This window comes from Streptomyces sp. L2, assembly GCF_004124325.1.
Taxonomy (GTDB): domain Bacteria; phylum Actinomycetota; class Actinomycetes; order Streptomycetales; family Streptomycetaceae; genus Streptomyces.
The window spans coordinates 1,715,017-1,771,549 of sequence record NZ_QBDT01000001.1; the positions used below are offsets into that span (position 1 = coordinate 1,715,017).

Genomic DNA, 56,533 nt, shown 5'->3' on the forward strand with positions numbered 1-56,533 from the left:
CATGCCGCCTCCCTGTACGGGCGAAAACGCCCTGAAGTGCCCCGTTGTTCCCGTGGCACGGTGTTTCTGTCTTGTGTCGCGGGCATCCCACACTGCCGCCCGCAACAGGTATTCGGTCGCCGCCTCCGGCCGGAGTCCGGCCCTGGAACGGCGGTCTCCGGGCCGCCGGTCAGCCGGCGGCGTGGGCGGGCGCGGGAACCTGCGTGGTCCCACCGCGTCCGCCGTCGTCTTCCTGGCTTCCCGCCCCCGCGTCCTCGTCGTCCGCGGCGGGGTCCCGTATCGCCCGCCTCAGCTCCGCGATGGCGGCCTCGAAGTCATCGAGCGAGTCGAACGCCCGGTAGACGGAGGCGAATCGCAGATAGGCGACAAGGTCGAGTTCCTGCAACGGGCCGAGTATGGCCAGTCCCACGTCGTGGGTGGTCAGCTCGGCGCTCCCGGTGGCCCGCACCGCCTCCTCGACCCGCTGGCCGAGCTGGGCGAGTGCGTCCTCGGTGACAGGCCGCCCCTGGCATGCCTTGCGTACGCCGTTGATGACCTTGGTACGGCTGAACGGTTCGGTGACTCCGGACCGCTTCACCACCATGAGCGAGCACGTCTCCACGGTCGTGAAACGACGGGAGCAGCCGGGGCACTGACGGCGCCTGCGGATCGACGTGCCGTCGTCGGTCGTACGGCTGTCGACCACGCGGCTGTCGGGGTGCCTGCAGAAGGGGCAGTGCATGATCTCCAACCCTCCTCACAGCAGACTCAACAGCCTCGCCAGACCTCAGGGGCCCCGCGAAGCAGGCCTAAGCATAGGCGATCGCAGCGGCCCGGGAGACCCGGGGGCACCTGAGAAAAACACAAGTTCTGGTGCGCGGTAGCCATCCAACCACTACATGTGGTGGATCGGGTCATAGGCGAAGGTGGGCTCGCGTGTCGCGGCCCGAGCGCAGGCCCGGGCGGTGTCACGGGCCGCGCCCATGAGCGCGTCCGAACACACGGACGCACGACCGTACCCCGGCGACACTTACGGAGATACCGTGGGCGCCGGACGGAGGACGCGTGCGACTCCGGCGCAGAAGGGACCCGGAGACCGGTTGACCTGATTCCGGGTGGCAGACTGGGGCGGCGACCCACGAGGTCACCGTCCTGGCGGTGAAGAGTACAACAATGGGCGCTTTCGTCCGCCAGGTGCCGCGTCAGCTATACACCCAGACACATCACCGCACCAGGCGAACCGCGGTTTTTCACTCGAACGTGTGTTTGGCGCAACCTTTCGAAAGCAACTACCGTTGTGCAGCAGGGAGACCATCGAGAGGGGCCGACGTGACCACCACCGCAGACAGTGCCACCATCACTGCCCAGGACCGCTCCCAGGGCCGGGTCGAGCCGGTGCATGCGATGAACGAAGCCACGAGTCCGGAGGGGCACAAGCGCTCCCTGCCGGGCCGACCTCCAGGCATCCGGGCGGACAGCTCCGGACTCACGGACCGGCAGCGCCGGGTGATCGAGGTCATCAGGGACTCCGTGCAGCGTCGGGGGTACCCGCCGTCGATGCGGGAGATCGGCCAGGCCGTCGGCCTCTCCAGCACGTCCTCCGTGGCGCACCAGCTGATGGCCCTGGAGCGCAAGGGCTTCCTGCGCCGGGACCCGCACCGGCCGCGCGCGTACGAGGTGCGCGGCTCCGACCAGAGCGTCTCCGTGCAGCCGACCGACACGGCCGGCAAGCCCGCCGCGTCCTATGTGCCGCTGGTCGGCCGGATCGCGGCCGGCGGCCCGATCCTGGCGGAGGAGTCGGTGGAGGACGTCTTCCCGCTCCCCCGTCAGCTCGTCGGTGACGGCGAACTCTTCGTCCTCAAGGTGGTCGGCGACTCGATGATCGAGGCCGCGATCTGCGACGGCGACTGGGTCACCGTCCGCCGTCAGCCCGTCGCTGAGAACGGCGACATCGTGGCGGCCATGCTGGAGGGCGAGGCCACCGTGAAGCGGTTCAAGCGCGAGGACGGCCACGTGTGGCTCCTCCCGCACAACGCGGCCTATGAGCCGATCCCTGGCGACGACGCGACCATCCTGGGCAAGGTCGTCGCCGTGCTGCGGCGCGTGTGACGGCTGCGGCGGGCGGGCCCGGAAGACGGGCCGCCCCCTGACCGGGCCCCGGAACCCCTGCGCCGGTTCCGGGGTCCTGTGCTTTTCACCCCGGAGGATTCTCACCCCGGGGACCGGCCGCTTCTCCTGGGCGGTCAGGCTGCCGCGGCGGCGTGACCGCCCAGGAGCGCCGCTCTATTCGGCTTCCTCCTGCTTCGCCAGCGCGTCGATCGCCGCCAGCGACTTGCGCACCTGGCTACGGTCCGTGGTGTACCAGAAGTCGGGCAGTGAGGCCTTCAGATAGGACCCGTACCGGGCCGTGGCCAGACGCTGGTCCAGTACGGCTACGACGCCGCGGTCGCCCGACGCGCGGACGAGCCGGCCGGCGCCCTGGGCCATGAGCAGGGCCGCGTGCGTGGCGGCCACGGCCATGAAACCGTTGCCTCCCGCGTCCTCCACCGCCTTCTGCCGGGCACTCATCAGCGGGTCGTCGGGCCGCGGGAACGGAATCTTGTCCATGACAACCAGCTGGCAACTGGAGCCGGGGACGTCCACACCCTGCCACAGCGACAGCGTGCCGAAGAGACAGGTCCGGGGATCGGCGGCGAAGTTCTTGATCAGTTCACCGAGTGTCTCCTCGCCCTGGAGCAGGACCGGGAACTCCGGGATGCGTGTGCGCAACTCCTCGGCGGCGAGCTGAGCGGCCCGCATCGACGAGAACAGCCCGAGCGTACGGCCGCCTGCCGCCTGGATCAGCTCGGTCAGCTCATCCAGCATGTCCGCGCGGTCGCCGTCCCGGGCGGGCCGCGAGAGATGCTTGGCGACGTACAGAATGCCCTGCTTCGGGTAGTCGAAGGGCGAGCCGACGTCGACACCCTTCCACTGCGGCAGATCCTCGCCCGTCGCGCCTTCGGGGCCTAGCCCGAGCGAGGCACCCACGCCGTTGAAGTCGCCGCCCAGTTTCAGGGTCGCCGAGGTGAGGGCGACGGTCCGGTCCGTGAACAGCTTCTCCCTGAGCAGCCCGGAGACCGACATCGGGGCGACGCGCAGAGACGCTCCGAAGCGGTCGTGCCGCTCGTACCAGACGACGTCCCACTCCGAGCCGTTCAGGACCCGCTCGGCCACGTCGTGCACCGACTCGACCGAGGCCAGCGCCTGTTTACGGACGGCGTCCTCGTCCTGGACCGACTTGTCGCGGGTCGCGCCGATCGCGGAGATCACCGTGCGAGCGGCGTCCCGCAAGGCCATCAGGGCATAGCCGAGGTCCTCCGGGATCTCTTCCAGACGGCCCGGGAGGGCCAGTTCCATCACCCGCTCGAAGCCCTCACCCGCGGTCTGCAGCTGGTCCGCCGCCTTCTCGTTGACGAGCTTCGCCGCACGCCGCACCGCGCGGTTGACCTGGCCGGGCGTGAGCTCTCCGGTGGCGACGCCGGTGACGCGGGAGACCAGTTCGTGCGCCTCGTCCACGATCAGCACCTCGTGCTGCGGCAGCACCGGCGCGCCCTCGATGGCGTCGATGGCCAGCAGCGCGTGGTTGGTGACGACGACCTCGGCGAGCTTGGCCCGCTCCCGGGCCAGCTCGGCGAAGCATTCGGCGCCGTACGCGCACTTGGACGCGCCCAGGCACTCACGGGAGGACACCGACACCTGCGCCCAGGCGCGGTCGGAGACACCCGGTGTGAGGTCGTCCCGGTCGCCGGTCTCGGTCTCGTCCGACCAGTCACGCAGCCGGAGCAGGTCCTGGCCGAGCTTGCTGGTGGGAGCGGCGGCCTCGAACTGGTCGAAGAGGCCCTCCTCCTCGTCCTGCGGCATGCCCTCGTGCAGGCGGTGCAGACACAGGTAGTTGGACCGGCCCTTGAGCATGGCGAACTCGGGGCGGCGGCGGAGCAGGGGGTGCAGGGCGTCGACTGTGCGCGGCAGGTCTCGCTCCACGAGCTGGCGCTGGAGGGCGAGGGTGGCGGTGGCGACGACCACCCGCTCTCCGTGCGCGAGCGCGGGCACGAGGTAGCCCAGCGACTTTCCGGTGCCGGTGCCGGCCTGGACCAGCAGGTGAGATCCGTCGTCGATCGCCTCGGCGACCGCTTCGGCCATGGTCACCTGGCCGGGGCGCTCCGTGCCGCCGACGGCTGCGACGGCGGCATGCAGGAGTTCGGAGAGGGAGGGCTTCGTCATAGCCCGACCACCCTACGGCCCTGCACTGACAAACGGACGGTCGAGCCGGAGTCGCGGGGTGGGAACACGGCCGGTGGCTCCTGCGGGTGGGAGGAGGGCGGACAGGGGTGGACGGGGAGTGCGGGCGCCGGTGTGGGCGGACTCGAACGCGCGAGTCGGAGGGAATCCGAAGAATTTTCGCGCATCCGGGAACGGACACCATCCGTCGCTCGTACTACATGTAACGACGCAATTGCGAAGCGTCACCAGACGTTGCACAGGACATGGCGCAGGACGCGGTCTCTGACCATGAGGGCGGCCCGCTTGCCGGGCAGGTCGACCTCGGAGTCGAACCGGAATCCCGCGCTGAGGAACGCGGCCACGGAGGGGGTGTTGCGAAGATCGGGTTCCGCTACGACGCGTGCGCAGGCGGGGCGCCGGTCCAGGATCTGGTCGGCGACGGCTCGCAGGAGGGCGGATCCCAGTCGGCGGGCCCGGTGCTCGGCGTCCCCGATGAGGAGGTGGATGCCCGTGTCGTGGGGGCGGGCCGGGTAGTGGCGGGTGAGCGGATCCAGGTCGGCCCGGTAGATCTCCCAGTAGCTCAGGGGTGTGCCGTCCAGCACGCCGAGGCAGGGGACGCTGCGTCCGTCACCGTCGAGTTGCGCCCGCACATGCTTCTCCGTCTCGTTCGGGGGCCCGGCCAGCTCCCAGAACGCGGCGACGGCGGGGTCGTTCATCCAGCCATGGATGAGAGGCAGGTCCCGTTCAACGCGTACCGGCACGAGCTGGAAGGTGCCCACGGGCGTGGGGACGCTCCCCCAGGTGCGGAGGTGGTCGAGCAGGTCGTCGGTACGGGCGGGCCGGTCCGCTGAGAAGAGCGCGACGAACTCGTCGGGCAGGCGCAGGTCCAGGGTGTCCTCGCTGTCCTCTCGGGGACGGAGGCGGTCGGCGTGGAGGTGGGCGACGGAGCCGGAAGGGGTGCCGGCACTCGCGTCGGTGGGAAGCACGGTGCGCTCCTCTCGGGCGAAGAAGAGAGGTGAAGGAGGGACGGGCTGTGTGGTGAGGGCCTGTTCGGGGCAGCGGAGGTTCGTTCAGGAACGGAGGGGGTTGGTGAGGGTGACATAGACGGACTGGGTGTCGACCGGGCCGACGAGTTCGTCGAGACCGTGCAGCCGGGTCAGCAGATTGGCCTTGCAGCGCAGGACGGGTGAGTCGAGCAGGCGGCCAGGCAGGGAGGTCCGCAGAGCGGCGGGTCCCGAGGCGAGGTCGGTGAGGAAGCGGCGGAACGCGGCGAGGAGCAGTCGCTCGTCAGTGAGGTGCTGCGAGCCGAACGCGCCGATCAGACCGAACACGTTGTTGATGGCGAGGTAGTAGGTGAACCGTTCGTCGGTGACCTCGTCGGAGACGAAGGTGTCGCTGCGTTCACCGATGCCGGGAAGACGGGCGTCGAGCGTGGCCCGGTGGGACTCGCGGAAGTAGTAGCCCTGGTTGTCGCGGTAGCGGCCACCTCCGGGCCAGCCGTCACGGTCCAGCAGGAGCAGCGTGTTCTGCTGGTGGGCCTCAAGGGCGATGCCGGCCTCGCTGTCCAGCCACAGCACGGGACGGACGACCTTTTCGAGGTAGCGGAGGAACCACTCCGCGGCGACGGTTTCGACAGGACGGCCGGTGCGTGCGGCGAGCCGTGAGACAAGTCCGGCCAGACGGGACCGGCACGGCGAAGTGTGCCGGTGAGCGGACGGGTTGCCGTCCTCTGCGGCGAGGGGCCGGGGTGAGACGAGCCCCGCGACGCAGGTGACGTCGTCGGCCGCGGCGAACGGGTTGTGCCGGATCACCGTGTCGAGTCCGGGTACGGGCCGGCCGTCCGGGTCGTCGACGGCGATCCAGGCGGGGTCGCGGACGATGTCGAAGCAGGGGTGGGCGGCCTGCCACTGCCGGCTGAGTCCGGCGCGGAGCAGGCGGTGCACCTCGACCCCGCGGTGGAGTTCCTTGCGCAGGTTCTCCCGGCGGGAGTTGGTGATCCGCAGGCCGAGTGACAGCTTCAGCATCGCAGGGGCGCCGGTTCGGTGGACGGTGCGTACGGAGGAGGTGGGGTGCCAGTGGGGGCCGAAGGGTCCGAGGTCGCGGAGCAGTCCGGAGTCGAGGAGGGAGGCGGTCACCTCCCGGTGCCGGACCTCGCGGGCCTGCCAGGGGTGCAGAGGCAGTGCGGTGCAGCCGTCCGGGAGGGGCAGTCCCGGTCCGGCGAGCCGCTGGGTGAGGTGGGCCGCGGTGACGGGCCGGCCGCGCTCGGTCCAGGCCGAGTCGGTCGCGAGCAGAGAGGGCGCGACAGCCATCCAGTGCAGGGGAAAGGAGCCGTGTGATTCCGGTGAGTAGAGGCGGGCCTCGGTCTCGGTCAGGCCGTCCCGGCTCTTGGGGGCCGGGTGCAGCGGGTGTCCGAGGAGGAGTGACTGCTCGGCGCCGAGGAAGAGGTCGGGGCCGTCGGCAGGGTCGGCACGCCGGTCGCGGATGAAGGTGGCGGTGCGGCGAACGGAGTCGGCGACAGCGGCGACGAGATCGGCGGCGGGGACTGACGGGAAGGAGGTGCTGCCTGGTGTCTCCCTGCCCGGCGTCTCCCTGCCTGGCGTCTCTCTGCCGAGCAGCGCGGCGAGGGTGACCGCGTCGACGGGCGGGGCCGACTCGGGCGTGCCGGCGAGACGCGGTGGCCCGAAGCGGTGCCAGCCGGTGGGGGACCAGTGGTGCACCGGCACGGTCAGGGACGTGCCGGTGGCCGGCAGCGGGATGTGCAGGTTGCCGGCGTCGGGCGCGGGGGTGTCGGTCTCCCGTGTCCAGCAGCGGAGGAGGTTCTCGACGGCGGCGGCCTCGGCGGCCCTGTGCGGATCGGGATCGTCGAGCGGGTCGGTGACGAGGCCGGCGGTGACGAGGCCGGCGGTGAGTCCGGTGAGGTGGTCGGCGGCGGGGCGTCCCCGCTGCCCCCGCCCCATCGCTTCCGGCGACCGCTTCTTCTGCTGGAGGACCGACTCGGCAACCGGCGCGTGAGCGGTCTCGTCGGCGGTGATCATCCCGTCCGCGGAGGCGAGGGGACGGCCGTCGGGTGTCGGGGCGGCGGGCAAGACGGCTCCTCGGGGGCTCGGTTGGGGCGGTGTGCGGGGGCGCGGTCGCCTGGTCGTGGGTCGGTGGCGGCACCGGACGCCGCGGTGGTGTGTGAGGGAGGCAGGTATGAATGGCCCCGCTGTTGCCTTCCCGGTCACCCCGTTGTCCAGAGGCGAGTTGATGCCTGGGATCCCGCGCGCGGGCAGCAGGCGCCCCACCCCTACCAACCGCGCGCCGCCCGCCCGGTTACGGGTTGCCTCAAGATCCTTGCCGTGACGGAACCGTTGCCGTTCCGTCGGAAGTCCCCCACAGCGAGCGCATAGTGTGTGATGCCGTTCCCAGATGGTCGTGAGACCGGCGTGAACTCCTCATGAGTTCGCCGCCGATGTCATGGCTTCAGCACCGAGTTCCTTTATTCCAGGGGGAGTCATCAGCATGCGATCCATACGTCCGCCGTTCGCCGTACGCCGGGAGAGGGGTGCGTCCCGCAGAACCTCCCCCGTGCTGGCGGCAGTCGCCCTCGCCTCGACCCTGGCACTGACCGCCACCGCCTGCAACGGCGACGGTGGCAATGACAACGCCGGCGGTGACCCGGCCGCCACCGCGACCGCGGCCGGCACCGGTGACGGAAAGATCAAGATCCCGGACGACATCCGGCAGAAGCTCAAAGAGCACGGGATCGACATCGACAAGTGGAAGCACGGAGCCTGGAAGAACTGGGACAAGGACGACTGGCTGCGTGAGGCCAACGACTTCATCAACCCGATCATCAAGGGCCTGTGGGACCCGGACCGGATGCGGCACGCCAACGACCCGGACAAGAAGGTCGACGACAACGACATCTCCGGCGACCAGGGCGTGACGGACCCGACGCCGGCTCCGGTGCAGGCCCAGGCGGTCCGGCCGCCGTACCACACCAACGCGGCCACGTCGGGCAAGGTGTTCTTCGACTCCCCCGAGGGCACGATGGTCTGCTCGGCGACGGTCGTGGAGGACCCGGCGCACCCGGGCAAGTCCAACCTGATTTGGACGGCGGGCCACTGCGTGCACGCCGGCAAGAAGGGCGGCTGGTACCGCAACATCGCCTTCGTGCCCTCGTACAACAACGGGGCCAAGTCGGCGGCGCAGCTGCAGGGTGCCACCAAGTCCGAGGTCGCACCGTACGGCGTGTGGTGGGCGGACGGGGCGATGACGTCCCAGCAGTGGATCGACCAGGGCGGTGAGACCGGCGGCCAGGGCGCCCCGTACGACTTCGCCGTCATCCATGTGACGCCGGAGCAGGGCAGCGGCGGCAAGTCGCTGGAGGAGACCGTCGGCGGTGCGCTGCCGGTGAACTTCAACGCGCCGGCGGTGCCGAAGGTGCGGAAGATGACGGCGTCGGGATACCCGGCGGCGCCGCCGTACGACGGGCAGCTGCTGTACCAGTGCCAGGACAAGCCGGGCCGGCTGTCGCTCAAGAAGTCCGACCCGACGATGTACCGCATCGGCTGCACGATGACCGGCGGCTCCTCCGGTGGCGGCTGGGTGGAGACGGGCCCGGACGGGAAGCCGGCGCTGGTGTCCAACACGTCGATCGGTCCGGTGACTTCGGGCTGGCTGGCGGGTCCCCGCCTGGGTGACGTGGCCAAGGGCGTGTACCAGACGGTCAGCAAGAAGTTCGCCGGCCGTTAGGGTCCGGCCGCGGATCAGCGGGGTCATGGGCGGCGGCGAGGCGTCTGACAGGAACCTTCACCGGCTCGCCGCCGTTCGTCCCCGATCCCACGGGCATAGTGGGGTCTCATCACACGCTTCAACGGGGGTCATCGCACCATGCGTTCCACACGTATGTCCTCGGCACGCCGGTCCCGGCGCGGCCGCGCCGTCCTCGCCGCGACCGGCCTGGTCGCCGCCCTGGCACTCACCGCCACCGCCTGCGGCGGCTCGGGCGGTGACAAGGCGAGCGACCAGGCGGGCGCCGGGGCGGGCGCAGGCGCCTCCCGGGCCGCCGACGCCGGCGGCAAGGCCCGGATTCCGGCGGACATCACGGACAAGCTGAAGAAGCACGGCATCGACGTCGACCAGTGGCAGCACGGCGGCTGGAAGAACTGGGACAAGGACAAGTGGCTCAGCGCGGCCCAGGACTTCGTCAACCCGGTGATCGACGGGCTGTGGAAGCCCGAGCGGATGAAGTCCGCGCAGGAGGCGAACAAGACGGTCTCGACGAAGGACGCCTCCGCCGACCAGGGCGTCAGTGATCCGGAACCCCGGCCCGTGCCGGCCGCGGCGGAGAAGACGCCGTACCACCGGCACGCCGCTCCGGTGGGGAAGGTGTTCTTCGACTCCCCCAAGGGGCCGATGGTCTGTTCCGGGACCGTGATCAAGGACGTCAACCATCCGGGCAAGTCCAACCTGGTGTGGACGGCGGGTCACTGCGTGCACGCCGGCGGGAGCGGCGGCTGGTACCGCAACATCGCGTTCGTGCCGTCGTACAACGACCTCGGCGAGTCCGCCTCCCAACTGGCCCATGCGACGGCCTCGCAGGTCGCCCCGTACGGGACCTGGTGGGCGGACTGGGCCTCCACCTCGAACCAGTGGATCCGCGGTGGCTCGGAATCGGGCGGCGCGGGTGCGGCGTACGACTACGCGGTGCTGGACGTGAAGCCGGAATCTGGTTCGAAGTCGCTGGAGGAGACGGTCGGCGCGGCCCTCGACGTCGACTTCTCGGCGCCGTCCGCGACCGAGATCGGCAGCATGGGTGCCTGGGGCTACCCGGCGGCGCCGCCGTACAGCGGGCTGAAGATGTTCAAGTGCCTGGACCGGCCCGGCCGGCTGTCGCTGAGCCCGTCTCTGCCGACGATGTACCGGATCGGCTGCACGATGACCGGCGGCTCCTCCGGCGGCGGCTGGTTCCGGGTGCTCAACGGCAAGACGGTCCTGGTGTCGAACACGTCGATCGGCCCGCTGGACAACACCTGGCTGGCGGGCCCGCAGCTGGGCACGGAGGCCGAGGGGCTCTACCAGAACATGAGCAGGACGTACGGAGGCCGCTGAACGGCGGCGCCCCCGCGCCCCGGGACCGGCGACCGGCGACCGGCGACCGGCGACCGGCGACCGGCGACCGGCGACCGGCGACCGGGGCAACGTACGCGCGAAGGCCCGCCGTCCTCCAGGGGACGGCGGGCCTTCGCCTTGCGTTCGTTCGGCCGGGTCGTTCAGACGCCGGCCGGGCCGGTGTCAGGCCGCGGGCGCCGGCGCGTACGGCGCCAGGTCCGAAGCGAGTTCCGCGTGCACCCGTACCTTGAGCAGGGTGCCCTCCGCGGTGTGCTCCTCGGAGATCACCTCGCCCTCGGCGTGGGCGCGGGCGACCAGCTTGCCCTGCGTGTACGGCACGAGCGCCTCGATCTCGACGGCCGGCCGGGGCAGCTCGTCGTCGATCAGCGCGCGCAGCTCGTCGAGGCCCCGGCCGCTGCGGGCCGAGACGGCGATGGAACGCTTCTCGATCCGCATCAGCCGCTGCAGGACCAGCGGGTCGGCCGCGTCCGCCTTGTTGATCACGACGATCTCCGGCACGTCGGTGGCGCCGACGTCCCGGATCACCTCGCGCACCGCGGCGAGCTGCTCCTCCGGGTTCGGGTGCGAGCCGTCCACCACGTGCAGGATGAGGTCGGAGTCGCCGACCTCCTCCATGGTGGAGCGGAACGCCTCGACCAGGTGGTGTGGCAGGTGCCGGACGAAGCCGACGGTGTCGGCCAGTGTGTAGGCCCGGCCCGTCGGGGTCTCCGCCCGGCGGACGGTCGGGTCCAGGGTCGCGAACAGCGCGTTCTCGACGAGGACGCCGGCGCCCGTGAGCCGGTTCAGCAGGGAGGACTTGCCGGCGTTGGTGTAGCCCGCGATGGCGACGGAAGGCACCTTGTTGCGCCGGCGCTCCTGGCGCTTGAGGTCACGGCCGGTCTTCATCTCCGCGATCTCCCGGCGCATCTTCGCCATCTTCTCGCGGATCCGCCGCCGGTCGGTCTCGATCTTGGTCTCACCGGGACCACGGGTGGCGAGGCCGCCGCCCTTGCCGCCGCCCATCTGCCGGGACAGCGACTGACCCCAGCCGCGCAGCCTCGGCAGCATGTACTGCATCTGCGCGAGCGCGACCTGCGCCTTGCCCTCTCGGGACTTGGCGTGCTGGGCGAAGATGTCGAGGATCAGGGCCGTACGGTCGATGACCTTGACCTTGACGACGTCTTCGAGGTGGATCAGCTGGCCGGGGCTCAGCTCACCGTCGCAGATGACGGTGTCCGCGCCCGTCTCCAGGACGACGCCGCGCAGTTCCTCGGCCTTGCCGGAGCCGATGTAGGTGGCCGCGTCGGGCTTGTCGCGGCGCTGGATGACGCCGTCGAGGACGAGCGCGCCCGCGGTCTCCGCGAGGGCGGCCAGCTCCGCGAGGGAGTTCTCGGCGTCCTGCGCGGTGCCGGTGGTCCACACGCCGACGAGCACGACCCGCTCCAGGCGGAGCTGCCGGTACTCGACCTCGGTGACGTCCTCCAGCTCGGTGGAGAGCCCCGCCACGCGGCGCAGCGCCGCACGCTCGGAGCGGTCGAACTGGTCGCCGTCCCGCTCGCCGTCGATCTCGTAGCTCCAGGCGACGTCCTCTTCCATCAGGGCATCGGCCCGGAGACCCTCGGGGTGGCTGTGCGCGAGGCGCTTGGTGTCCTGGGAAGGGGAAGAAGAGGAGGTCATTGGATCCTTACGTCGATGGGAATACCGGTGCGCGTGGGGCCGTCGGGATTCGTCGCGGCGCGTCACCGCGCCGGTCCTGAGAGCCCCCGCTCAGGAGGGACAACGCACGGGTACCCAGGAAGATTCCCGCATCCCGTGCCGCCCAACCCGACGATGGTCGCACGGCACGTCCCGTCCCGTCATCGTGTTATCGCGCGGTCACCGGGGACCTACGGTCATCGCGTTGTCCCGCGCTTCGCCGCCTTGGCCGGCGGGTCCGACTTCCAGTCCGGGTGGCCGGGCATCGGCGGCGTCTTCGCTCCGTACAGCCAGGCCTGGAAGAAGCCGGTCAGGTCGCGGCCGGCGATGGACGAGGCGAGGCGGACGTAGTCCGAGGTGCCGGCGGTGGAGTCCCGGTACTCCTGGACCCAGGCCTTCTCCAGGCGCTCGAAGGCGGGCCGGCCGATCTCCTGCCGCAGGGCGTAGAGGGCGAGCGCCGCGCCGTCGTAGACGTTCGACCGGAAGATGCCGATCTTCTGGCCGGGCGCGGGCGGCTTGGGCCGGGCGGGCGGACCGCCGGCGGCGCGCCAGCCGTCGGAGGCGCTGTAGGCGGCCTTCATGCGGGCCTCCATCGGGTGGTGCGCCTTCTCCTCGGCGTACAGGGCCTCGTACCAGGTCGCGTGTCCCTCGTTCAGCCACACGTCGGACCAGGTGCGGGGGCTGACGCTGTCGCCGAACCACTGGTGGGACAGCTCGTGCACCATGATCGACTCGACGTACCACTTGGGGTAGGCGGGGTCGGTGAACAGGTTCTTCTCGAACAGGGACAGCGTCTGCGTCTCCAGTTCGAACCCGGTGGACGCCTGGGCCATGATCAGGCCGTACGTCTCGAACGGGAAGGGGCCGACCTTGCTCTCCATCCAGGCGATCTGGTCGGGCGTCTTGGCCAGCCAGGGTTCCAGGGCCTTGCGGTCGGCGCTGGGGACGACGTCCCGTACGGGCAGCCCGTGGGGTCCTTCGCGGTGCGGTACGGCGGAGTGGCCGATGGACACCTGGGCCAGTTCGGTCGCCATGGGGTGCCCGCTGCGGTAGGTCCAGGTGGTGGAGCCGCCGGTCCGGTCGGCGCCCGCCGGGAGCCCGTTCGCGACGACGGTGTAGCCGTTGGGGGCGGTGATGTGGAAGGTGAACATCGCCTTGTCGGACGGGTGGTCGTTGCACGGGAAGACCAGGTGGGCGGCGTCGGCCTGGTTGGCCATGGCGAGGCCGTCGGAGGTGCGCACCCAGCCGCCGTCCTCGCCCTTGGCGGGTCGGGGGTCGCTGGTGTGCTTCACGGTGATCGTGGTCCAGCTGCCGAGCGGCAGCGGGTCCTCCGGCGTGACGACGAGGTCCTCGCCCGCGCTGGTGAAGTTCGCCGGGTGTCCGTCGACGTCGACGGACTCGACGGTGCCGTGAGCGAAGTCGAGGTTGAGGCTGTCCAGGTCGGTGGTCGTCCGGGCGTTGATGGTGGTGACGGCCTGGAGCGGCTTGTCGTTGGTGCCGGGATAGGTGAAGGAGAGGTCGTACGACGCCACGTCGTATCCCGGGTTGCCCAGGTACGGGAAGAGCCGGTCGCCGATGCCCAGGGGCGCGGCGGGGGCGCCGGCGGCGAGGACGCAGACGGAGATGGCGGAGGCGAGCAGAGCCGTCTTGCGGTGCCGGCTGGTCCGGTGCCGGAAGGACGCGAGGCTCATGCGCAGGCGGGGGGTGAGCGGCATGGACCACCGCTACCAGCGCGCGCGGCCGCCACGTGGGCGACGCGCGCTCGTCCCACCCGAACGGGTAGCTCCGGGACGCCGTCTTCCGCAGGGCCCGTCGGCCGGCACTCGTCGAGCCGGCGCGGGGCGCTGACGTGCGGCGGGCCGGTGTCGCTCAGGAAACCGGTGCCTGGTGCCGGGCGTCGCTCAGGAAACCGGGGCCTGGTGCCGGGCGTGGTTCAGGAGGCCGGTGCCTGGTGCTGGGCGCGGCTCACGTCGTACACGCCGGGGACGTCGCGCATCGCGCGCATGAGGGCGGGCAGGTGGGCCGCGTCGGGGAGCTGAAGCGTGTAGGTGTGGCGGACCCGCTGCTCGGTCGGCGGCTCGACCGTGGCGGAGACGATCTCGGCGCCTTCCAGGGCCATCGCCTCGGTGAGGTCGGCGAGCAGATGGGGGCGGCCGAACGATTCAGCGACGAGGGTGACCCGGCATGCGGTCGTCTCCCCCCAGCGCACACCGACCTGTGCGCGCCCCCGGCTCGTCATGTGCGCCACTGCCGCGCACTGCACGCGGTGCACGGTCACCACTCCCCCGCGGACGGCGAAGCCGGTGATCTCGTCGGGCGGTACGGGCGTACAGCACCCGGCAAGCCGTACAACGGCTCCGGGAGGGTCGACGAGGACGTCGGCGCCGCGGGGGCGGCCCGCGGGAACACTGGTGGACGGGCGTACCGCCGGGGCGCCCGCGCCGCCGTGCGCGCCGGTGTGCGCGCCGGCGCGACGGGTCCCGGTGTCGGTGTCCGTGCGGGTCTCCGGTTCCTCCGCTCCCGCCGGGTGCGCGGCGAGCCAGCGCTGGATGGCGATGCGGGCGGCCGGGGTGTGGGCGTGCTCCAGCCACTCGCGGGAGGGTTCCGAGGCCGGGTCTTGGCCCATGATGAGCTGGACGGTGTCGCCGTCGCGCAGGACGGTGCTGAGGGTGGCCAGGCGGCCGTTGACGCCCGCCCCGACGCACGCGTGCGCGTCCTCGCCGTACTGCGCGTACGCGGCGTCCACGCAGGTGGCGCCCTCGGGCAGGCCGAGGGTGCCGCCGTCGGGCCGGAAAACGGTGATCTCGCGGTCCTGAGCCAGGTCCTCGCGCAGGGTGGACCAGAAGGTGTCGGGATCGGGCGCCGCCTCCTGCCAGTCGAGGAGGCGGGAGAGCCAGCCGGGGCGGGTGGGGTCGGCGCGCTCGCCGTCGGCGGGGTCGTCCGCCCCGGGGGCGTACGGGTTGCCGAGGGCGACGACGCCCGCCTCGGCGACCTTGTGCATCTGGTGCGTGCGGATAAGGACTTCGGCGACCTGCCCGTCCGCGCGGGCGACGGCGGTGTGCAGCGACTGGTACAGGTTGAACTTGGGTACGGCGATGAAGTCCTTGAACTCCGAGACGACCGGCGTCATGCAGGTGTGCAGCTCGCCCAGCACGCCGTAGCAGTCGGCGTCCTCGTTCACGAGCACCAGTAGGCGACCGAGGTCGGCGCCGCGCAACTGGCCCCGTTTGCGGGCCACGCGGTGGACGGAGACGAAGTGGCGGGGGCGGATGAGCACCTCGGCCTGGATGCCGGCGTCCCTCAGCACTCCGCGCACGTCGTCGGCGATCTCCGCGAGGGGGTCGTCGGTCCGGGCGGTGTTCTCGGCGATCAGTTCTCTCGTGTGCGCGTACTCCTCGGGGTGCAGGATGGCGAAGACCAGGTCTTCCAGTTCGGTCTTCAGGGCCTGCACGCCCAGGCGTTCGGCGAGCGGGATGAGGACGTCCCGGGTGACCTTGGCGATCCGCGCCTGCTTCTCCGGGCGCATCACGCCGAGGGTGCGCATGTTGTGGAGGCGGTCGGCGAGCTTGATCGACATCACGCGCACGTCGTTGCCGGTGGCGACGAGCATCTTGCGGAAGGTCTCCGGTTCGGCGGCGGCTCCGTAGTCGACCTTCTCGAGTTTCGTCACACCGTCGACGAGATAACGGACCTCCTCGCCGAATTGTTCCCGTACCTGATCCAGCGTCACGTCGGTGTCCTCGACGGTGTCGTGGAGCAGGGAGGCCGTCAAGGTGGTGGTCTCGGCGCCCAGTTCGGCGAGGATCAGGGTCACGGCGAGCGGGTGCGTGATGTACGGCTCACCGCTCTTGCGCATCTGGCCGCGGTGCGAGGACTCGGCCAGAACGTAGGCGCGGCGCAGGGGTTCGAGGTCGGCGTCGGAGTGGTGGGCGCGGTGGGCCTCGACGACGTGGCTGATGGCGTCGGGCAGTCTGGTGCGGGCGGTGGGCCCGAGCAGCGCGGCCCGGCCCAGCCGGCGCAAGTCGATCCGGGGCCGGGACTTCCTGCGGGCCGCGGTCGGCACCGCGGACGGCGCGGGCGCCACCGGGCCGGGATTCGCAGGGTTCGTGGCCTCCGCACTCATGGGCACCTCCGGCTCGTGGACCGGCGGACGGGGCCCCGAGGGCGTGCGCGGCTCAGGGATGGCGACGTCTCCCCCGTCCGTGCCGGTGCTTGATGCTACCGAGCCCACCACGCCCGACCGACCGCCTCTCGCCGAGCGTGAAACGGATCACCCATTCGAGCGACGGTCAGGAGGTTTGGGATGTGCGCCATGTGCCCTGCGATCGGCAGGACTTTCGGTCAGCGCAGTACGCCCGCGAGCCACTCTGCGTCGATCTCGCCCTCGGCGACGATCACGGCGGGACCGGTCATCTCGACCTCGCCGTCCGGGCGTTCGGTGATGACGAGCCGTCCGCCGGGCACGTCCACGGTGTACGTCGCCGGGGTGCCGGTCGTCGCGGGGTCGGCGCCGTCACGGCGGGCGGCGGCCACGGCGACGGCGCACGCGCCCGTGCCGCACGAGCGGGTCTCGCCGGAGCCTCGCTCGTGCACGCGCAGGGCGACGTGGCGGGGGCCGCGGTCCACGACGAACTCGACGTTCACTCCGTCCGGGTAGGCGCCGGCCGGGCTGAAGGGTGGCGGGGAGAGCAGGTCACCGGCGTGCGCGAGGTCCTCGACGAAGGCGACCGCGTGCGGGTTGCCCATGTTCACGTTGCGGGCGGGCCAGCTGCGCTCTCCGACACGCACCGTGACGTCCCCTTCGGGGAGGCGGGCGCGGCCCATGCCGACGGTGATGTCACCGTCCTTGGCGATGTGCACGGTCTTCACGCCCCCGCGCGTGGCGATCGCGAGGTCTCCCTCCGCGGCGTGCCCCGCGCGCTGGAGGTAGCGCGCGAACACGCGTACGCCGTTGCCGCACATCTCCGCGACCGAGCCGTCGCCGTTGCGGTAGTCCATGAACCACTCCGCCTCGGCCGCCATCCCCGCGGCCTCCGGGTGGGCAGCGGACCGCACGACGTGCAGCACCCCGTCGCCGCCGACACCGGCGCGGCGGTCGCACAGGGCGGCGACGGCGGCGGGGGTCAGGTCGAGGGCGTTCTCGGGGTCCGGAACGATCACGAAGTCGTTCTCGGTGCCGTGCCCCTTGAGGAAGGGGATGCGGGTGCTCATGCCTCGATCGTACGGGGTCGCTCCGCTCGGGTTGGCCGAGGGACGGGGCGCCGGGGAGGTGTTTGAGGTGGCTGAGGCTCGGAGATTTCGGTGAGCGTCCGTCGTGGCTTGTCGCGCAGTTCCCCACGCCCCTTTGGGGCACTGCAGTGGGGGGCGTTTCAGTGCGAGGCGCCTGCGTGCGGGGCGTTTCCAGGGCGGGGCCGGTCAGCGGAGGCGGGCTACTCGCCAGACTGCGAGGGTGGCTGCGAGGGCCACGAGGAGGACGTAGGTGAGGATGACGCGCCAGTCGGGGCGGCGGCCGGAGCCGCGGGCGGGGAGGCCGGGGAGGCTGTAGCCGACGCGGCGGGCCGCCATCATGCCCCAGCCCGCGGCGCAGGAGCAGATCAGCAGGCCGAGCATGGCGATCACCGCACCGCTGTCGCCGTCGAAGGCGAGCGGGAAGGCGAACATCAGGGAGCCGACGGCCGCCAGGCCCACGATCGGCGCGAGCTGCCAGATGCGCAGTCGACGCTGTGGACGCAGCTCGACCTCGACCTCCGGTCCGCCCGCGTACATCTCCTCGGGCTCGGGACCGTCGTCGGTCACGCCGTCGGGCGTCTCCTCGGGGCCGTCGTCGGCCAGACGGTCACCGTTCTGTTCCGGTTCGCCGTCGCCGGTGCCGATGTCTTCGGCACTTGGTGCGGTGTCACGAGGGCCGGCCTCCATCGCCACGCGCCCTCCCAACTAGGACTCCACTTGGTCGATCGAAGCTCGATGATGGCACGGCACCGAAGGCGGCGATGACCGGCGGCGCATCCCGATGCCATGACGTGATCAGGCTGTGACCGGTCGTTCGAGCAACGACAATGCCAGCCGCGGAAGTTCCCCGCGGTGGGCGGCCGCCCCACTCAGCCAGTGCACCCGGGGGTCGCGCCTGAACCATGAATCCTGACGGCGCGCGAAGCGCTTGGTGGCGCGTACGGTCTCGGCCCGCGCTTCCTCTTCGCTGCACTCCCCGGCGAGCGCCGCGAGCACCTGCTGGTAGCCCAGCGCGCGCGACGCCGTACGGCCCTCCCGCAGCCCGCGCGCCTCCAGGGCGCGTACCTCGTCCACCAGCCCCGCCTCCCACATCCGGTCGACCCGCAGGGCGATGCGCTCGTCGAGTTCCGGCCGGGCCACGTCGACGCCGATCTGGACGGTGTCGTACACGGAGTCGTGGCCGGGGAGGTTGGCGGTGAAGGGGCGGCCGGTGATCTCGATCACTTCGAGCGCCCGGACGATGCGGCGGCCGTTGCTGGGCAGGATCGCGCGCGCGGCGTCGGGGTCGGCGGCGGCCAGCCGGGCGTGCAGCGCGCCGGAGCCGCGCAGCGCCAGTTCCTCCTCCAGGCGGGCCCTGACCTCGGGGTCGGTGCCGGGGAACTCCAGGTTGTCGACCGCGCCGCGGACGTACAGTCCGGAGCCGCCGACCAGGATCGGCCAGCGGCCCTCGGCGAGCAGTGCGTCGATCCTGGCGCGGGCGAGCCTCTGGTACTCGGCGACCGAGGCGGTGACCGTCACGTCCCAGATGTCCAGCAGGTGGTGCGGGATGCCTCCGCGTTCCTGGGGCGTCAGCTTGGCGGTGCCGATGTCCATCTCCCGGTAGAGCTGCATGGAGTCGGCGTTGACGACCTCGCCGCCGAGCCGCTGGGCCAGGAAAACGCCCAGATCGGACTTTCCGGCCGCGGTGGGTCCGACGACGGCGATGACGCGGGGGGCGGGGGGTGCACTGCTCACCGCACCAGTCTCGCAAACCTCCCGGCCCCGCCTCGAACGAGTTACGTGACGTGACGCGTTCCTGGTCGTTGCCCGTGGCGAGGTGCCGTCTGCGGGTTTCGCCAGGCGGTGACCCGGGCGGCGCAACCGGACGCACCGCGTAACGCGGGATTTCGCCCGCACGAGTACCGTATGGAGTTGATATGGGCGTTTTTGCACGGCTCTTCGGCAGGTCGAAGGCACCGGAGGAGGGACCGGAGGAGGCCCCGGCCGCCGAGGCGGAGACCGTCGCGGAGTCGGCGGCCGCCGGGGCGGAGGACGTGGTTCAGGCGGCGGAGACGGAGGAACCGGCCGAGGACGGGCGTGAGGACGGGACGGCGCGGACGGAGGCCGTCGAGCCCGGCGCGGCCGACGCCGCCGAGATCCCCAAGCAGCAGTCCGCCGAGGAGGCCGCCGACAACGAGACCGGCGAGGGCGCCCGCACGTAACTGTCCCGCGAGGGAAGGTGGACCATGGGTCTCTTGGACAACATGAAGGCCAGGCTCGTCCCGGCCAAGGACAAGGTGTCGGACCTCGCGCGCCAGCACGGCGACAAGGTCCAGCACGGGCTCGACAAGGCCGCCAAGGCGGTCGACGAGCGGACCAAGGGCAAGTACAGCGACAGGATCCACGCCGGTACGGGCAAGGCCAAGGACGCGATGGACCGGCTCGCCCACAAGGACGAACCCGGGCCGGGCGACCCCACGACCCCCACCCCGCCGGAGGGCCCGCCGCCCACCTCCTGAGCGGCGCACGGCATGCGGAACGGCGGACGGCCACGGAGCACCAGGGCTCCGCGGCCGTCCGCCGTTCCGTGCCTCCCGCGCGTGGGGCTTTCGGGGCTTCCCGCGCGCCTGGCTTTCGGGCCGGACCGTCAGGACCAGCTGGCGACCAGGTATCCCACTCCGTAGGGCGCGTCGTCGTACAGCAGCGCGCCGCCGAGGCCCGCGCCCTCGGCCGCGCCGGCCAGGACCTGCCAGGGCGCGCGTCCGGAGGCCTTCAGCTCGTACGCCAGCTCCGCGTCCAGTGCCCGTACGGCCGCCAGGTCCGCCGCCCCCAGCGCCCGCGCGGCTTCGGCGTCGAAGGGGGCCGCCCGCTCGTCGAGGTAGCCCGGCGCCTTCACGGTGCGGCACGCGCTGCCGTCGCCCATCACGAGCAGCGCGACCCGTGCGGCCCTGGCGGCGAGGGACCGGCCGGCCTCGACGCACCGCTCCGGGGCGAGCGGTTCCCCCACGCCGAGTCCCTCGATCGGCGCGTCCGCCCACCCGGTCCGCTCCAGCAGCCAGGCGGCGACGGCCAGCGAGGGCGGCAGCTCACGCTCCGGAACGACGTCCGTGGCCGCGCCGAGCCGTACGTCGAGGTCGACGCCGAACCCCCGGAAGGAACCCGGCGCGCCCTGCGGGTGGGGCCCGCGCGCGGGCTGCTCCGCCGGGCCTACGACCACGAGCAGGTCGGGACGGGCCGCGGCGAGCACGCCGAGCGCGTCCGAGCACGCCGCGCGCGCGGCGTCCAGTTCGGGTGCGGCGCCCGTGGCGACCTCGGGCACGAGCAGCGGCGGGCAGGGGCAGACAGCGGCGGCGACAAGCATGATCCGCAGGGTAGCTCCGGACTACGACGGAGTGTTACTCCCTGTGGATAACTCCGGACGGGTCACTCGGGACGGGTCACTCCGGACGCTACGGAGTGTTACCCCCTGCGGAGGGTGCGGACCACGCCGAAGCCTCACGGCTCAGTCGCAGCCGCAGCCGCTCGTCACGGCCGGCAGGGGCGCGGGGACGCCGATCTTCGGCAGGCCGAGCAGGACACCCGCCGGCTTGGCCGCCGCCTCGGCGGTGCGCTTCTCCCACGCGTCCCCCGCGCGCGTGCGGCGCACGTCGAGGACGGCGCCCTCGGCGAGGAGGTGGTGCGGGGCGGCGTACGTCACCTCGACCGTGACCACGTCACCGGGGCGCACCTCCTGCTCCGGCTTGGTGAAGTGGACGAGCCGGTTGTCCGCCGCGCGGCCGGACAGCCGGTGGGTGGCCCCGTCCTTGCGCCCCTCACCCTCAGCGACCATCAGCTCCAGAGTGCGGCCGACCTGCTTCTTGTTCTCCTCCCAGGAGATCTCCTCCTGGAGGGCGACGAGACGCTCGTAGCGCGCCTGGACGACCTCCTTGGGGATCTGGTTCTCCATGGTCGCGGCCGGAGTGCCGGGCCGCTTTGAGTACTGGAACGTGAACGCCTGGGCGAACCGCGCCTCACGCACCACATGGAGCGTCTGTTCGAAGTCCTCCTCGGTCTCACCGGGGAAGCCGACGATGATGTCGGTGGTGATCGCGGCGTGCGGGATGGCGGACCGCACCTTCTCGATGATCCCGAGGTAACGGTCCTGCCGGTAGGAGCGGCGCATCGCCTTCAGGACGGTGTCCGAGCCGGACTGCAGCGGCATGTGCAACTGCGGCATGACATTGGGGGTCTCGGCCATGGCGGCGATGACGTCGTCCGTGAAGTCGCGCGGGTGCGGGGAGGTGAAGCGGACGCGCTTCAGGCCGTCGATCTGCCCGCAGGCGCGCAGCAGCTTGCTGAAGGCCTCGCGGTCGCCGATGTCGGAGCCGTAGGCGTTCACGTTCTGGCCGAGCAGGGTGATCTCCGAGACGCCCTCGGCGACCAGGGCCTCGACCTCGGCGAGGATGTCGCCGGGCCGCCGGTCCTTCTCCTTGCCGCGCAGGGCGGGCACGATGCAGAAGGTGCAGGTGTTGTTGCAGCCGACGGAGATCGACACCCAGGCCGCGTAGGCGCTCTCGCGCCGGGTCGGCAGGGTGGAGGGGAAGGCCTCCAGCGACTCGGCGATCTCGACCTGCGCCTCCTCCTGCACGCGCGCGCGATCCAGCAGGACGGGGAGCTTGCCGATGTTGTGCGTGCCGAAGACGACGTCCACCCAGGGCGCCTTCTTCACGATGGTGTCCCGGTCCTTCTGCGCGAGGCAGCCACCGACCGCGATCTGCATACCGGGCCGCGAGGCCTTCTTCGGCGCGAGCCGGCCGAGGTTGCCGTAGAGCCGGTTGTCGGCGTTCTCGCGCACGGCGCAGGTGTTGAAGACGACGACGTCGGCGTCCCCGTCCGAGCCCTCCGGGGCGCGCACGTATCCGGCGTCTTCTAGCAGCCCGGCCAACCGCTCCGAGTCGTGGACGTTCATCTGGCACCCGTAGGTGCGCACTTCGTACGTCTTGGATGAGGAAACGTCCACCGCTGGGCTCCGGTCGCTGCTGCTGGTCATGCGTTCCAGGGTAGGCGGTCCGCGGAGGGCCCCGGTCCCGCGCTGCGTCGGGGCATCGGCCGCTCAGGGTGCCGCTGTGGGTTCCGGGGCGCGCCGGAAACCCGGTGGAGCGCGGGTGCCCGCTGTGGTTGGGTTCGCGGAATGAGTACCCGAACCTTTCGTATCACCGTCCGCGGCGTCTTCGACGGGCTCAGCGACGCGCAGCGGACCGAGCTGCTCGCCGGTGCCGCCGAGCACGACGTGCTGCGTGCCGCCTACACCCCCGAGGGGCACCTGAGCTACGACATCGCCGCCCGCCCGGCCTTCACCTTCCGCTTCTCGGACTCGGGAGAGGAAGAGGAGGACATCCTGGAGGCGGCCGAGCGGGCCGAGGAGGCAGCGCGGGCCTGGCTGACCGGGCTCGGCTACGGCTTCAAGAACCTCCGGTCCAGTGCGGAGGACCTGTCCCAGGCGCCGCTGGGCAAGCGGCAGCGCCGGGCCGCACGTTCCTCGGGCCGATGAAGCCGGTCAGCGCAGGACATAAACTTGACTACTCAAGGACTACTCTAGGAGGACACGATGAGTGACGGCGCCCTGGACGCCGCACTGCGGCTCATGCGCGCGCAGGCGACTCTGGTGCGGCGGTTCGACGCGCGGCTCGGCGGTCTGCACGGGGTGAGCCTCTCGGACTTCACCCTGCTGCTCCGGCTCGGCCAGGCGCCCGGCGGGCGGATGCGCCGGGTCGACCTCGCGGAGGCGCTGGGCCTGACCGCCTCGGGCGTGACGCGCGGGCTGGCGCCCCTGGAGCGCATCGGGCTGGTGAGCAGGGAGGCGGACGCGCGGGACGCGCGCGTGGCGTACGCGGCGCTGACCGGGACCGGGCGGGAGCGGTTGCGGGAGATGCGGGCCACCGCGGAGGAGACGGCCGCCGAGGTCTTCGCCGCCGCCGCGTGGACCGAGTCCGACCTCGGGGCGCTCGCCGGGCTGCTGGGCCGGCTGGGCGGGACGGGGCTGTGAGCCGCTGACATCGCGGGCCTCGGCCTGTAGGGCGATGGGTGCGATCGCGCCGTCCATGACCTGAACAAGCCGTGTTTCAGGTCACGTTGGGATGTGGCCGGAATGTGCGGGAGCTGCAAGCGCGGGCGTGGCATGCTCATGGTTCACCACTGGGTTACCGGCCGGTTCCACTGACAAGTAGGGTCGGTCGCCGGTGTGCCATCCCTCTTTGCCACCCCCCATCCCACAGGACCGACCTTGCGCAGACGCATGAGGCACGGGCGCGCCCTCCTGCCCGCCTTCGCCGTGACCGCCCTCCTCCTCGCCGCCGGCTGTTCCTCGCCCGCCCCGCACGCCGAGGGGCCTACCACCGGCCGGGGCGGGCGGGCCGAGGTGACCTCGGATCCCACCGCCGCCCCGGACCAGACGCTCACGGTGACGCCGGCCGGCACCATCGCTCCGACCGCCACCGCCGGACCGGCCGGCTCGGGCAGCCGCGCGCACAGGACCACGCTCGCCGTCAGCTCGTACGACAGCCGGACCCGACGGGCCGTCATATCCGGGCGCCCGCACGGGAGCACGCCCACCCCCGGCGGGCACACCCCGCGGCCCACTCCCGCCCCGGCCTCCCCGACCGCCACCCCCACCGTCTCGCCTCCCGCCTCTCCCTCCGGGGCGCCGCACCGGGCCGCTGTCGGGGACGTCATCGCCAGCGCGCCCGCGCCGGGAGCGCCGCACGGGCTCCTGGCCCGGGTCACGAAGGTGCTCGGCGACACCGGCCGGGGCACCGAGGTGCAGACCGAGCCGGCGACGCTCAACGCCGTGCTCGGTGACGACAGCGCCAAAGGCACCGTGCCGGTCGCCCCGTCCGCCTTCACCGTCGACAAGCTGCTGCCCGACGTGAAGGTGTCCTGGTCCACGTCCGGTGAGGTGCACGTCGGTCCCGAGGGGGCGAAGGTGCCGCTGGGCAGCCTCCGGCTCGACGTCGGTGCCAAGGTGCCGGCAGCCAAGGGCGCACCGGTCTCGGCCGGGGCCGCGGTGTCAGGGTTCGTGCAGGTCGCCCCCGAGGTCGACTTCTCCTACGGCGGATCGGGGACCGCGGCGTCCCCCGGTTCGGCCTATCTGGGCGTCTCCGGCGACTGGGCCTCCCGCTGGCACGTCGAGGGCCGGGCCGCCGCGGCCACCGGCACCCCGCTGCGGATCCCGTTCGCCAGGCTGCACGCCGATCCGGTCCTCCAGGTCGGCCCCGTCCCCGTCGTGGTCAACCTCGACCTCACCTGCTACCTGCAGATCAGCGGCGACGGCCACATCAGCGTCGACGTCGCACAGCACTTCAAGGGCGACTTCACGGCGGGCGGCACCTTCAGCCCGGCCAAGGGCTGGACGCCGGTCAGCTCCTCGCACATGACGGGCACGCCGGTACAAGCCTCGGTCACCACCGCCGGGCACCTGAAGACCGCCCTGGGTGCCGAAGCCTCGGTCGGCCTCTACGGCGCCGTCGGAGTCACCGCCGACCTGGCGCCGTACCTGCGCGGCGAGGCCTCCGGAACGGTCACCGCTTCCTCGGACCGGCCCCGCGCCAAGACGGGCGGCGCCTGGGGCGTGTACGGCGGGGTGGACCTGTCCGGGACGCTGCGGCTCCAGTTGTCGGTCTTCGGCACACCGGTCTTCCAGCGGAGCCTCCCCCTGGGCACCCTGCACCGCGAGTGGAAGCTGGCGGGCGGGACCCTCTAGGCACCGGGCCGGACACCCGGACGGGAGCCGGACAGGAACGGGGAGGGGCGGCCCGAACGGAACCTGGACGGGCCGCCCGGAGGGGCCGCCTGCACGGGCCGTCGGACGGGCCGCCGGTCGGACCGGAGTCGTCAGGCCGCGCCGCCGGGTATCCAGCCCTGGCGGCGCAGGACGGCGGCCACGTCCGGCGCCTCGTAGTGCTCACCCTTGAGCACCTTGCCGTCGGCCCTGCGGGCGACCTGGCCGTCGGGCCCCAGCTTGCTCATGTTGGCGCGGTGGATCTCGGCGATCACCTCGTCCAGGTCGATCCCGTGGACCAGGGCGGTGCCGTACGCCACGTAGACCACGTCGGCCAGCTCGTGCGCCAGCCGGTCGAGCGGGCCGTCGACCGCGACCTCGGCGACCTCCGCGGCCTCCTCGGCGAGCAGCTCTCCCCGGTGCGCGGCCAGCTCCGGGGACACCTCGGCGGGCCGGGTAGGGGCGTCGAGGCCGAAGGCGTGGTGGAAGGCGCGGACGAGACGGGCGGGCGACGAGCTCATGCGACGACTGTATCGGCGCCCGCTGACAACGCCCCGGGACTCACGCAGTCGGCCCGCTGCCGGGGCCGGGCAGCACCGCTTCCGCCGGGCCACGGGGCCTCCCCCCGGTCAGATCCACCGGGCCACGGCGGCCTCCCCTGGTCAGAGCCGGGGGCGGGCTGGCAGGATCGCCCGCATGTCCATTGTGTTCTCCCGTCTCGGCAGGCGCCGGGTGCTGCAGGGTGCCGTCGCCGGCGCCGTGGCGCTCGGCCTGCTGCTGTGGTGGCTGCTGCCGCTTGGTGAGAAGCCGCCGAGCGGGACGATCGTCTTCAGCACCGGGACGCCCCGCGGGGTCTACCAGGAGTACGCCGAGCGGCTGCGCACCGAGCTGGGCAAGGACATGCCGGACCTGAAGGTGAAGCTGGTGAGCAGCGCCGGCTCGCAGGAGAACGTCCAGCGGGTGGCGACCGGTAAGGCCGACTTCACCATCGCGGCGGCGGACGCGGTGGAGACGTACATGCTGCGGCACGGCACCGGCGCGGGCCGGCTGCGCGGGGTCGCCCGGCTCTACGACGACTACGTCCAGCTGATCGTGCCGCGCGACTCGGACGTCCACAGCGTGGCGGACCTGCGGGGCAAGCGGGTCGCCACCGGGCTGCCCGACTCGGGGGTACGGCTGATAGCGAACCGCGTGCTCGCGGCCGCGGGCATCGACCCGCAGAAGGACATCACGCCGCTGTCCGACGGCATCGACACCGGACCCGGCCGGCTGGCCCAGGGCAAGATCGACGCCTTCTTCTGGTCGGGCGGGCTGCCCACGCGCGGGCTGGTCGGGCAGGCCAAGAAGGACACCTTCAAGTTCGTGCCCATCGACGGCGCCCTCATCGGCAAGCTGCACACCAAGGGCGACGCCGCGCGGTACTACCGGGCGACCAACATGCCCGAGTCGGCGTACCCGACCGTCCAGCGGGGCGACACGGTGCCGACGATCGCGGTGTCCAACGTGCTGATCACCCGCGCGGACATGGATCCGCGGCTGACCGAATGGGTGACCCGCACGGTGATCAAGAGCCGGGACGGCATCGGTGCGCACGTCCATTCCGCCCAGCTGGTCGACTTGCGCACCGCCATCTACACGGACCCGCTGACGCTGCACGAGGGCGCACGCCGCTATTACCGCTCCGTGAAACCCTGATTGACGAGACTCACATGAGTCACGAAAGTCACGCGCTTCACGCGCTTCACGCGGACGCTTACGGGTGTCTCGGCACCCTCACCGTGACCCGCAGCCCGCGCGGCTCGTGATGGGCGTAGTCGATCGTGCCGCCCGCCGCGGTGAGCAGGGCGCGGGTGATGGACAGGCCCAGGCCGGAGCCCTTGACGTTCTGGTGACGGCCACTGCGCCAGAAACGGTCGCCCACGCGCGCGAGTTCCTCGTCGGTGAGACCGGGCCCGGTGTCGGTGACCACGACCGTGGCGGTGTCGCCCTCGCAGGCGACGGCGACCTCGACGGTGCCGCCCTCGGGGGTGAACTTCACCGCGTTGTCGATCACCGCGTCCAGGGCGCTGGACAGGGCGATCGGGTCGGCCCAGCCGGTGGTGGGCGGGCAGTCGCCGGCCAGCCGGACCCCCTGTGCGTCGGCGGCAGGTGACCAGGCGGCCACCCGTTCCTCCGCCAGCGCGCCGATGTCGGTCAGGGCGAGGTCCGCCTCGGCGTGCTCGGCCAGCGCCAGGTCGAGCAGGTCGTCCAGGACCTGCGCGAGGCGCTTGCCCTCGGTGCGGACCGAGGCGATCTCCTCGTTGCCCTCGGGGAGTTCCAGGGCGAGCAGCTCGATGCGCAGCAGCAGCGCCGAGAGCGGGTTGCGCAACTGGTGCGAGGCGTCGGCGACGAAGGCGCGCTGCTGCTCCAGCACGTCCTCGACGTTGTCCGCCATCTCGTTGAACGACCGGGCCAGCCGTCTGAGTTCCGGGGGGCCGCCGGCCGCCGCGACGCGGGACTTCAGGCGGCCGGTGGCGATGTCGTGGGTGGTGGCGTCCAGGACGCGTACCGGCCTGAGCACCCAGCCGGTCAGCCGCAGCGCGGCGCCCACGGCCAGCAGCATCGCCGCGATCTCGCCGGCGCCGATGAGCAGCCAGCCCCGCAGGATGCGCGAGCGCAGCGCCCCGGTGGGCGAGTCGGTGACCACGACGGCGACGACGTCCCCGTCCCGGATCACCGGCGAGGCGACGACCAGGCGCCTTTCGTCCCAGGGCCAGGCCTGCCGGGGGTCGTGGCTGCGGCGGCTGAGCAGCGCCTCGTCGAACGCCTCCCGGACCTCTCCGGTACGCGGCACGGACCAGTCGGCCGGGGCGTTGGCCATCGCGGAGCCGTTGCGGAAGAAGACGCCCGCGCGGATGCCGTAGACGCCGTAGTAGCTGACCAGTTCGCGGCGCAGAGTCTCCCTGCGCTCGCCGGGGACGGTGGGGCGGGTGCCGCCGGGTCCGTCGGCGACGAACTGGGCGAGGGCCGCGAAGCGCGCGGTGTCGTCGATGCGGTCGACGACGACCTTCTGCTGCTGGGCGGCGGCCACGCTGACGGCCAGCGGGACGCCGAGGGCCAGGAGTACGGCCGCCAGCAGGACGATGAGCAGCGGCAGCAGGCGTGCGCGCACGCGGCCCCGCTAGGCGGCCGGGGCGACGAGCCGGTACCCGACGCCGCGTACGGTCTCGATCAGCGCGGGCATGCGCAGTTTGGCGCGCAGGGAGGCCACGTGCACCTCCAGGGTGCGTCCGGTGCCCTCCCAGCTGGTGCGCCACACCTCGCTGATGATCTGTTCCCGCCGGAAGACCACGCCGGGACGCTGGGCGAGCAGCGCGAGGAGGTCGAACTCCTTGCGGGTCAGCTGGATGACCGAACCGTCCACGCTGACCTGCCGGGTGGGCAGTTCGATGTGTACGGGGCCCAGGTGCAGGGCGCTGTCGCCGCCGCCCGCGGGGTCCTCCTCGTGGACGGTGCGCCGGCTGACGGCGTGGATGCGGGCCAGCAGCTCCCCGGTGTCGTACGGCTTCACCACGTAGTCGTCGGCGCCCAGGTTGAGCCCGTGGATGCGGGAGCGGACATCGGAGCGGGCGGTGACCATGATCACCGGAGTACTGGTGCGCTTGCGGATCTTGCCGCACACCTCGTAGCCGTCCTGGTCGGGCAGGCCGAGGTCGAGCAGGACCACGCCGAATCCGGCGCCCTCGGGGACGAGCGCCTGCAGGGCCTCCTCGCCGCTGCGCGCGTGGGTGACGTCGAAGCCGTGCCGCGCGAGCACGGCGGAGAGGGCGGCGGCGACGTGGTTGTCGTCCTCGACGAGCAGCAGTCTCATCCTGGCCCCCTCCGGTTCAGTGGTCGTACGGTCGTGGTTCCGGTCCGCCGTGCGGCGCGCCCGCGCGCGTGGGCGGTACGCCCGCCGGGACAGTCTGCACGGGCGCGTGGTCGGCACGCCCGCCCGGACAGTCTGCACGCGCGCGTGCATCATGGCAGTCACGCCGATGGACAAGGACGGCGTCAAGAGGGTTCGGGTTGCGTCCCGCTACCGTTACCCGCCCGATACGCACACCTGTCGCAAGTGCTACGGCACGTGTCCGATTGCTATCAGATCGTGATGCTCAGATCTCCCTCAGATGTAATGACGCTGGTCAATCCGCTCGTTACTGTCCTGCGAAACCGAGGAGGACGGAGCCCGATAGCGATGACCGACGTATCGGTGGCCAAGGACGACATGGCCACGACCGGTGAACTGGTCGTCCTGAAGAGTGTCAACAAGCACTTCGGCGCGTTGCACGTTCTCCAGGACATCGACCTGACGATCGCCCGCGGCGAGGTCGTCGTGGTCATCGGGCCCTCCGGGTCCGGGAAGTCGACGCTGTGCCGCACCATCAACCGCCTGGAGACCATCGACTCCGGCACCATCGCCATCGACGGCAAGCCGCTGCCCCAGGAGGGCAAGGCGCTGGCCCGGCTGCGCGCCGACGTCGGGATGGTCTTCCAGTCCTTCAACCTCTTCGCGCACAAGACCGTGCTCGAGAACGTGATGCTCGGCCAGCTCAAGGTCCGCAAGACGGACAAGAAGCAGGCCGAGGAGAAGGCCCGCGCCCTGCTCGACCGGGTCGGCGTGGGCACGCAGGCAGACAAGTACCCCGCGCAGCTGTCCGGCGGCCAGCAGCAGCGTGTCGCCATCGCCCGGGCGCTGGCCATGGGCCCGAAGGTCATGCTCTTCGACGAGCCGACCTCAGCCCTCGACCCCGAGATGATCAACGAGGTCCTGGAGGTCATGCAGCAGCTCGCCCGCGAGGGCATGACGATGATCGTCGTCACCCATGAGATGGGTTTCGCACGTTCGGCTGCAAACCGCGTGGTCTTCATGGCGGACGGCCGCATCGTCGAAGAGGCTGCGCCCGACCAGTTCTTCAGCAACCCGCGCAGCGACCGGGCCAAGGACTTCCTGTCGAAGATCCTGCACCACTGAGGCGTACCAGTTCCGCGCCACTGAGGCGGCACCGGTCCCTCATCCCTGAGGCGCACCGGTCCCGCGCCTCCGGAGGACCTGGTTCACGGTCCCCACAGCCTCCGTTTCTTCACCACGCAAAGGAATGTTCAGATGAAGCTCCGCAAGGTCACCGCCGCCTCGGCCGCCGTGCTCGCCCTGACCGTCGGCGCCACCGCGTGCGGTGGCGGCAACTCGGACAGCGGTTCGAGCGGCGGCAAGAAGATCAAGATCGGTATCAAGTTCGACCAGCCGGGTCTCGGCCTGAAGCAGCCCGACGGGTCCTACGCCGGCTTCGACGTGGACGTGGCCACGTACGTCGCCAAGCAGCTCGGCTACACGCCGGACCAGATCCAGTTCGTGGAGACCCAGAGCGCCGACCGCGAGAACGCGCTCCAGCGGGGCGACGTGAAGTTCATCGCCGCCACCTACTCGATCACGCCCGAGCGCCAGCAGAAGGTGGACTTCGCCGGCCCGTACCTCCTGGCCCACCAGGACCTGCTGGTCAAGAAGGACTCGAAGATCAGCAAGGGCACGGACCTCAACGGCAAGAACCTCTGCTCCGTGACCGGTTCGACCTCCGCGCAGAACGTCCAGAAGACGATCGCCCCGAAGGCCAACCTGAAGCAGAACAGCACCTACTCGGAGTGCATCGCGAGCCTCCAGAGCGGCGCGGTGGACGCGGTCACCACCGACGACTCGATCCTCGCGGGCTACGCGTCGCAGGCCAAGTACAAGGGCCAGTTCAAGCTCGCCGGCCTGAAGCTCAGCAACGAGAACTACGGCATCGGCGTCAAGAAGGGCGACAAGGCGCTGGTCGACAAGATCAACAAGGCGCTGGAGAAGATGGTCAGCGACGGCTCGTGGCAGAAGGCGGTCGACAAGAACTTCGGCCCGGCCGACTACAAGAACGAGAAGGCGCCGCAGATCGGCAACATCGTCAAGTAACGCGGAACTCCGCCGGCGCTCACTCCGGCGGGTGACGCAGGGCCACCGAGGCGCGCCGCCAGCCGCTTTCCCGGCGGCGCGCCCTGCCCTCCACGTACGCCACACACCCGGAAGCGCGGGAGATCGTGTTCGACTTTCTTCAAGGTTATGACGTCCTGGGGGCGTTCTGGATGACGGTGAAGCTCACCGTCTTCTCCGCGGTCGGCTCCCTGGTCTGGGGCACCCTGCTGGCCGGGATGCGGGTCAGCCCTGTCCCGCTGATGCGCTGGTTCGGCACCGTCTACGTGAACATCGTCCGCAACATCCCGCTGACGGTCATCATCGTGTTCGCCTCGCTCGGTCTCGCCGACATCTTCGGGGTGACGCTGGGTGCCTCCGACTTCCAGATCCAGGGCTTCCGACTCGCGATCCTCGGCCTGGCCGGGTACACGGCCGCCTTCGTCTGCGAGTCGATCCGGGCCGGCATCAACACGGTTCCGGTCGGCCAGGCCGAGGCCGCCCGCGCGATCGGGCTGAACTTCGCCCAGACGCTGCGTCTGATCGTGCTGCCCCAGGCGTTCCGCGCGGTCATCAGCCCGTTGGCAAACGTGCTGATCGCCCTGACGAAGAACACCACCGTCGCGGCCGCCATCGGCGTGGCCGAGGCGGCGGCCCTGATGAAGAAGATGATCGAGAACGAGGCCCAGACGCTGGCCATCGGCGCCGTCTTCGCCTTCGGGTTCGTGGTCCTGACCCTGCCCACCGGCCTGCTCCTGGGCTGGCTGAGCAAGCGCATGGCGGTGAAGCGATGACGTCCGTCCTCTACGACACTCCGGGGCCCCGCGCCAAGCGGCGCAACGCGCTCCTGTCCGTCGTCTTCCTGGTCCTGCTCGCCGCCCTGGTGTGGTGGATCTGGTCCGTGCTCGACGACAAGAACCAGCTGCAGTGGTCCCTGTGGCAGCCGTTCACGACGTCCCAGGCCTGGACGACCTACCTGCTGCCCGGCCTCGCCAACACCCTGAAGGCGGCCGCGCTGGCCATGGTCATCGCGCTTCCGCTGGGCGCGGTCTTCGGCATCGCACGCCTGTCCGACCACCGCTCTGTGCGCGTGGTGGCCGGTGTGGTCGTCGAGTTCTTCCGCTCCATCCCCGTGCTGCTGCTGATGCTGTTCGCCAACGAGCTGTACAGCCGCTACACGCAGGTCACCAGCGACAACCGGCCCATGTACGCGGTGATCACCGGCCTCGTGCTCTACAACGCCTCGGTGCTCGCCGAGGTCGTCCGGGCGGGCATCCTGGCCCTGCCGAAGGGACAGAGCGAGGCGGCGTACGCGATCGGCCTGCGCAAGGGCCAGACGATGTCCAGCATCCTGCTCCCGCAGGCGGTCACCGCCATGCTGCCGGCCATCGTCAGCCAGCTCGTCGTCATCGTGAAGGACACCGCGCTGGGTGGTGTGATGATCGGCTACGCCGAACTGCTGAGCGAGCGCGGCACCCTGGCCGCCAACTACGCCAACGTCTTCGCCAGCTTCGTCGTCGTGGCGGCCGTCTACGTCGTCCTCAACTTCGCCCTGACGTCCTTCGCCGGCTGGCTGGAGGGCCGGCTGCGGCGCAGCAAGCGCAGCACGGGTGCGGTGCTGGGCGCGGAGGACATGGAGGAGATGAACCCGGCGGGGGTGGGCGGCACCGCCGGTACAGGAGCGGGCGGCACGATCTGACAATCGGTCAATTCGATCGCACGGCGACCCGAGGCAGTGGCATGATCGCCACTGCCTCGGGTCACTTGACGCAAACTCCGCCAATGGGTTGCATACGTTGTGTGATCGTGCACCCCGCTTCACCTTCCTGTTCGTCTGCGTCCGTCAGGGCACCGCTGCGGACAGGGGGCGCCGCGCCGTGGACCCGGTGATCATCGTCGGAGCGGGGCCCGTCGGGCTCACTCTCGCCCTGGCCCTGGCCCGCCAGGAGGTGCCTTCGGTCGTCCTCGACGAAGGGTCCGGCAAGGACGAGCCGCGCCCCGCGCGCACCGTCGTGCTGCGCGAGGAGACGGCCGCCCTGCTGGAGCGGCTGACCGGGGCGGCACTGGGCGAGCAGGGCGCGCGTTGGGCCGGATGGCGGTCGTTGCGGCGCAGACAGGTGATGAACGAGGTCACTTTCGACGCGGCCGATCCCGCCCCGCTGCACATCGCCCAGCACTTCCTCACCGACGCCCTGCGCGCGGCCGTCGTCGGCGAGCCACTGGTCGAGGTCGCCGTGGACAGCCGGCTGGACGCGATCGAGCAGGAACGGTCCGGCGTCAGCGCTCACACCAAGGGCCCGAAAGGCACCTGGTGGCGCGGGGGTTACCTGGTGGGCTGCGACGGCCCCCGCTCCACCGTGCGCAAACTCCAGGACATCCGCTTCCCGGGCCGTACGGCGGTGGAGCGGCACGCGGTCGCCACGCTCCGCGCGGAACTTCCGTGGGAGGGTCGCGCGTTGCTCCATCGGATGCCGCCGTGGCGGTCGTCCGGCCCGTCGTCCGGTGAGGTGACCGCCCACCCGCTCCCGGACGGAGTCTGGCGCCTGGACTGGCTGCTGCCGCCGGGGAAGGACCTCGTCACGCCCGAGACGCTGGTGGCCCGGATCCGCGAGACCCTCGCGGGCTGGACGGACGGCCCGACACCGGCGTACGACCTCCTCGACACCGGAGTCCACACGGTGCACCACCGGCTGGCCCGCCGGTGGCGCGTGGGCCGGGTGTTCCTCGCCGGGGACGCCGCCCACCTGCTGGGCGCGCTCGGCACGCAGGGGCTCGACGAAGGCCTGCGCGACGCCGACAACCTGGCCTGGAAGCTGGCCCCGGCCTGGCACCACGGCCCGCACGAGGCGCTGCTCGACAGCTACCAGGCCGAGCGGCGTGGGGTCGTCGCGGCCCGGTTGCGCGCCGCCGACCAGGTGCTGCCGCTGCTGCGTGGCGGTGGCGGGCTGCGCCACTACGTTCCGGGCGCGGCGCGCGGGCACGACGCACTGCTCACAGATGGTCACTTGGGGCGCGGCGCCCTCGGTGCGCCGGGGGCGTACGCCGGCTCTCCGCTCGCACCCCGGCAGTTGGAGGGGGAGATCGCCGTCGAGACGCCGCCCGGTTCTCAGGTCACGGATGTGCGGGTGACGGCGGAGGACGGAACCTTCGTACGGCTGCGCGACCGACTCGGACGCGGCGCCCTGCTGGTCGTACTGATCGCGCCGGGCACCGGCGTGTGGGCGCGCAAGCACTGGGTGTCCGCGGGGGTCATGCCCCGTCTCGCGGCGGCGGTGACCGCGCTGCCGCACCCCGCCGAACTGCTGGTGGCCGAGGAGTACCCGGGGGCGCCGGCGCACAGCGTGCTGCTCGTACGGCCCGACGGTCACCTGGTCACCGCGTTCGGCGGTGTCCGCCCGGCCGACCTGTACGCGGCGGCGGAGGCGACGCTGGGCGGCACGGTGAAGGAACAGGCACGGGCGGGCGCCGGCGCACGCTGAGCGCCGGCCGCCGTCCGCCGGGTGGCGGGTGGCGGTGAGTTGACCGGGGTGCGGCGGCATGCTGTACTCCGGGCCATGACCGACACCCGCGTACGCCTGTGGCGACGGGTCCACATGGACCTCGTCCGCTACGCGGGCTGTGTGTGTCGCCCGTCCTGCTGAACTCGCGTCCCCTTTTTCTCCGGGTTCTCTCCGGGTCTTCCCGGGCGCCGTCGAGCGCCGTCGAGCGCCCGTCGGCGAACGTTCTCAGGGCGGTACACGTGTCTGTCTCACCTTCCGCATCCCCTTCTTCCACCGTTCCGGTCTCCGGCGCTTCGGCTTCCGCCGGTCCGGGTTCCGCCGGTCCGGCTTTCGGCGCTTCGGTCTCCGGCGCTTCGGTCTCCGGCGCTTCGGTCTCCGGCGCTTCGGTCTCCGGCGCTTCGGCTTCTGCCACCGGTCCGGCGCCGACCCAGGCGGACCTTCTCGACTTCGTGCGGCGTGCGGCCGCCGACGCGGAGCTGATCGCCTCCCTCCCGCTCGATCCCGAGGGCCGTACCTGGGTGCGGCTCGCGGGGCCCGGTGGGAGCGAGGCGTGGCTGATCGGCTGGCCTCCCGGCACGGGCACCGGCTGGCACGACCATGCCGAGTCCGTCGGAGCCTTCCTCACCGCGTCGGGCGAACTCACGGAGAACGCGCTGGCCGCACGGCTGCCCACGGACGGCTGGACCACTCTGGAACTCGCCCAGGACGTGGACCGCGAACGCCGGCTGACCGCCGGGCAGGGCCGCTCCTTCGGCCGCGACCATGTGCACGAGGTGCTCAACGAGTCCCCGGACCGACACGCGATCTCCGTGCACGCCTACTACCCGCCTCTGCCGCGGATCCGCCGATACAGTCGCAGCGGCCAGGTGCTGCGCCTGGAGCAGGTCGAACGCCCGGAGGACTGGCAGTGAGCGGCACGGACGAACAGCCGGTCGGCATCGACGAGTTGCTGGACCGCGTCCGCGAGGGCTACCGGCGCGTCGAAGCACGACAGGCGCATGAGGCGGCGCGCACCGGTGAGGCGCTGCTGGTCGACATCCGGTACGCGGCCCTGCGCGAGCGGGACGGGCTGATCCCGGGCGCCCTCGTCATCGAACGCAACGAGTTGGAGTGGCGGCTCGATCCGCGGGGCAGTCACCGGCTGCCGCAGGCCACCGGACACGACCTGCGCATCGTGATCATCTGCAATGAGGGCTACGCCTCCAGTCTGGCGGCGGCTTCCCTCCACCAGCTGGGCCTGCGCCGGGCCACGGACCTGGTGGGTGGCTTCCAGGCGTGGCGCGCCGAGGGCCTGCCGGTGACGCCGGGACACCCGTGAGTCCTCAGACGTCCTCGCCCTCCAGGAACTCCGTGTCCTCACCCTCCTCTTCCAGGGCCTGGCGGACCACGCGGAGGGCCATGCCCTCCGGGTAGCCCTTGCGGGCCAGCATGCCGGCGAGGCGGCGGATGCGCTTGTCGCGGTCGAGGCCGCGGGTGGCGCGCAGCTTGCGGGCGACCAGGTCGCGCGCGGTCTCCTCCTCCTGCTCGGAGTCGAGCTGTCCGACGGCCTCGTCGATCAGCGCCGAGTCGACGCCCTTGGTGCGCAGCTCCCGGGCGAGGGCGCGCCGGGCCAGGCCCCGGCCGTGGTGCCGGGACTCCACCCAGGCGTCCGCGAAGGCGCTGTCGTTGATCAGTCCGACCTCCTCGAACCGGGACAGCACCTCCTCGGCCACATCCTCGGGGATCTCCCGCTTGCGGAGGGCGTCCGCGAGCTGCTTGCGGGTGCGAGGGGTCCCGGTGAGCAGGCGCAGGCAGATAGCCCGCGCCCGCTCAGCCGGGTCCCCCGAAGACTCCCCCCGCTCGGCCCTCGACGAGGAGGGGGCGCCTTCGTCCTCTGTGGCCGGCTTTCCGAAGCCGCGCCGCCGCCGGCCGCGCCTGCGGCCGCCCGGGTACTCGCCGTTCCCGTGCCCGGGTCCGGACTCGCTGTTCCCGTACTCGCCGTGCCCGTACTCGTTGTGCCCGTACTCGCTCAGCCCGTGCCCGCCCTCGTCGGCGTTGGCGGGACCCGCGAAGCCCGCCGTGTCACCGCCTCCGGTGCCCCTCCCCCGTGGCCCCCGTGTCCCCCATGGGGGGACGCCCGGGGCGGCGTGCTCGTCCTCGGCCCAGCCGGTTCGTCGCGTCACGGTCAGCTCTTGGCTGCGGCGGCCTTGGGCTTGCCGGCCTTGGCGGCCGCGGGGGCGGGCGTCGCCTTGGCGTCGTCGGCCGGGGTGGTGACCGCGGCGTCCGAGCCGGGCTCGGCGGCGGGCTCCTCCGGACGGACGCCGACGCCCAGCTTCTCCTTGATCTTCTTCTCGATCTCGTTGGCCAGGTCGGGGTTGTCCTTGAGGAAGTTGCGGGCGTTCTCCTTGCCCTGGCCGAGCTGGTCGCCCTCGTACGTGTACCAGGCGCCGGCCTTGCGGACGAAGCCGTGCTCCACGCCCATGTCGATCAGACCGCCCTCGCGGCTGATGCCCTGGCCGTAGAGGATGTCGAACTCGGCCTGCTTGAAGGGCGGGGCGACCTTGTTCTTGACGACCTTGCAGCGGGTGCGGTTGCCGACCGCCTCCGTGCCGTCCTTCAGGGTCTCGATGCGGCGGATGTCGATGCGCACCGAGGCGTAGAACTTCAGCGCGCGGCCACCGGTCGTGGTCTCCGGGGAGCCGAACATCACGCCGATCTTCTCGCGGAGCTGGTTGATGAAGATCGCGGTGGTCTTGGACTGGTTGAGCGCGCTGGTGATCTTCCGCAGGGCCTGGCTCATCAGGCGGGCCTGCAGACCGACGTGGCTGTCACCCATCTCGCCCTCGATCTCCGCGCGCGGGACGAGCGCGGCGACGGAGTCGATGACGATGAGGTCGAGGGCGCCGGAGCGGACCAGCATGTCCACGATCTCCAGGGCCTGCTCGCCGTTGTCCGGCTGGGAGAGGATCAGGTTGTCGATGTCGACGCCGAGCTTCTTCGCGTACTCGGGGTCGAGGGCGTGCTCCGCGTCCACGAAGGCGACCTGGCCGCCGGCCTTCTGCGCGTTCGCCACCGCGTGCAGGGTGAGCGTGGTCTTGCCGGAGGACTCGGGGCCGTAGATCTCCACCACACGGCCGCGCGGCAGGCCGCCCACGCCGAGGGCGACGTCGAGTGCGGTCGACCCGGTGGGGATGACCTCGATGGGCTCCATCGACCGCTCGCCCATGCGCATGACCGCGCCCTTGCCGAATTGTCGTTCAATCTGTGCGAGCGCGGCGTCGAGCGCCTTCTCGCGGTCGGTTCCTGCCATGGGTTCCACCCGATTTGCTTGAGTCGATCGCTTCACGTCAAAGACGCTAACGCCTGCCACTGACAATGCGCCCCGACGTCGGTCCGGCCTGTGGACAACCTGGTTACTTATCCCCACGAACCGTGCCGAAATGCCCTGCCACGGGCCTGGCCTGAGCTTCCATGAGAATGGATGTTCGATTTTCGTGTCAAGCGCGCCACGCGGTCCTCCGAAGCCCCTCGCGCACCTGGTGGTGGCAACACCAGGCCCGGTGCACACTCCCTCCTGTCCGGCCGGCCGGACAGGGTGGTCGGCATGACCCAGCGCACCACACTGATCACGGGCTCCACCCAGGGCATGGGCCGCGCTCTCGCCCTCGACCTGGCCCCGCGCGGCGGCACCCTCCTCCTGCATGGCCGTCACCCCGGGCGTCTGGCGGCCGTGGCCGCCGAGGCGCGGGCCGCCGCTTCCGGCACCACCGTCCGCACATACCTCGCCGACCTGGCGGACCTTGACCAGGTGCACGCGATGGCGGACCGGATCAACACAGTGGAGCCTCGGCTCGACGGGCTGATCAACAACGCGGTGGTGGCCGGCGGCGCGGAGCCGCTGCGGCGCGAGCTGAGCCGGCAGGGCCACGAACTGCGCTTCGCCGTGAACCACCTCGCTGCCCACGCCCTCACCCGCGACCTGCTGCCCCTGCTCACCGCCTCCGCTCCGGCCCGGGTGGTCAACGTCGCCTCGATGGGCCAGGAGGCGATCGACTTCGACGACGTCATGCTGGAGCGGGGCTACGAAGGGCTGCGTGCCTACTTCCGGAGCAAGCTGGCCATGATCATGGCGACCTTCGAGCTCGCCGCCGAACTGCGCGGCACCGGCGTCACGGTCAACTCCCTCCACCCCGCCCACCTGATGGACACGGAAGCCGTCCGGACGTCCGGCCTGACCCCGGTCACCAGCACGGAGGAGGGCGTACGGCCGACGGTCCGCCTGCTCCTCGACCCGGACCTCGCCACCGTCACAGGACGCTACTTCGACCAGTTCACCGTCGCCCGCGCGCATGACCAGGCGTACGACACCGAGGCCCGTCGGCGCCTGATGCGGCTGACCCGCGGCCTGCTCGACCGGACCGGCGGCTGACCCACGCGCGCGGGAGCGCGATCGGGCGCCGGCGGTACGCGTCCCGCTACTTCCGGCGGGGTACGGCAGGTGCCTCCGGGCGTACGACGACCGCGCGGAGCCTTCTCGGGAGCCTGGGGCCCATGAAAATTCCGCGCCCCGCCGAACGGTTCTGCTACGCGACCGGCCTGCTCCTCGTCCTGTCCGGGCTCACGCACCTCGTGGTGTACGCCGTCGACGGCGGCCCCTGGGACGGTCCGGTGTCCTGGCGCAAGCCCGTCACGTTCGGGCTCTCCTTCGGGGCGACGCTGATCGCGCTCACCTGGGTCACGTCCTACCTGCGCGTCGGCCCGCGGCTGCGCACCGTCCTGCTCGTCGTCCTCGCCGCCGACTGCGTGGTGGAGGTGGGCGGCATCACCCTGCAGGCCTGGCGCCGGGTGCCCTCGCACCTCAACATGGAGACCCCGTTCGACACGGCGGTGTCCATGACGCTCGCCGTGGGCGGCGGTGTCCTGGTGGCGCTGCTCACCACCCTCGCCGTCGTGTCGTTCCGGCACCGACCGGCGGGCCCCGCGGGGATGGCGCTGGCGGTGCGCTCCGGGTTCGCGATCCTCCTCGTGGCACTGGCCTCGGGCGCCGCGATGATCGCCCGTGGGGTCGCGCTCACCCGGACCGGTCACCAGGAGGCCGCCTACCACTCGACCGCTCCGCTGAAGCCGCTGCACGCGGTGAGCCTGCACGCCGTTCTGGTCCTGCCCCTGCTGGCATGGCTGCTGACCCGCACCTCGTGGAGCGAGCGGGCGCGCTGGCGGATCGTGGCCGCGGCGGCGGGGTGCTACGCGATGGCCGTCGCCGGGGCCGGCGTGTGGGCAGGCGTCGCCTACTGAGGGACGGCGTGTCCGGAGGGAGTCAGGAGGACTCCTCCGGGGCGGGCCGCTGTCGCCACAGCCGTCGCACGCGGGTGAGCGGCCCCGGGCCGCCCGAGCCCGACCGCGGGTGCCCGTGCACGCGCGGGTCGTCCGTGACGTCGTACCGCTTCACGTAGGCACCGAGGAACGCCTGGAGCGTGGCGACCGCGGGGATGGCGATCAGTGCGCCGACCGCGCCGAGCAGCGCGGTGCCCACGATGACCGAGCCGAAGGCGACCGCCGGGTGGATGTCGACCGTCTTCGAGGTCAGCTTGGGCTGCAGCATGTAGTTCTCGAACTGCTGGTAGATCACGACGAAGACCAGCACCCACACCGCGTACCAGGGGTTGACGGTGAACGCGATCAACATGGGCAGCGCGCCGGCGAGGTAGGTGCCGATGGTCGGGATGAACTGGGAGACCAGACCCACCCAGACCCCGAGCACGGGCGCGTACGGCACTCCCAGGGCCTCCAGCAGGATGTAGTGCGCCGCACCGGAGATGAGCGCCATGAGACCGCGGGAGTACAGGTAGCCGCCCGTCTTGTCGACCGCGATCTCCCAGGCCCGCAGCACCTCGGCCTGGCGCGCGGGCGGCAGGACGGAGCAGAGGGCGCGGCGCAGCCGGGGCCCGTCCGCGGCGAAGTAGAACGAGAACAGCCCGACCGTCAGCAGCTGGAACAGACCGCCGAGCACTTGGGCGGACACGTCCAGGACCCCGGCCGCGCTGTTCTGCGCGTACTTGCGCAGCCAGTCGGAGTGGAGCAGCCCCTCCTGGACGTCCACCCGTCTGAGGTCCGTGTGGAACGTGTGGTTGACCCAGTTGATCAGCGAGTCAAGATAGTCCGGGAAGCCCTCGATCATCTTGATGATCTGGCCCGCCAGCATGGACCCGAGCAAGGTGATGAATCCCGCGACGGCGACGGTGAGGCCGAGGAAGACCAGGAAGGTGGCGAAACCCCGGCGCATGCCCCTGGCGGACATCCGGCTCACCGCGGGCTCGATGGCGAGGGCCAGGAAGAACGCGATCAATATGTTGATCAACAGGCCGGTCAGCTGGTGGAAGGCCCAGCTGCCGAGCTGGAACGCGGCGACCAGCGCGAGCGCGAGGACCATGGCGCGCGGCAGCCAGCGCGGCATGCGCGTCCCCCAACCGGCGGCGCCGGTGGCCGGGAGCCGGGCGGGCGTCGAGGGGTCCGGGGATGCCGCGTGCCGGTCGACCGGCTCGGTGTCGTCAGTGGGTGCCACGGGCCCAGTGTCACCCACGTGGCGGACGGCCCGTCGGCCGCCTCCTGGTTCAGCGCCTCTCCCCCGGCACGTCCATCACCGAGCAGACCACGCGCCACACGTCCTTGGCCTCCCAGCCCGCGTCCAGCGCCTCGTTCACCGTGCGCCCGCCCAGCTCGGACATGACGTGGTCGCGCGCGAAGTTCTCGGCGTACCCCGAACCGAAGTGTTCGTCCATCCGCTGCCAGAAGACCGTCAACCGCATGACCCCAGTATCCCGCCCCTGAGAGTGGGGCCCGCCCGGGACCGCTTGCCGAGACCGCTTTCCACCCTACGGTCTCATCCATGGCTGACACAGGAGCTTCCCCCCTCCCCTCCACGCCCCCGGCGCGTTCCCCGCTCTTCCGCGCCGAACAGTTCGTCTGGCTCACCGCGCGCGTGCTGGAGCAGCGCCTCTTCGCGTACCACTTCCTGAACGGCGCCCCCGAACCGGTGGAGGCCGCACTGGACGCCTACCGCGACGAGGACGGCGGATACGGTCATGCGCTGGAGCCCGATCTGCGCGGTCCGGTGAGCCAGCCCCTGCACGTCGCCCGCGCGCTGCGCGTCCTGGACGCCATCGGGCGCTGCGGCGGGCAGCGGGTGGACCGGGTGTGCCGTTACCTGACCGCCGTCTCCACGGCGGACGGCGCGCTCCCGGCGGTCCTCGCCGGCCAGCGCGGCTACCCGGCGGCCCCGTTCGTCCCGGTCGTGGACGATCCGCCGGGCGAGCTGCTCGCCACCGGCCCGGTGGTGGGTCTGCTGCACCGCAACGAGGTATGGCACGCCTGGCTGTTCCGGGCCACCGACTTCTGCTGGCAGGCCGTGGAGTCGCTGGAGAAGTCCCATCCCTACGAGGTGGAGGCCGCCGTCGCCTTCCTGGACTGGGCCCCGGACCGCCCGCGCGCGGAGGCCGCCGCCGACCGTCTCGGCCGTCTGGTCCGCGAACAGCGGCTGGCGGCGCTCGATCCGGACCGGCTCGACGCGTACCCGGTCGCGCCCGGCTACGCCCCCGGCGAGCACCACTTCCCGCACGACTTCGCGCCCGGCCCGGACTCGCTCGCGCGAGCGTGGTTCACGGACGAGGAGATGACCCGTTCGCTGGACCACCTCGCCGCCGAGCAGCAGGAGGACGGCGGCTGGCCGATCCGCTGGCGCCAGTGGGCACCGGTCGTCGCGCTGGAGTCGCGTCCCGCGGTGACCATCGAGGCGCTGCGCACCCTCAGGGCGTACGGCCGCTTCGTCGGCTGAGCCGCGTCGTCGGCGGAGCCGCGCCGACCGGTCCGGCTGCGCTCGTCCCCGCCAGGGCCCCACCCCTGAAGCCGACCTCAGCCCGGCCCCGGCCCCGGCTCCGGCCCCGACCCTCAAGCCGACCCCACCCACAGTCCCGGCCCCGGGCCCCGCCCCGGCCTCGGCGCCTCGTTTGCGCAGGTCAGGCCGATTGTCAGTGGCCGGGTGCAGGATGGACGCATGGTCAGCTCCGCACACCGAGCCCTCGACGGCTTCTCGCCCGCGACCCGCGGCTGGTTCACGGGGGCGTTCTCCGCGCCCACCGCGGCCCAGGCGGGTGCGTGGCGGGCCATCGGCGAGGGCTCGGACGTGCTCGTGGTCGCCCCGACCGGCTCCGGCAAGACCCTGGCCGCCTTCCTCGCCGCCCTGGACCAGCTGGCGTCCGCCCCTCCGCCGGCCGACCCCAGGAAGCGCTGCCGGGTGCTGTACGTGTCGCCGCTGAAGGCCCTCGCGGTCGACGTCGAGCGGAACCTGCGCAGCCCGCTGACCGGCATCCGCCACGAGTCCGTGCGCCTGGGCCTGCCCGAGCCCGAGGTCAGGGTGGGCATCCGCTCGGGCGACACGCCGGCCGCCGAGCGCCGCGCGCTGTCCACCCGCCCGCCGGACATCCTGATCACCACCCCCGAGTCGCTGTTCCTGATGCTGACGTCGGCCACGCGCGACGCGCTGACAGGGGTGGAGACGGTGATCCTGGACGAGGTGCACGCGGTGGCGGGCACCAAGCGCGGCGCGCACCTCGCGCTGTCCCTGGAGCGACTGGACGAGTTGCTGCCGCGGCCCGCCCGCAGGATCGGCCTGTCGGCGACCGTGCGCCCGGTGGACGAGGTCGCCCGGTACCTCTCGCCGCGCCGCAAGGTGGAAATCGTCCAGCCGGAGTCCGGCAAGGAGTTCGACCTGTCCGTGGTCGTCCCGGTCGAGGACATGGGCGAGCTGGGCGGCTCACCCGCGGCCGACGGGAACGACGGGGCGGAGCGGCCGTCGATCTGGCCGCACGTGGAGGAGCGGATCGCCGACCTGGTGCAGGCGCACCGGTCCACCATCGTGTTCGCCAACTCGCGGCGCCTGGCGGAGCGGCTGTGCAACCGGCTCAACGAGATCGCGTACGAGCGGGCGACCGGCGAGCCGCTGGACGAACACCACGCGCCGGCCGAACTGATGGGCGGTTCCGGCGCGGCCCAGGGCGCGCCCGCGGTGATCGCCCGCGCGCACCACGGTTCGGTCTCCAAGGAGCAGCGCGCCCTGGTGGAGGAGGACCTGAAAGCGGGCCGGCTGCCCGCCGTGGTCGCCACGTCCAGCCTGGAGCTGGGCATCGACATGGGCGCGGTCGACCTCGTCGTCCAGGTCGAATCGCCGCCCTCGGTGGCCTCCGGACTGCAGCGGGTGGGCCGCGCGGGACACCAGGTGGGTGCCGTCTCCACCGGTGTGGTCTTCCCCAAGTACCGGGGCGACCTGGTCCAGGCGGCGGTGGTCACCGAGCGGATGCGTTCGGGCTCCATCGAGTCCCTGCGGGTGCCCGCGAATCCGCTGGACGTGCTGGCCCAGCAACTGGTCGCCATGACCGCGCTGGACACCTGGCAGTTCGACGACCTGCTCGCGGTCGTCCGCCGTGCCGCCCCCTTCGCCTCGCTGCCCGAGTCGGCGTTCACGGCCACCCTGGACATGCTCGCCGGCCGCTATCCCTCGGACGCCTTCGCGGAGCTGCGCCCGCGCGTGGTGTGGGACCGCGTCGCCGGTACGGTCACCGGGCGTCCGGGCGCCCAGCGGCTCGCCGTCACCTCCGGCGGCACGATCCCCGACCGCGGTCTGTTCGGGGTGTTCCTCGCCGGTTCCGACCCCAAGAAAGGCGGCGGCCTGGTCGGCGAGCTGGACGAGGAGATGGTGTACGAGTCCCGGGTGGGGGACGTCTTCACGCTGGGGACGAGTTCCTGGCGCATCGAGGACATCACGCGCGACCGGGTCCTGGTCTCGCCGGCTCCGGGGGTGCCGGGCAGGCTGCCGTTCTGGAAGGGCGACCAGCTGGGCCGGCCGCTGGAGCTGGGCCGCGCGGTCGGCGCGTTCCTGCGGGAGGTCGGCTCCCTGGCCAAGGACGACGCCCGGCTGCGGCTACTCGCGGCGGGCCTGGACGCCTGGGCCGTGGACAACGTCCTGTCCTACCTGGACGAGCAGCGCGAGGCCTGCGGCCACATCCCGGACGACCGCACGATCGTCGTCGAGCGCTTCCGTGACGAGCTGGGCGACTGGCGGGTCGTCGTCCACTCCCCCTTCGGCGCGCAGGTCCACGCGCCCTGGGCGCTCGCCCTCGGCGCTCGTCTCTCCGAGCGGTACGGCATGGACGCGCAGGTCATGCACGCCGACGACGGCATCGTGCTGCGCCTGCCGGACGCCGATCTGATGGGCCTGGACCTGCTCGACCAGGAGCCCGTGAAGGCGGGCGCCGAGTACGACAGCGAGCAGGCGCCGGTCGGCGCGGCGGACGTGGCCTTCGACAAGGGCGAGGTCGACCAGGTGGTCACGGACCAGGTCGGCGGCTCCGCCCTGTTCGCCTCCCGCTTCCGCGAGTGCGCCGCCCGCGCGCTGCTGCTGCCGCGCCGCAACCCGGGCAAGCGCACCCCGCTGTGGCAGCAGCGTCAGCGGGCGGCGCAACTGCTGCAGGTGGCGAGCGAGTTCGGGTCGTTCCCGATCGTGCTGGAGGCGGTCCGCGAGTGCCTCCAGGACGTCTTCGACGTCCCCGGGCTCGTCGAGCTGATGGGCGACATCGAAGCCCGCAAGGTCCGGCTCGTGGAGGTCACCACCCCCGAGCCCTCCCCGTTCGCGCGCTCCCTCCTCTTCGGCTACGTGGCCCAGTTCCTGTACGAGGGAGACTCCCCGCTCGCCGAGCGCCGCGCCGCCGCCCTGTCCCTGGACTCGCGGCTGCTGGCCGAGCTGCTGGGCCAGGCGGAGCTGCGGGAGCTGCTGGACGCCGAGGTGCTGACCGAGCTGGAGCGGGAGATCCAGTGGCTGACCGAGGACCGCCGGCTCAAGGACGTGGAAGGCGTGGCGGACGTGCTGCGGGTGCTCGGCCCCCTGACGGACGCCGAACTGGCCGAGCGGGGCGCCGAACCCGCGTGGGCGGGCGAGCTCGCCGCCGCCCGCCGCGCCATCCGGGTCCGGATCGCCGGCGCGGACCACTGGGCAGCGGTCGAGGACGCGGGCCGGCTGCGCGACGCACTCGGCACGGCGCTGCCGGTCGGCGTCCCCGAGGCGTTCACGGAGCCGGTCAAGGAACCGCTGGGCGACCTCCTCGCGCGCTACGCCCGCACCCACGGGCCGTTCACCTCGGCCACCGCGGCGGCCCGGTTCGGTCTGGGCGTTGCGGTCACCGAGGGCGCCCTGCAGCGGCTCGCGGCGGGCGGCCGTGTCGTCCAGGGCGAGTTCCATCCGGCGGGCATCGGACAGGAGTGGTGCGACGCGGCCGTGCTGCGCCGGTTGCGGCGCCGTTCGCTGGCCGCACTGCGGCACGAGCTGGAGCCGGTGCCGCCGGCGGCGCTCGCGCAGTTCCTGCCGCAGTGGCAGCACATCGGCACGGGACACGGGCTGCGGGGCATCGACGGGCTGGTGCGTGCCATCGAACAGGCGCAGGGGGCGTCCGTGCCCGCCTCGGCGCTGGAGAAGCTGGTGCTCCCCTCCCGCGTGGCCGGCTACACGCCGTCCATGCTCGACGAACTCACCGCCGCTGGGGAGGTGGTGTGGGCCGGGGCGGGCTCGCTGCCCGGCAAGGACGGCTGGGTCTCGCTGTATCTGGCGGACGCGGCGCCCCTGCTCCTCCCGCCACCGCATCCGCTGGAGCTGACCGCGCTGCACCAGTCCGTCCTGGACGCCCTGTCCGGCGGCTACGGACTGTTCTTCCGCCAGATCGCCGACCAGATCCGCGCGACGACCCACCCCGAGGTCACCGATCCCCAGCTGGCGGACGCCGTCTGGGACCTGGCCTGGTCGGGCCGGCTGACCAATGACACGCTCGCGCCGATGCGCTCCGTGCTGGGCTCGGGTCGTACAGCCGGATCGACGGCCCACCGCGCCAAGCGCGCGGTCCCGCGCGGGCGCTACGGTTCGCTGACCGCCGCCGCCCGCACCGCCTCCCGGACCGGGCCGCCGACCGTGGCCGGCCGCTGGTCCCTGCTGCCCGCACCCGAACCGGACGCCACTGTGCGGGCGCACGCGCTGGCCCGCACCCTCCTCGACCGGCACGGCGTGGTCACCCGGGGAGCCGTCGCGGCGGAGGGCGTCGAGGGCGGTTTCTCCGCGGTGTACCGGGTCCTGTCCGCGTTCGAGGAGAGCGGCCAGGCGCGGCGCGGTTATGTGGTGGAAGGGCTGGGCGCCGCCCAGTTCGCGATGGACGGCGCGGTCGACCGCCTGCGCGCGGTGTCCAACGCCCGCGACCGGAACGAGGGCCTGTCCGCCCCCGCCCGTACCGACGGCGCCTCGCCCGCCTTCGGCTCGGCCGCGTTTCCGGGCACCGGCACCGACCCGCTCGGCCCCCTGCCCTTCCCGGACGGCGGCCACGCGGCTCCCGGCGGAGCGGACCGGTCGGACCCCGGGTACGGGCACCCAGGGGTGGAAGGCGATTTCACCTGGCCGCCGGACGGTCACACCACCGCCCCCGGTGACTACGTCTCCCCCCGCGACCTCGCCCCGGCGGATCCCTTCGCCTCGCCCGGCTACGGCGGCCCCAGAGGCGGCGGCTTCGGGCAGGGACCGGGTGCGGGCCGAGGCCCGGACCGGAGCTTCGGCAACCGGCGTACCGGTGCCCGAACCCCCGGCGGAGACCCGCGTGCCGTCGTCCTGGCCGCGGCCGACCCGGCGAACGCGTACGGCGCGGCGCTGCCCTGGCCGGAGTCACCGACCGGGGCCGGGCACAAGGCGGGCCGCAAGGCGGGCTCGCTCGTCGTGCTGGTGGAGGGCCAGCTGACGCTGTACATGGAGCGCGGCGGCAAGACACTGCTGGCCTGGCCGTGCGACCCGGACACCGCCGCCGTCGACGACCCCCGGCTCCGTACGGCGGCGGAGGCGTTGGCCGCGGCCGCCCGCGCGGGCTCCCTCGGCACGGTCACGGTGGAACGGATCAACGGAGCCTCCGCCCTGACCTCCCCTCTGGGCGCCCTCCTGGAAGGAGCCGGCTTCATCGCGACCCCGCGCGGCCTGCGCCTCAGAGCCTGACCAGAGGCCGCACCCGCACCCCGGGCCCCGAGCCGGGCTCCCGCACCCCGGGCCCGGGTCCCGCACCCCGCACCTTGGCTCGCGCATCCCGCACCCCGGGCCCGCCCTCGGTCGCCCCATGGCACGCTTGAACCATGCCCGAAGGTGACACGGTGTGGCAGGCAGCCCGGCGGCTGCACAGCGCCCTGGCCGGCGAAGTGCTCACCCGCAGCGACTTCCGGGTGCCGAAGTACGCCACGGTCGACCTCACCGGGCGGACGGTCCTGGACACCGTGGCGCGCGGCAAGCACCTGCTGACCCGGTTCGAGGGCGGTTTCACCCTGCACACCCACCTCCGCATGGAGGGTGCCTGGAAGGTCTACGGCGAGGGTGAGCGCTGGCGCGGCGGCCCCGGGCACCAGATCCGGGCGATCCTCGCCGCGGCCGGCCGCACCGCGGTGGGCTACCGCCTCCCCGTCCTGGAGTTCCTGCGCACCGCCGAGGAGGAACGGGCCGTCGGTCATCTCGGCCCCGATCTGCTGGGCCCCGACTGGGACGCCGGGCGCGCCCTGTCCAACCTGCTCGCCGAGCCCTCCCGCCCCCTCGGCGAGGCCCTGCTCGACCAGCGCAATCTCGCGGGTATCGGCAACGTCTACAAGAGCGAGCTGTGCTTCCTGCTCGGCGTGACCCCCTGGCTGCCCGTCGGCGCGCTGCCCGAGGACCACGCCGCCCGGTTGCCCGCGCTCGCCAAGAAGCTGCTGGAGGCCAACCGCGACCGCCCGATCCGGCAGACGACGGGCGTCCGCCACCACGACCTGTTCGTCTACGGCCGTGCGTCCCGCCCCTGTCTGCGCTGCCGCACGCCCGTCCGCGTGGCCGACCAGGGTGACGGCTCCCAGGAACGCCCCACCTACTGGTGCCCGTCCTGCCAGCAGGGCCCCGCACCCGCACCGGGATCAGCCCAGAAGTGGCGTGACCGCTATCCCCGCCGAGACAATTGACGGACCATCAGAAATGCTCGTACCGTCGGGGAATGGCCCTCACGGCGTACGACCTCACCGGGCGCACCGCGTTCGTCACCGGCGCCGCCGGCGGCATCGGTCGGGCCTCGGCCGTCCTGCTCGCCGAGGCGGGCGCCACGGTGCACTGTGCCGACCGGGACGTGGACGGCTTGCGGGGCACGGGCAAGCTGATCGAGGAGCGCGGCGGCACGGCCCGTACGCACGTCCTGGACGTCACCGACCGGGCGCGGCTCGGCCAGGCCGTCCGTTCCTGCGGCCGTCTGGACGTGATGGCGGCGATCGCCGGGATCATGCACAGCAGCCCCGTGCTGGAGACGCTGGACGAGGATCTCGACCGGGTGATGAGCGTCAACTTCAAGGGCGTGCTGCACGCGTGCCAGGAGGCGGCCCGGCTGATGCTCGCCCACGGGACCCGGGGCAGCATCGTGACCATGGCGTCCGGCGCGGTCGACACCGGCGGGCCGGGCCTACTCTGCTACGGCGCGGCGAAGGCGGCCGTGGTCCAGCTGACGAAGACGCTGGCCACCGAGGTCGGCCGGCACGGCATCCGGGTCAACGCGGTCGCGCCGGGCTGGATCCGCACGCCCATGACGGACCGTCATGACGGCGAGGCCCAGGCGCACACCGAGTCGGTGATGGCGCGGATGGCACCGCTGGGCCGGGTGGGCGAGCCGGAGGACGTCGCGCATACGGTGCTGTACCTGGCGTCCGACGCCTCGGCGTTCACGACGGGTCAGATCCTGCGTCCCAACGGCGGTGTGGCGATGCCCTGGTAGCGTCGCTCGCCCGCCAGGCGTCGGACCACCGCCCCGCCCGCACGGCCCCCTCCGCCTGTCCCTTGGGCACACAGCGCACCGGCAGCAGGCTGATCCCCCAGCCGCCGGCCACGACGGCCCCTTCGAGCACGCCCGCGCCTTCCCCGAGGGCGATCCGCACCGCGGCCCACCACCACACGGCCCCGCACCCGAGAGCGGCCGCCCACCGCAGTGCCCGCCGCATCATGTGCCCGCCTCCTCCGCCCGGACCCTAGAACGCCGCCTCACCGGCGTGACAGGCGCACCAAGGGGCTCACCGATGCACCGCGGAACAGACGGCTAGGCGTTCTCCGCCTGGAACATCCAGTGATGCTTCTCCAGGTCCGCCGTGATGCCGATGAAGATGTCCTGCGTGACCGGGTCGGGCTCGCCGGTGGACTCCACCCGCTCGCGCATACGGGTGATCACCGCGCCCAGGGCGTCCACCATCGCGCCGACCCCGTCCCCGTCCTTGATCCAGCCCGCCGGAGTGTCTCCGATGCCGCTGCCGGAGGAGATCGTGGCGGCGCGTCCGTCCGGCGAGACGCCCAGCGCCGACGCCCGTTCGGCGACCGTGTCGGCGTGGGTGCGGGCGGTGGTCACGACCTCGTCGAGCTGCAGGTGGACGGACCGGAAGCGGGGCCCGACGACGTTCCAGTGGATCTGCTTCGCGACCAGGGAGAGGTCCAGCAGATCGACGAGGGCGCCCTGCAGCGCCTCGCCCACGGTCTTCAGGGCGTCGTCGGGCAACGGACTCTTCACGACGTTCATACGCACGCTCCGGTGGTAGGCCCCCGCGTCCCTCCACCATGACCGCACCGGCCCGCACCGGCAAACGGACGCACGAGGCCCACCCGCAGGCGCCCGGACACGGCGAGGCCCCGGCCGCACCGGCTCCGGACTTCCGGAGCGGCCCCGGCCGGGGCCTCACACACACGCTCAGGCAGCGACGACGTCCACCGCTTCGGCGGGCGCCTTGATGGTCACCCGTTCCGGTGGCACACCCGTCACCGACACGGAACCCAGCATCGGGCGGACCGGTGCGGGTACAGGGTCGGTGGCCGCTGCGGACTGGGCCAGCTCGGCGAGCGCCAGCTCGTCGCTCACTTCTCGCATGAGTTCCGACATCCGTACGTCCAGCGCGTCGCAGATGGCGGAGAGCAGCTCGGAGGAAGCCTCCTTCTGCCCCCGCTCCACCTCGGAGAGATAGCCGAGTGAGACTCGGGCGGACGAGGAGACTTCGCGCAGAGTACGGCCCTGGCGTTGGCGCTGCCGACGCAGCACGTCACCCAGCAGGCGACGGAGCAGAATCATCGGTGGCTCCCTCCTCGGACCGCGTAGCCGCATCCTTCACGCCCCACCGTACCGCCTCGCGCCGCGGCCGTGCGGGGAGCGATGTCGTGTTCACTCAGGGCTGCAAACATCAAAACCCCCCGTTCCGTTCCGTATCCTGTGCCCGCTCGTTCCCGGTCTGTCGGCCCGCCAGCTCCCTCAGGAGGAGCGCGAGCACGCTCCGTACACTCTCCATACGGATTTCCGCACGGTCGCCGTTCAACCGCAGGGCCTCGACTCTTCCGCCACCGGCAGAACCGGGAACCGCGCTCCGGGGCCCGTCGGCGGCCACGAACACCGTGCCGACCGGCTGGCCGTCCTGCGGATCGGGTCCCGCGACTCCGGTGGTCGCGATGCCCCAGTCGGCGCCCAACGCCTCCCGCACACCTGCGGCCATCTGGGCCGCGACCTGCGGATCCACCGCTCCGCGCTGCTCCAGCAGGGTGGCGTCGACACCCAGCAGATCATGCTTGAGTCCGGTGGCGTAGGCGGTGACCGAACCCCGGAACACCTTCGACGCCCCGGGGACGGACGTGATCTCCGCCGCGACCAGACCACCGGTGAGCGACTCGGCCACCGCGAGCGTCTCGCCCCTCACGGTCAGTAGTCGCACCAGTTCGGTGGCCGGCAGACTCACTCTTCCGTCTCCTCCAACGCGGCCGCGCGCTCGGCGATTCCCTGCCGGCGCAGCACAATGGCCTGTCTCACATAGTCGAGGCCGGTGACCACGGTGAGGACGACGGCCACGGCCATCACCCAGAACCTCAGGGTCGCCAGCCACCCCGTCAGCGCCAGCACGTACATACCGACCGCCACGCCCTGGGTGAGGGTCTTGAGCTTGCCGCCGCGGCTGGCCGGGATCACGCCGTACCGGATGACCAGGAAACGCAGCAGCGTGATGCCGAGTTCCCGGCCGAGGATCACGGCCGTGACCCACCAGGGCAGGTCGCCCAGGGCGGACAGGCACACGAGCGCCGCGCCCATGATCGCCTTGTCGGCGATGGGGTCGGCGATCTTGCCGAAGTCGGTGACCAGGTTGTAGGTCCGCGCCAGGTGCCCGTCGAACAGGTCGGTGATCATGGCGATGGCGAAGGCCGCCCAGGCGAGGGAGCGCCAGGCCGGGTCGTACCCGCCATTCTCCAGCATCAGCACCACGAAGCCGGGCACCAGGACCAGCCGCAGCATCGTCAGCAGGTTGGCGACGTTCCACACGCTGGCCTGGTTGACGGCGGCGGCCGTGATCTTCTTCCCGCGCGCGGGCCGGGCCTCACCCGTCACGCCGGCGTCCGCGGCCGGAGCAGGAGCGGTGGCGGGAGTCGAAGCATGAGCGGGAGCCGCGGGAGCAGCAGCGGCGGGAGCGGCGCCGTCGGCCGCGGCGGCGGAACCCCGGGCGCCCTGGGCGCCGGAGGAGCCGCCCGCGGCGGATGCCGGGACTCCGGTCATCTGCCCGCCTCCTCACTACACCCGAGCGAGCCGGTGAGCGGCTCGGCGACCAGGTCGACACCCTCCGTACCGACCACCTTCGCCTCGACCATACGTCCCGCGGTCAGGCCCTCGCCGCTCGTGAGCAGCACCTGGCCGTCGGTTTCCGGCGCCTGGTGCGCGGCGCGGCCGTACATCCCCTCCTCGTCGTCGACGGACTCGACGAGGACGTGCACGGTCTCGCCGAGACGCTCCTCGGCGCGCTGCGAGACGAGTTCCTCGGCGAGCCGGGAGACGCGGGCCAGCCGCTCGGCGACGACGTCGCCGTCGAGCTTGCCGGTGTAGGTGGCCGCTTCCGTGCCCTCCTCGTCGGAGTAGCCGAACACGCCGATGGCGTCCAGGCGGGCGCCGCTCAGGAAGCGCTCCAGTTCGGCCAGGTCGGCCTCGGACTCGCCGGGGAAGCCGACGATGAAGTTGGAGCGCACGCCAGCCTGCGGCGCCTTGCCGCGGATGGTGTCGAGCAGCTCCAGAAAGCGGTCGGTGTCGCCGAAGCGGCGCATGGCGCGCAGCACGCCGGGCGCGGAGTGCTGGAAGGACAGGTCGAAGTAGGGGGCGACCTTCGGGGTGGAGGTCAGTACGTCGATCAGGCCGGGGCGCATCTCTGCCGGCTGGAGGTAGCTGACGCGCACGCGTTCGATGCCGTCGACCTCGGCCAGCTCGGGCAGGAGGGACTCCAGCAGGCGGATGTCGCCCAGGTCCTTGCCGTAGGAGGTGTTGTTCTCGGAGACCAGCATGATCTCCTTCACGCCCTGCTCGGCCAGCCAGCGGGTCTCGTTCAGCACGTCGCTCGGGCGGCGTGAGATGAACGAGCCGCGGAAGGAGGGGATGGCGCAGAACGAGCAGCGGCGGTCGCAGCCGGAGGCGAGCTTGACGGAGGCGACGGGCGCGCCGTCCAGCCGGCGGCGCAGGGGCGCGCGGGGGCCGGAGAGGGGCGCGACGCCCTCGGGGAGGTCGGCCGGGCCGTGGCCGGGCAGCGCTACGGTCGTGGCCGATTCCTGGCGCTCGGCCGGGCTGATCGGCAGGAGCTTGCGTCGGTCGCGGGGGGTGTGGGCGGCGTGGATGCCGCCGGAGAGGATGGTCTGCAGGCGGTCGGAGATGTCGGCGTAGTCGTCGAATCCGAGCACGCCGTCGGCCTCGGGGAGGGCCTCGGCCAGCTCCTTGCCGTACCGCTCGGCCATGCAGCCCACCGCCACGACGGCCTGGGTTCTGCCATGGTCCTTGAGGTCGTTGGCCTCCAGGAGGGCGTCGACGGAGTCCTTCTTGGCGGCTTCCACGAAGCCACAGGTGTTGACCACGGCGACGTCCGCGTCAGCGGCGTCCTCCACGAGCTGCCAGCCGTCCGCCTCCAAACGGCCTGCGAGCTCCTCCGAGTCCACCTCGTTACGGGCGCAGCCGAGAGTGACGAGTGCGACGGTACGGCGTTCAGGCATGGGCTCAAGACTACTTCGTCCGTACGACACCCCACGTCGACGGGGTTGGCCGATCTTGGCCAACCCCGCTGGACGGCTTCCCGCGAGCGGCTGTCAGCCGACCTCGGGGTCGCCCTTGGTGTATGTCAGGCGCTCCACCGCGCCCGGCTGGAAGTCGTCCTCGATCTTCTTGCCGTTGACGTAGAGCTGGATGGCGCCGGCGTCGCCGAGGATCAGGTTGATCTTGGAGCTGTCCTGGAAGGTCTTGGACTCGCCCTTCTTCAGCAGCCCGTCGAAGAGCATCCGCCCGTTGTGGTCCTTGGCGGAGATCCAGCTGCGCCCGTTGGGGGCGCTGACCTGGACGGTCACCTTGTCCTGGGGGGCCGCCGCGATGGCGCTGTCGGACGGCTCGGACTTGGGTGGGGCCGGCTTGTCCTTCTTGGGTGTGGGCGAGGCGGACTTGGCGCTCGGCGTGGCACCCTCGGCTACCTGGGACTTGGCGTCGTTCCCGCTGTCGCCGCCCTTGAAGGCGGTGAATCCGACGAAACCGATCACGGCGACGATCGCCGCGACCATGGCCGCGGTCCAGTTGGGTCCGCGCCGCTCGGGACGGATCCGCTCCGCCTCGAACAGGGGTGCGGCAGGGGTCGGGGCGGGCCGGCCGCCGTGCTCGGCGTCGTACCGCTCGATCAGCGGGCCGGGATCGAGGCGGACGGCCCTGGCCAGGGTCCGGATGTGGCCGCGGGCGTACACGTCGCCGCCGCAGGGGGCGAAGTCGTCGGCCTCGATGGCGTGCACGATGGCGATGCGGACGCGAGTGGCGCTGCTGACGTCGTCGACGGTCAGCCCGGCCGCGATGCGCGCCTGCTGCAGGGCGCGCCCGACGGTGGGACGGGCTTCCTCGGACACGTCTTCGAACGGACGCTCGTCTTCAGGGGAGTTGCCGATGGACACGGGGGCGCCTTTCGAGCGTGTAGCCACCTGCTGGAGGTTCAGTCTAGGGGGGGTACGAAAGGGTGGGGCAACCGGGCGGTATGACTTTGTACGCCATCGGACTGGCCCGACAATCCGACGACACGGCCAGACACGAAATCCCCCGCTGGGACCCGCACCTGCCCTCTCCCTCAACTTGACGTACAGCAAAGGGAAACGGTTGCCCGCCGTTCTCTAACGGGTGGATCACGGCGGTGCCGCCGTCCGGCCCAGTCCGTTCGGCCGGACGGCCGACCCCTGCCTAACCCTCCGTCTCCCCGCGAATCACGGCGAGCACACCGTCCAGTTCGTCAGCTTTCACAAGAACATCACGCGCCTTGGATCCCTCGCTGGGCCCGACGATGTTCCGGGACTCCATGAGGTCCATCAGCCGGCCGGCCTTGGCGAAACCGACCCGCAGCTTGCGCTGGAGCATGGACGTCGACCCGAACTGGGTGGAGACCACCAGCTCGGCGGCCTGGCACAGCAGGTCGAGGTCGTCGCCGATTTCCTCGTCGATCTCCTTCTTCTGCTTGGTGCCCACCGTGACGTCGTCCCGGAAGACCGGCGCCATCTGGTCCTTGCAGTGCTGGACGACGACCGCGACCTCCTCCTCGGTCACGAACGCGCCCTGCATACGGGTCGGCTTGTTCGCGCCCATCGGCAGGAACAGCCCGTCGCCCTTGCCGATCAGCTTCTCCGCGCCCGGCTGGTCGAGGATGACCCGCGAGTCGGCGAGCGAGGAGGTGGCGAAGGCCAGCCGGGACGGCACATTGGCCTTGATCAGACCGGTGACGACGTCGACGGACGGCCGCTGCGTGGCGAGCACCAGGTGGATGCCGGCCGCGCGCGCGAGCTGCGTGATCCGCACGATCGCGTCCTCGACGTCCCTGGGGGCCACCATCATCAGGTCGGCCAGCTCGTCGACGATCACCAGCAGGTACGGGTACGGCTGCAGCTCCCGCTCGCTGCCCTCCGGCGGCTTGACCTTGCCCTCGCGGACGGCGCGATTGAAGTCGTCGATGTGGCGGTAGCCGTACGCGGCGAGGTCGTCGTAGCGCAGGTCCATCTCGCGCACGACCCACTGCAGCGCCTCGGCGGCCCGCTTGGGGTTGGTGATGATCGGCGTGATCAGGTGCGGGATGCCCTCGTAGGCGGTCAGCTCGACGCGCTTGGGGTCGACCAGGATCATCCGGACGTCCTCCGGCGTCGCCCGCATCATGACCGAGGTGATCAGGCAGTTGATGCAGGACGACTTGCCGGAACCGGTGGCGCCCGCGACCAGCATGTGCGGCATCTTCGCCAGCGAGTGCATCACGTACCCGCCCTCGACGTCCTTGCCGAAGGCGACCAGCATCGGGTCGTCGTCCTCGGCGGACTCGGCGAGGCGCAGCACGTCACCGAGGTTGACCATCTCCCGGTCGGTGTTCGGGATCTCGATGCCGACCGCGGACTTGCCGGGGATCGGGCTGATGATCCGCACGTCCGGGCTGGCGACGGCGTACGCGATGTTCTTGGTCAGGGCGGTGATCCGCTCGACCTTCACGGCGGGGCCGAGCTCGACCTCGTAGCGGGTGACCGTCGGGCCGCGGGTGAAGCCGGTGACGGCCGCGTCGACCTTGAACTCGGTGAAGACCTGGGTGAGCGAGGCGACGACCGCGTCGTTGGCCGCGCTGCGCGCCTTGCCGGGGCCACCGCGGGTGAGGAGGTCCAGTGAGGGCAGGGCGTAGGTGATGTCCCCGGACAGCTGGAGCTGCTCCGCGCGCGCGGGCAGGTCGCGGACCGCTTCGGGCGCCTTCTTGGTGAGGTCGGGGACGCTCCCGGAGGGGATCTTCTCCTGCTTGGGCCGGGCCGGCGCCGGGACCGGCGACGGGGAGGGGGCCTTCGACGGCGACGGCGAGGGCGCCGGGACCGGTGTGGTCTCCTCGCGGTCGCCGACGCTGACGCCCTGGGTGAGGTCGGCGACGACCTGGGACGGCGGCATGCCGTGCAGGACGGCGCCGTCGAGAGCGGCCGCGGCCGCCGCCGCCACGTCCACCGCGTCCATG

At 71.9% G+C, this 56,533-nt stretch carries 50 protein-coding genes (2 of these 50 running past the window's edge); 23 read left to right on the top strand and 27 right to left on the bottom strand.

Annotated elements, in window-relative coordinates:
- Together DBP14_RS07030 and nrdR are read right to left on the bottom strand one after the other, a co-directional pair.
- Window positions 1–3 carry the 5' portion of a vitamin B12-dependent ribonucleotide reductase gene (locus DBP14_RS07030; RefSeq protein WP_129306171.1) on the bottom strand. 2,886 nt of this gene lie to the left of the window's left edge, so the window shows 3 of its 2,889 coding nt (coding positions 1–3); the start codon lies at window positions 1–3; the stop codon falls past the left edge of the window.
- A gap of 166 nt (window positions 4–169) precedes the next feature.
- Window positions 170–721, bottom strand: coding sequence for a transcriptional regulator NrdR (nrdR, locus tag DBP14_RS07035; protein WP_129306172.1), 552 nt, complete (start codon window positions 719–721; stop codon window positions 170–172).
- Window positions 722–1,308: 587 nt separating this feature from the next.
- On the opposite strand from nrdR, the gene lexA reads away from it, so the two are divergent.
- Window positions 1,309–2,088, top strand: coding sequence for a transcriptional repressor LexA (lexA, locus tag DBP14_RS07040; RefSeq protein WP_129306173.1), 780 nt, complete (start codon window positions 1,309–1,311; stop codon window positions 2,086–2,088).
- A 174-nt stretch (window positions 2,089–2,262) separates the two neighbouring features.
- Here lexA and DBP14_RS07045 read toward each other — a convergent pair whose 3' ends face one another.
- The 3 genes from DBP14_RS07045 to DBP14_RS07055 form a co-directional block, all read right to left on the bottom strand.
- The gene (locus DBP14_RS07045) at window positions 2,263–4,239 is read right to left on the bottom strand and encodes an ATP-dependent DNA helicase (RefSeq protein ID WP_129306174.1); all 1,977 of its coding nucleotides are present in this window, start codon (window positions 4,237–4,239) and stop codon (window positions 2,263–2,265) included.
- 242 nt (window positions 4,240–4,481) lie between these two features.
- Window positions 4,482–5,123 (bottom strand): GNAT family N-acetyltransferase, encoded by a 642-nt coding sequence (locus DBP14_RS07050; RefSeq protein ID WP_241741190.1) that lies wholly within the window; start codon window positions 5,121–5,123, stop codon window positions 4,482–4,484.
- A gap of 186 nt (window positions 5,124–5,309) precedes the next feature.
- On the bottom strand, window positions 5,310–7,274 hold the full coding sequence (locus DBP14_RS07055; protein WP_129311730.1) for an IucA/IucC family protein: 1,965 nt from the start codon (window positions 7,272–7,274) through the stop codon (window positions 5,310–5,312).
- A gap of 466 nt (window positions 7,275–7,740) precedes the next feature.
- Here DBP14_RS07055 and DBP14_RS07060 point away from each other — a divergent pair, with 466 nt between their 5' ends.
- Together DBP14_RS07060 and DBP14_RS07065 are read left to right on the top strand one after the other, a co-directional pair.
- Window positions 7,741–8,976 carry a hypothetical protein gene (locus DBP14_RS07060; RefSeq protein ID WP_129306176.1) on the top strand — a complete coding sequence of 412 codons (1,236 nt, stop codon included), beginning with the start codon at window positions 7,741–7,743 and terminating at the stop codon, window positions 8,974–8,976.
- Between the two features lie 138 nt (window positions 8,977–9,114).
- Window positions 9,115–10,335: a hypothetical protein gene (locus DBP14_RS07065; RefSeq protein ID WP_129306177.1), complete on the top strand. Its 1,221-nt coding sequence runs from the start codon at window positions 9,115–9,117 to the stop codon at window positions 10,333–10,335.
- A 183-nt stretch (window positions 10,336–10,518) separates the two neighbouring features.
- Here the strand turns inward: DBP14_RS07065 and hflX are convergent, their stop codons facing one another.
- From hflX to miaA, 6 genes are all read right to left on the bottom strand, one after another.
- Window positions 10,519–12,012, bottom strand: coding sequence for a GTPase HflX (hflX, locus tag DBP14_RS07075; RefSeq protein ID WP_129306178.1), 1,494 nt, complete (start codon window positions 12,010–12,012; stop codon window positions 10,519–10,521).
- A gap of 215 nt (window positions 12,013–12,227) precedes the next feature.
- The gene (locus DBP14_RS07080; protein ID WP_241741192.1) at window positions 12,228–13,721 is read right to left on the bottom strand and encodes a M1 family metallopeptidase; all 1,494 of its coding nucleotides are present in this window, start codon (window positions 13,719–13,721) and stop codon (window positions 12,228–12,230) included.
- A 242-nt stretch (window positions 13,722–13,963) separates the two neighbouring features.
- Window positions 13,964–16,153 (bottom strand): HD domain-containing protein, encoded by a 2,190-nt coding sequence (locus tag DBP14_RS07085; protein ID WP_129306180.1) that lies wholly within the window; start codon window positions 16,151–16,153, stop codon window positions 13,964–13,966.
- A 218-nt stretch (window positions 16,154–16,371) separates the two neighbouring features.
- Complete coding sequence (gene dapF, locus DBP14_RS07090) at window positions 16,372–17,241, bottom strand: diaminopimelate epimerase (RefSeq protein WP_129306181.1); 870 nt, start codon at window positions 17,239–17,241, stop codon at window positions 16,372–16,374.
- A gap of 204 nt (window positions 17,242–17,445) precedes the next feature.
- Window positions 17,446–17,946: a hypothetical protein gene (locus DBP14_RS07095; protein WP_129311731.1), complete on the bottom strand. Its 501-nt coding sequence runs from the start codon at window positions 17,944–17,946 to the stop codon at window positions 17,446–17,448.
- 108 nt (window positions 17,947–18,054) lie between these two features.
- Entirely contained in the window at window positions 18,055–18,993 is a 939-nt protein-coding gene (miaA, locus tag DBP14_RS07100; RefSeq protein WP_129306182.1) for a tRNA (adenosine(37)-N6)-dimethylallyltransferase MiaA, read from the bottom strand.
- Window positions 18,994–19,175: 182 nt separating this feature from the next.
- On the opposite strand from miaA, the gene DBP14_RS36360 reads away from it, so the two are divergent.
- Window positions 19,176–19,460: a hypothetical protein gene (locus tag DBP14_RS36360; RefSeq protein ID WP_206739220.1), complete on the top strand. Its 285-nt coding sequence runs from the start codon at window positions 19,176–19,178 to the stop codon at window positions 19,458–19,460.
- A 24-nt stretch (window positions 19,461–19,484) separates the two neighbouring features.
- A complete protein-coding gene (locus DBP14_RS07115; RefSeq protein ID WP_129306183.1) occupies window positions 19,485–19,757 on the top strand; it encodes an antitoxin in 273 nt (90 codons plus the stop codon).
- Window positions 19,758–19,885: 128 nt separating this feature from the next.
- Here DBP14_RS07115 and DBP14_RS07120 read toward each other — a convergent pair whose 3' ends face one another.
- On the bottom strand, window positions 19,886–20,599 hold the full coding sequence (locus tag DBP14_RS07120) for a class III extradiol dioxygenase subunit B-like domain-containing protein (protein WP_129306184.1): 714 nt from the start codon (window positions 20,597–20,599) through the stop codon (window positions 19,886–19,888).
- Window positions 20,600–20,740: 141 nt separating this feature from the next.
- Entirely contained in the window at window positions 20,741–22,267 is a 1,527-nt protein-coding gene (gene miaB / locus DBP14_RS07125) for a tRNA (N6-isopentenyl adenosine(37)-C2)-methylthiotransferase MiaB (protein WP_129306185.1), read from the bottom strand.
- A gap of 141 nt (window positions 22,268–22,408) precedes the next feature.
- Between miaB and DBP14_RS07130 the strand changes: the two genes are divergently transcribed.
- From DBP14_RS07130 to DBP14_RS07140, 3 genes are all read left to right on the top strand, one after another.
- On the top strand, window positions 22,409–22,768 hold the full coding sequence (locus DBP14_RS07130) for a DUF6204 family protein (protein ID WP_129306186.1): 360 nt from the start codon (window positions 22,409–22,411) through the stop codon (window positions 22,766–22,768).
- 57 nt (window positions 22,769–22,825) lie between these two features.
- A complete protein-coding gene (locus tag DBP14_RS07135; protein ID WP_129306187.1) occupies window positions 22,826–23,263 on the top strand; it encodes a MarR family transcriptional regulator in 438 nt (145 codons plus the stop codon).
- 249 nt (window positions 23,264–23,512) lie between these two features.
- Window positions 23,513–24,976 (top strand): hypothetical protein, encoded by a 1,464-nt coding sequence (locus tag DBP14_RS07140; RefSeq protein ID WP_129306188.1) that lies wholly within the window; start codon window positions 23,513–23,515, stop codon window positions 24,974–24,976.
- A gap of 131 nt (window positions 24,977–25,107) precedes the next feature.
- Here the strand turns inward: DBP14_RS07140 and DBP14_RS07145 are convergent, their stop codons facing one another.
- A complete protein-coding gene (locus DBP14_RS07145) occupies window positions 25,108–25,515 on the bottom strand; it encodes a MazG nucleotide pyrophosphohydrolase domain-containing protein (RefSeq protein ID WP_129306189.1) in 408 nt (135 codons plus the stop codon).
- Window positions 25,516–25,690: 175 nt separating this feature from the next.
- Between DBP14_RS07145 and DBP14_RS07150 the strand changes: the two genes are divergently transcribed.
- Entirely contained in the window at window positions 25,691–26,689 is a 999-nt protein-coding gene (locus DBP14_RS07150) for a TAXI family TRAP transporter solute-binding subunit (protein ID WP_129306190.1), read from the top strand.
- Window positions 26,690–26,747: 58 nt separating this feature from the next.
- On the opposite strand, the gene DBP14_RS07155 is transcribed toward DBP14_RS07150, so the two are convergent.
- Window positions 26,748–28,145 (bottom strand): HAMP domain-containing sensor histidine kinase, encoded by a 1,398-nt coding sequence (locus DBP14_RS07155; RefSeq protein ID WP_129306191.1) that lies wholly within the window; start codon window positions 28,143–28,145, stop codon window positions 26,748–26,750.
- A 9-nt stretch (window positions 28,146–28,154) separates the two neighbouring features.
- On the bottom strand, window positions 28,155–28,844 hold the full coding sequence (locus DBP14_RS07160) for a response regulator transcription factor (protein ID WP_129306192.1): 690 nt from the start codon (window positions 28,842–28,844) through the stop codon (window positions 28,155–28,157).
- Window positions 28,845–29,210: 366 nt separating this feature from the next.
- On the opposite strand from DBP14_RS07160, the gene DBP14_RS07165 reads away from it, so the two are divergent.
- From DBP14_RS07165 to DBP14_RS07195, 8 genes are all read left to right on the top strand, one after another.
- A complete protein-coding gene (locus DBP14_RS07165; protein ID WP_129306193.1) occupies window positions 29,211–29,987 on the top strand; it encodes an amino acid ABC transporter ATP-binding protein in 777 nt (258 codons plus the stop codon).
- 132 nt (window positions 29,988–30,119) lie between these two features.
- Window positions 30,120–30,953, top strand: coding sequence for a glutamate ABC transporter substrate-binding protein (locus DBP14_RS07170; protein ID WP_129306194.1), 834 nt, complete (start codon window positions 30,120–30,122; stop codon window positions 30,951–30,953).
- A 125-nt stretch (window positions 30,954–31,078) separates the two neighbouring features.
- A complete protein-coding gene (locus DBP14_RS07175) occupies window positions 31,079–31,744 on the top strand; it encodes an amino acid ABC transporter permease (protein ID WP_129306195.1) in 666 nt (221 codons plus the stop codon).
- Window positions 31,741–32,649 carry an amino acid ABC transporter permease gene (locus DBP14_RS07180; protein ID WP_129306196.1) on the top strand — a complete coding sequence of 303 codons (909 nt, stop codon included), beginning with the start codon at window positions 31,741–31,743 and terminating at the stop codon, window positions 32,647–32,649. The genes DBP14_RS07175 and DBP14_RS07180 overlap by 4 nt, the downstream gene beginning before the upstream one ends.
- A gap of 178 nt (window positions 32,650–32,827) precedes the next feature.
- Window positions 32,828–34,429, top strand: coding sequence for an FAD-dependent monooxygenase (locus DBP14_RS07185; protein WP_129306197.1), 1,602 nt, complete (start codon window positions 32,828–32,830; stop codon window positions 34,427–34,429).
- A 75-nt stretch (window positions 34,430–34,504) separates the two neighbouring features.
- Window positions 34,505–34,591, top strand: coding sequence for a putative leader peptide (locus DBP14_RS37415; protein WP_324608114.1), 87 nt, complete (start codon window positions 34,505–34,507; stop codon window positions 34,589–34,591).
- 98 nt (window positions 34,592–34,689) lie between these two features.
- Window positions 34,690–35,361, top strand: a complete 672-nt coding sequence (locus DBP14_RS07190) for a cysteine dioxygenase (protein ID WP_129306198.1) — start codon at window positions 34,690–34,692, stop codon at window positions 35,359–35,361.
- Window positions 35,358–35,768 (top strand): rhodanese-like domain-containing protein, encoded by a 411-nt coding sequence (locus tag DBP14_RS07195; RefSeq protein ID WP_129306199.1) that lies wholly within the window; start codon window positions 35,358–35,360, stop codon window positions 35,766–35,768. The genes DBP14_RS07190 and DBP14_RS07195 overlap by 4 nt, the downstream gene beginning before the upstream one ends.
- Before the next feature lie 4 nt (window positions 35,769–35,772).
- Here DBP14_RS07195 and recX read toward each other — a convergent pair whose 3' ends face one another.
- Complete coding sequence (recX, locus tag DBP14_RS07200; protein WP_129306200.1) at window positions 35,773–36,612, bottom strand: recombination regulator RecX; 840 nt, start codon at window positions 36,610–36,612, stop codon at window positions 35,773–35,775.
- Between the two features lie 2 nt (window positions 36,613–36,614).
- Entirely contained in the window at window positions 36,615–37,739 is a 1,125-nt protein-coding gene (gene recA / locus DBP14_RS07205) for a recombinase RecA (RefSeq protein ID WP_129306201.1), read from the bottom strand.
- Window positions 37,740–38,033: 294 nt separating this feature from the next.
- On the opposite strand from recA, the gene DBP14_RS07210 reads away from it, so the two are divergent.
- Window positions 38,034–38,858, top strand: coding sequence for an SDR family NAD(P)-dependent oxidoreductase (locus DBP14_RS07210; protein WP_129306202.1), 825 nt, complete (start codon window positions 38,034–38,036; stop codon window positions 38,856–38,858).
- 122 nt (window positions 38,859–38,980) lie between these two features.
- Window positions 38,981–39,724: a hypothetical protein gene (locus DBP14_RS07215; RefSeq protein ID WP_129306203.1), complete on the top strand. Its 744-nt coding sequence runs from the start codon at window positions 38,981–38,983 to the stop codon at window positions 39,722–39,724.
- A gap of 22 nt (window positions 39,725–39,746) precedes the next feature.
- Here the strand turns inward: DBP14_RS07215 and DBP14_RS07220 are convergent, their stop codons facing one another.
- Both DBP14_RS07220 and DBP14_RS07225 read right to left on the bottom strand, forming a co-directional pair.
- Window positions 39,747–40,991 carry an AI-2E family transporter gene (locus tag DBP14_RS07220; RefSeq protein WP_206739221.1) on the bottom strand — a complete coding sequence of 415 codons (1,245 nt, stop codon included), beginning with the start codon at window positions 40,989–40,991 and terminating at the stop codon, window positions 39,747–39,749.
- Between the two features lie 49 nt (window positions 40,992–41,040).
- Window positions 41,041–41,235 (bottom strand): DUF3046 domain-containing protein, encoded by a 195-nt coding sequence (locus DBP14_RS07225; protein ID WP_129306204.1) that lies wholly within the window; start codon window positions 41,233–41,235, stop codon window positions 41,041–41,043.
- A gap of 80 nt (window positions 41,236–41,315) precedes the next feature.
- Between DBP14_RS07225 and DBP14_RS07230 the strand changes: the two genes are divergently transcribed.
- The 4 genes from DBP14_RS07230 to DBP14_RS07250 all read left to right on the top strand — a co-directional run bounded on the left by DBP14_RS07230 (window position 41,316) and on the right by DBP14_RS07250 (window position 49,272).
- Window positions 41,316–42,260 carry a hypothetical protein gene (locus tag DBP14_RS07230; protein ID WP_129306205.1) on the top strand — a complete coding sequence of 315 codons (945 nt, stop codon included), beginning with the start codon at window positions 41,316–41,318 and terminating at the stop codon, window positions 42,258–42,260.
- A gap of 219 nt (window positions 42,261–42,479) precedes the next feature.
- Window positions 42,480–47,495: an ATP-dependent helicase gene (locus DBP14_RS07240; protein WP_129306206.1), complete on the top strand. Its 5,016-nt coding sequence runs from the start codon at window positions 42,480–42,482 to the stop codon at window positions 47,493–47,495.
- 134 nt (window positions 47,496–47,629) lie between these two features.
- Entirely contained in the window at window positions 47,630–48,475 is an 846-nt protein-coding gene (locus DBP14_RS07245; RefSeq protein ID WP_129306207.1) for a DNA-formamidopyrimidine glycosylase family protein, read from the top strand.
- A gap of 32 nt (window positions 48,476–48,507) precedes the next feature.
- Entirely contained in the window at window positions 48,508–49,272 is a 765-nt protein-coding gene (locus DBP14_RS07250) for an SDR family NAD(P)-dependent oxidoreductase (protein WP_129306208.1), read from the top strand.
- 318 nt (window positions 49,273–49,590) lie between these two features.
- On the opposite strand, the gene DBP14_RS07260 is transcribed toward DBP14_RS07250, so the two are convergent.
- The 7 genes from DBP14_RS07260 to DBP14_RS07290 form a co-directional block, all read right to left on the bottom strand.
- Window positions 49,591–50,061 carry a DNA starvation/stationary phase protection protein gene (locus DBP14_RS07260; protein WP_129306210.1) on the bottom strand — a complete coding sequence of 157 codons (471 nt, stop codon included), beginning with the start codon at window positions 50,059–50,061 and terminating at the stop codon, window positions 49,591–49,593.
- A 168-nt stretch (window positions 50,062–50,229) separates the two neighbouring features.
- The gene (locus DBP14_RS07265) at window positions 50,230–50,604 is read right to left on the bottom strand and encodes a helix-turn-helix transcriptional regulator (protein ID WP_129306211.1); all 375 of its coding nucleotides are present in this window, start codon (window positions 50,602–50,604) and stop codon (window positions 50,230–50,232) included.
- 109 nt (window positions 50,605–50,713) lie between these two features.
- Window positions 50,714–51,259: a CinA family protein gene (locus DBP14_RS07270; protein ID WP_129306212.1), complete on the bottom strand. Its 546-nt coding sequence runs from the start codon at window positions 51,257–51,259 to the stop codon at window positions 50,714–50,716.
- Window positions 51,256–52,065 carry a CDP-diacylglycerol--glycerol-3-phosphate 3-phosphatidyltransferase gene (gene pgsA, locus DBP14_RS07275; protein ID WP_129306213.1) on the bottom strand — a complete coding sequence of 270 codons (810 nt, stop codon included), beginning with the start codon at window positions 52,063–52,065 and terminating at the stop codon, window positions 51,256–51,258. Before pgsA ends, DBP14_RS07270 begins: the two co-directional genes overlap by 4 nt.
- Window positions 52,062–53,534, bottom strand: coding sequence for a 30S ribosomal protein S12 methylthiotransferase RimO (gene rimO, locus DBP14_RS07280; protein ID WP_129306214.1), 1,473 nt, complete (start codon window positions 53,532–53,534; stop codon window positions 52,062–52,064). The genes pgsA and rimO overlap by 4 nt, the downstream gene beginning before the upstream one ends.
- A gap of 93 nt (window positions 53,535–53,627) precedes the next feature.
- On the bottom strand, window positions 53,628–54,467 hold the full coding sequence (locus DBP14_RS07285) for a helix-turn-helix domain-containing protein (RefSeq protein WP_129306215.1): 840 nt from the start codon (window positions 54,465–54,467) through the stop codon (window positions 53,628–53,630).
- Window positions 54,468–54,747: 280 nt separating this feature from the next.
- A protein-coding gene (locus tag DBP14_RS07290; RefSeq protein WP_129306216.1) for a DNA translocase FtsK crosses the window boundary here: on the bottom strand, window positions 54,748–56,533 show its 3' portion. The gene runs 971 nt beyond the window's last position; only the last 1,786 of its 2,757 coding nucleotides appear in the window; the start codon falls outside the window, past its right edge; the stop codon is at window positions 54,748–54,750.

What these genes read in the sequence shown, in the direction of transcription:
- nrdR (WP_129306172.1), bottom strand. Translation starts at nt 721, where the DNA reads ATGCACTGCCCCTTCTGCAGGCACCCCGACAGCCGCGTGGTCGACAGC.
- DBP14_RS07045 (WP_129306174.1), bottom strand. Translation starts at nt 4,239, where the DNA reads ATGACGAAGCCCTCCCTCTCCGAACTCCTGCATGCCGCCGTCGCAGCC.
- DBP14_RS07055 (WP_129311730.1), bottom strand. Translation starts at nt 7,274, where the DNA reads ATGATCACCGCCGACGAGACCGCTCACGCGCCGGTTGCCGAGTCGGTC.
- DBP14_RS07060 (WP_129306176.1), top strand. Translation starts at nt 7,741, where the DNA reads ATGCGATCCATACGTCCGCCGTTCGCCGTACGCCGGGAGAGGGGTGCG.
- DBP14_RS07065 (WP_129306177.1), top strand. Translation starts at nt 9,115, where the DNA reads ATGCGTTCCACACGTATGTCCTCGGCACGCCGGTCCCGGCGCGGCCGC.
- hflX (WP_129306178.1), bottom strand. Translation starts at nt 12,012, where the DNA reads ATGACCTCCTCTTCTTCCCCTTCCCAGGACACCAAGCGCCTCGCGCAC.
- DBP14_RS07080 (WP_241741192.1), bottom strand. Translation starts at nt 13,721, where the DNA reads ATGAGCCTCGCGTCCTTCCGGCACCGGACCAGCCGGCACCGCAAGACG.
- DBP14_RS07085 (WP_129306180.1), bottom strand. Translation starts at nt 16,153, where the DNA reads ATGAGTGCGGAGGCCACGAACCCTGCGAATCCCGGCCCGGTGGCGCCC.
- dapF (WP_129306181.1), bottom strand. Translation starts at nt 17,241, where the DNA reads ATGAGCACCCGCATCCCCTTCCTCAAGGGGCACGGCACCGAGAACGAC.
- DBP14_RS07095 (WP_129311731.1), bottom strand. Translation starts at nt 17,946, where the DNA reads ATGGAGGCCGGCCCTCGTGACACCGCACCAAGTGCCGAAGACATCGGC.
- DBP14_RS36360 (WP_206739220.1), top strand. Translation starts at nt 19,176, where the DNA reads ATGGGCGTTTTTGCACGGCTCTTCGGCAGGTCGAAGGCACCGGAGGAG.
- DBP14_RS07115 (WP_129306183.1), top strand. Translation starts at nt 19,485, where the DNA reads ATGGGTCTCTTGGACAACATGAAGGCCAGGCTCGTCCCGGCCAAGGAC.
- DBP14_RS07120 (WP_129306184.1), bottom strand. Translation starts at nt 20,599, where the DNA reads ATGCTTGTCGCCGCCGCTGTCTGCCCCTGCCCGCCGCTGCTCGTGCCC.
- miaB (WP_129306185.1), bottom strand. Translation starts at nt 22,267, where the DNA reads ATGACCAGCAGCAGCGACCGGAGCCCAGCGGTGGACGTTTCCTCATCC.
- DBP14_RS07130 (WP_129306186.1), top strand. Translation starts at nt 22,409, where the DNA reads ATGAGTACCCGAACCTTTCGTATCACCGTCCGCGGCGTCTTCGACGGG.
- DBP14_RS07135 (WP_129306187.1), top strand. Translation starts at nt 22,826, where the DNA reads ATGAGTGACGGCGCCCTGGACGCCGCACTGCGGCTCATGCGCGCGCAG.
- DBP14_RS07140 (WP_129306188.1), top strand. Translation starts at nt 23,513, where the DNA reads ATGAGGCACGGGCGCGCCCTCCTGCCCGCCTTCGCCGTGACCGCCCTC.
- DBP14_RS07145 (WP_129306189.1), bottom strand. Translation starts at nt 25,515, where the DNA reads ATGAGCTCGTCGCCCGCCCGTCTCGTCCGCGCCTTCCACCACGCCTTC.
- DBP14_RS07150 (WP_129306190.1), top strand. Translation starts at nt 25,691, where the DNA reads ATGTCCATTGTGTTCTCCCGTCTCGGCAGGCGCCGGGTGCTGCAGGGT.
- DBP14_RS07160 (WP_129306192.1), bottom strand. Translation starts at nt 28,844, where the DNA reads ATGAGACTGCTGCTCGTCGAGGACGACAACCACGTCGCCGCCGCCCTC.
- DBP14_RS07165 (WP_129306193.1), top strand. Translation starts at nt 29,211, where the DNA reads ATGACCGACGTATCGGTGGCCAAGGACGACATGGCCACGACCGGTGAA.
- DBP14_RS07170 (WP_129306194.1), top strand. Translation starts at nt 30,120, where the DNA reads ATGAAGCTCCGCAAGGTCACCGCCGCCTCGGCCGCCGTGCTCGCCCTG.
- DBP14_RS07180 (WP_129306196.1), top strand. Translation starts at nt 31,741, where the DNA reads ATGACGTCCGTCCTCTACGACACTCCGGGGCCCCGCGCCAAGCGGCGC.
- DBP14_RS37415 (WP_324608114.1), top strand. Translation starts at nt 34,505, where the DNA reads ATGACCGACACCCGCGTACGCCTGTGGCGACGGGTCCACATGGACCTC.
- recA (WP_129306201.1), bottom strand. Translation starts at nt 37,739, where the DNA reads ATGGCAGGAACCGACCGCGAGAAGGCGCTCGACGCCGCGCTCGCACAG.
- DBP14_RS07210 (WP_129306202.1), top strand. Translation starts at nt 38,034, where the DNA reads ATGACCCAGCGCACCACACTGATCACGGGCTCCACCCAGGGCATGGGC.
- DBP14_RS07215 (WP_129306203.1), top strand. Translation starts at nt 38,981, where the DNA reads ATGAAAATTCCGCGCCCCGCCGAACGGTTCTGCTACGCGACCGGCCTG.
- DBP14_RS07225 (WP_129306204.1), bottom strand. Translation starts at nt 41,235, where the DNA reads ATGCGGTTGACGGTCTTCTGGCAGCGGATGGACGAACACTTCGGTTCG.
- DBP14_RS07230 (WP_129306205.1), top strand. Translation starts at nt 41,316, where the DNA reads ATGGCTGACACAGGAGCTTCCCCCCTCCCCTCCACGCCCCCGGCGCGT.
- DBP14_RS07240 (WP_129306206.1), top strand. Translation starts at nt 42,480, where the DNA reads ATGGTCAGCTCCGCACACCGAGCCCTCGACGGCTTCTCGCCCGCGACC.
- DBP14_RS07245 (WP_129306207.1), top strand. Translation starts at nt 47,630, where the DNA reads ATGCCCGAAGGTGACACGGTGTGGCAGGCAGCCCGGCGGCTGCACAGC.
- DBP14_RS07250 (WP_129306208.1), top strand. Translation starts at nt 48,508, where the DNA reads ATGGCCCTCACGGCGTACGACCTCACCGGGCGCACCGCGTTCGTCACC.
- DBP14_RS07260 (WP_129306210.1), bottom strand. Translation starts at nt 50,061, where the DNA reads ATGAACGTCGTGAAGAGTCCGTTGCCCGACGACGCCCTGAAGACCGTG.
- DBP14_RS07265 (WP_129306211.1), bottom strand. Translation starts at nt 50,604, where the DNA reads ATGATTCTGCTCCGTCGCCTGCTGGGTGACGTGCTGCGTCGGCAGCGC.
- pgsA (WP_129306213.1), bottom strand. Translation starts at nt 52,065, where the DNA reads ATGACCGGAGTCCCGGCATCCGCCGCGGGCGGCTCCTCCGGCGCCCAG.
- rimO (WP_129306214.1), bottom strand. Translation starts at nt 53,534, where the DNA reads ATGCCTGAACGCCGTACCGTCGCACTCGTCACTCTCGGCTGCGCCCGT.